The sequence below is a fragment of the Sphingomonas sp. 4RDLI-65 genome (assembly GCF_049472435.1).
Taxonomy (GTDB): Bacteria; Pseudomonadota; Alphaproteobacteria; order Sphingomonadales; family Sphingomonadaceae; genus Sphingomonas.
Map to the genome: position 1 here is coordinate 632,428 of NZ_JBCEBT010000001.1, position 57,671 is coordinate 690,098.

General features: G+C 64.7%; 43 protein-coding genes and 1 pseudogene (2 of these 44 only partly in view). 29 read left to right on the forward strand and 15 right to left on the reverse strand.

The window, feature by feature from the left end:
* The 6 genes from VH567_RS02690 to VH567_RS02715 form a co-directional block, all read left to right on the forward strand.
* Positions 1-554: the 3' end of a mechanosensitive ion channel gene (locus VH567_RS02690; RefSeq protein ID WP_423322938.1), read on the forward strand. 871 nt of this gene lie to the left of the window's left edge; only the last 554 of its 1,425 coding nucleotides appear in the window; its start codon lies beyond the left edge, outside the window; the stop codon is at positions 552-554.
* Positions 555-589: 35 nt separating this feature from the next.
* On the forward strand, positions 590-874 hold the full coding sequence (locus VH567_RS02695) for a CsbD family protein (protein ID WP_423322940.1): 285 nt from the start codon (positions 590-592) through the stop codon (positions 872-874).
* A 180-nt stretch (positions 875-1,054) separates the two neighbouring features.
* Positions 1,055-1,876 (forward strand): aquaporin Z, encoded by an 822-nt coding sequence (gene aqpZ, locus VH567_RS02700; protein ID WP_423323694.1) that lies wholly within the window; start codon positions 1,055-1,057, stop codon positions 1,874-1,876.
* A 164-nt stretch (positions 1,877-2,040) separates the two neighbouring features.
* The gene (locus VH567_RS02705; protein ID WP_423322942.1) at positions 2,041-2,265 is read left to right on the forward strand and encodes a PAS domain S-box protein; all 225 of its coding nucleotides are present in this window, start codon (positions 2,041-2,043) and stop codon (positions 2,263-2,265) included.
* Between the two features lie 299 nt (positions 2,266-2,564).
* A complete protein-coding gene (locus VH567_RS02710) occupies positions 2,565-5,573 on the forward strand; it encodes a TonB-dependent receptor plug domain-containing protein (RefSeq protein WP_423322944.1) in 3,009 nt (1,002 codons plus the stop codon).
* Positions 5,574-5,766: 193 nt separating this feature from the next.
* Positions 5,767-6,978: a hypothetical protein gene (locus VH567_RS02715; protein WP_423322946.1), complete on the forward strand. Its 1,212-nt coding sequence runs from the start codon at positions 5,767-5,769 to the stop codon at positions 6,976-6,978.
* A gap of 321 nt (positions 6,979-7,299) precedes the next feature.
* Here VH567_RS02715 and VH567_RS02720 read toward each other — a convergent pair whose 3' ends face one another.
* The 5 genes from VH567_RS02720 to VH567_RS02740 are packed head-to-tail and all read right to left on the reverse strand — an operon-like array spanning position 7,300 to position 15,510.
* On the reverse strand, positions 7,300-8,556 hold the full coding sequence (locus VH567_RS02720) for a TolC family outer membrane protein (RefSeq protein ID WP_423322948.1): 1,257 nt from the start codon (positions 8,554-8,556) through the stop codon (positions 7,300-7,302).
* Positions 8,549-10,972 carry an ABC transporter permease gene (locus VH567_RS02725; RefSeq protein ID WP_423322950.1) on the reverse strand — a complete coding sequence of 808 codons (2,424 nt, stop codon included), beginning with the start codon at positions 10,970-10,972 and terminating at the stop codon, positions 8,549-8,551. The genes VH567_RS02720 and VH567_RS02725 overlap by 8 nt, the downstream gene beginning before the upstream one ends.
* Positions 10,973-11,008: 36 nt before the next feature.
* Positions 11,009-13,435 (reverse strand): ABC transporter permease, encoded by a 2,427-nt coding sequence (locus VH567_RS02730; protein WP_423322952.1) that lies wholly within the window; start codon positions 13,433-13,435, stop codon positions 11,009-11,011.
* A 34-nt stretch (positions 13,436-13,469) separates the two neighbouring features.
* On the reverse strand, positions 13,470-14,180 hold the full coding sequence (locus VH567_RS02735) for an ABC transporter ATP-binding protein (protein ID WP_423322954.1): 711 nt from the start codon (positions 14,178-14,180) through the stop codon (positions 13,470-13,472).
* 13 nt (positions 14,181-14,193) lie between these two features.
* Complete coding sequence (locus tag VH567_RS02740) at positions 14,194-15,510, reverse strand: efflux RND transporter periplasmic adaptor subunit (protein WP_423322956.1); 1,317 nt, start codon at positions 15,508-15,510, stop codon at positions 14,194-14,196.
* 105 nt (positions 15,511-15,615) lie between these two features.
* Here VH567_RS02740 and VH567_RS02745 point away from each other — a divergent pair, with 105 nt between their 5' ends.
* Both VH567_RS02745 and VH567_RS02750 read left to right on the forward strand, forming a co-directional pair.
* Complete coding sequence (locus VH567_RS02745; protein WP_423322958.1) at positions 15,616-16,836, forward strand: sigma-54-dependent transcriptional regulator; 1,221 nt, start codon at positions 15,616-15,618, stop codon at positions 16,834-16,836.
* Between the two features lie 235 nt (positions 16,837-17,071).
* Positions 17,072-17,986 (forward strand): sensor histidine kinase, encoded by a 915-nt coding sequence (locus tag VH567_RS02750; RefSeq protein WP_423322960.1) that lies wholly within the window; start codon positions 17,072-17,074, stop codon positions 17,984-17,986.
* 37 nt (positions 17,987-18,023) lie between these two features.
* On the opposite strand, the gene VH567_RS02755 is transcribed toward VH567_RS02750, so the two are convergent.
* Complete coding sequence (locus VH567_RS02755; RefSeq protein ID WP_423322962.1) at positions 18,024-19,349, reverse strand: amidohydrolase family protein; 1,326 nt, start codon at positions 19,347-19,349, stop codon at positions 18,024-18,026.
* A 34-nt stretch (positions 19,350-19,383) separates the two neighbouring features.
* Here VH567_RS02755 and VH567_RS02760 point away from each other — a divergent pair, with 34 nt between their 5' ends.
* A complete protein-coding gene (locus VH567_RS02760) occupies positions 19,384-21,567 on the forward strand; it encodes a penicillin acylase family protein (protein WP_423322964.1) in 2,184 nt (727 codons plus the stop codon).
* Positions 21,568-21,615: 48 nt separating this feature from the next.
* On the opposite strand, the gene yghU is transcribed toward VH567_RS02760, so the two are convergent.
* Complete coding sequence (gene yghU, locus VH567_RS02765; RefSeq protein WP_423322966.1) at positions 21,616-22,503, reverse strand: glutathione-dependent disulfide-bond oxidoreductase; 888 nt, start codon at positions 22,501-22,503, stop codon at positions 21,616-21,618.
* 523 nt (positions 22,504-23,026) lie between these two features.
* Between yghU and VH567_RS02770 the strand changes: the two genes are divergently transcribed.
* Together VH567_RS02770 and VH567_RS02775 are read left to right on the forward strand one after the other, a co-directional pair.
* A complete protein-coding gene (locus tag VH567_RS02770; RefSeq protein ID WP_423322968.1) occupies positions 23,027-25,309 on the forward strand; it encodes a TonB-dependent receptor in 2,283 nt (760 codons plus the stop codon).
* Positions 25,310-25,675: 366 nt separating this feature from the next.
* Positions 25,676-26,014, forward strand: a complete 339-nt coding sequence (locus VH567_RS02775; RefSeq protein ID WP_423322970.1) for a hypothetical protein — start codon at positions 25,676-25,678, stop codon at positions 26,012-26,014.
* 30 nt (positions 26,015-26,044) lie between these two features.
* Here VH567_RS02775 and VH567_RS02780 read toward each other — a convergent pair whose 3' ends face one another.
* Positions 26,045-26,296, reverse strand: coding sequence for an aldo/keto reductase (locus VH567_RS02780; protein WP_423322972.1), 252 nt, complete (start codon positions 26,294-26,296; stop codon positions 26,045-26,047).
* A gap of 393 nt (positions 26,297-26,689) precedes the next feature.
* Here VH567_RS02780 and VH567_RS02785 point away from each other — a divergent pair, with 393 nt between their 5' ends.
* Complete coding sequence (locus tag VH567_RS02785; protein ID WP_423322974.1) at positions 26,690-27,583, forward strand: LysR family transcriptional regulator; 894 nt, start codon at positions 26,690-26,692, stop codon at positions 27,581-27,583.
* Positions 27,584-27,804: 221 nt separating this feature from the next.
* On the opposite strand, the gene VH567_RS02790 is transcribed toward VH567_RS02785, so the two are convergent.
* Genes VH567_RS02790 through VH567_RS02800 form a run of 3 tightly spaced genes read right to left on the reverse strand, consistent with a single transcriptional unit; the run spans position 27,805 to position 32,141 of the window.
* Positions 27,805-30,246 (reverse strand): glycoside hydrolase family 95 protein, encoded by a 2,442-nt coding sequence (locus VH567_RS02790; protein WP_423322976.1) that lies wholly within the window; start codon positions 30,244-30,246, stop codon positions 27,805-27,807.
* Positions 30,247-30,301: 55 nt separating this feature from the next.
* On the reverse strand, positions 30,302-31,411 hold the full coding sequence (locus VH567_RS02795; RefSeq protein WP_423322978.1) for a zinc-binding alcohol dehydrogenase family protein: 1,110 nt from the start codon (positions 31,409-31,411) through the stop codon (positions 30,302-30,304).
* Positions 31,353-32,141, reverse strand: a complete 789-nt coding sequence (locus VH567_RS02800) for an SDR family oxidoreductase (RefSeq protein ID WP_423322980.1) — start codon at positions 32,139-32,141, stop codon at positions 31,353-31,355. Before VH567_RS02800 ends, VH567_RS02795 begins: the two co-directional genes overlap by 59 nt.
* Before the next feature lie 184 nt (positions 32,142-32,325).
* On the opposite strand from VH567_RS02800, the gene VH567_RS02805 reads away from it, so the two are divergent.
* Together VH567_RS02805 and VH567_RS02810 are read left to right on the forward strand one after the other, a co-directional pair.
* Positions 32,326-33,129, forward strand: a complete 804-nt coding sequence (locus tag VH567_RS02805) for an IclR family transcriptional regulator (RefSeq protein ID WP_423322982.1) — start codon at positions 32,326-32,328, stop codon at positions 33,127-33,129.
* Positions 33,130-33,784: 655 nt separating this feature from the next.
* A pseudogene (locus VH567_RS02810) lies at positions 33,785-34,363 on the forward strand (TonB-dependent receptor plug domain-containing protein); the annotation flags it as partial.
* 788 nt (positions 34,364-35,151) lie between these two features.
* Here the strand turns inward: VH567_RS02810 and VH567_RS02815 are convergent.
* On the reverse strand, positions 35,152-35,277 hold the full coding sequence (locus VH567_RS02815) for a hypothetical protein (RefSeq protein WP_423322984.1): 126 nt from the start codon (positions 35,275-35,277) through the stop codon (positions 35,152-35,154).
* A gap of 55 nt (positions 35,278-35,332) precedes the next feature.
* Positions 35,333-35,575 carry a hypothetical protein gene (locus VH567_RS02820; RefSeq protein WP_423322986.1) on the reverse strand — a complete coding sequence of 81 codons (243 nt, stop codon included), beginning with the start codon at positions 35,573-35,575 and terminating at the stop codon, positions 35,333-35,335.
* 76 nt (positions 35,576-35,651) lie between these two features.
* Here VH567_RS02820 and VH567_RS02825 point away from each other — a divergent pair, with 76 nt between their 5' ends.
* From VH567_RS02825 to pelA, 6 genes are all read left to right on the forward strand, one after another.
* A complete protein-coding gene (locus tag VH567_RS02825; RefSeq protein ID WP_423322987.1) occupies positions 35,652-37,289 on the forward strand; it encodes a TonB-dependent receptor domain-containing protein in 1,638 nt (545 codons plus the stop codon).
* 105 nt (positions 37,290-37,394) lie between these two features.
* On the forward strand, positions 37,395-38,201 hold the full coding sequence (locus tag VH567_RS02830; RefSeq protein WP_423322989.1) for a rhamnogalacturonan acetylesterase: 807 nt from the start codon (positions 37,395-37,397) through the stop codon (positions 38,199-38,201).
* 183 nt (positions 38,202-38,384) lie between these two features.
* Positions 38,385-39,650 carry a family 43 glycosylhydrolase gene (locus VH567_RS02835; RefSeq protein WP_423322991.1) on the forward strand — a complete coding sequence of 422 codons (1,266 nt, stop codon included), beginning with the start codon at positions 38,385-38,387 and terminating at the stop codon, positions 39,648-39,650.
* Positions 39,647-41,257 carry a family 43 glycosylhydrolase gene (locus VH567_RS02840; protein WP_423322993.1) on the forward strand — a complete coding sequence of 537 codons (1,611 nt, stop codon included), beginning with the start codon at positions 39,647-39,649 and terminating at the stop codon, positions 41,255-41,257. Before VH567_RS02835 ends, VH567_RS02840 begins: the two co-directional genes overlap by 4 nt.
* Positions 41,258-41,262: 5 nt before the next feature.
* Positions 41,263-42,279 (forward strand): pectinesterase family protein, encoded by a 1,017-nt coding sequence (locus VH567_RS02845; RefSeq protein WP_423323696.1) that lies wholly within the window; start codon positions 41,263-41,265, stop codon positions 42,277-42,279.
* A 102-nt stretch (positions 42,280-42,381) separates the two neighbouring features.
* Positions 42,382-43,635 carry a pectate lyase gene (gene pelA / locus VH567_RS02850; RefSeq protein WP_423322995.1) on the forward strand — a complete coding sequence of 418 codons (1,254 nt, stop codon included), beginning with the start codon at positions 42,382-42,384 and terminating at the stop codon, positions 43,633-43,635.
* A 259-nt stretch (positions 43,636-43,894) separates the two neighbouring features.
* Here pelA and VH567_RS02855 read toward each other — a convergent pair whose 3' ends face one another.
* Positions 43,895-46,360, reverse strand: coding sequence for a zinc-dependent metalloprotease (locus tag VH567_RS02855; protein WP_423322997.1), 2,466 nt, complete (start codon positions 46,358-46,360; stop codon positions 43,895-43,897).
* A 122-nt stretch (positions 46,361-46,482) separates the two neighbouring features.
* Between VH567_RS02855 and VH567_RS02860 the strand changes: the two genes are divergently transcribed.
* The 9 genes from VH567_RS02860 (at position 46,483) to lysA (ending at position 57,495) form a co-directional block, all read left to right on the forward strand.
* Positions 46,483-46,977 carry an Lrp/AsnC family transcriptional regulator gene (locus tag VH567_RS02860; protein ID WP_423322999.1) on the forward strand — a complete coding sequence of 165 codons (495 nt, stop codon included), beginning with the start codon at positions 46,483-46,485 and terminating at the stop codon, positions 46,975-46,977.
* Between the two features lie 259 nt (positions 46,978-47,236).
* Positions 47,237-50,407 carry a TonB-dependent receptor plug domain-containing protein gene (locus VH567_RS02865; protein ID WP_423323001.1) on the forward strand — a complete coding sequence of 1,057 codons (3,171 nt, stop codon included), beginning with the start codon at positions 47,237-47,239 and terminating at the stop codon, positions 50,405-50,407.
* A gap of 41 nt (positions 50,408-50,448) precedes the next feature.
* The gene (locus tag VH567_RS02870; protein ID WP_423323003.1) at positions 50,449-52,083 is read left to right on the forward strand and encodes an amidohydrolase; all 1,635 of its coding nucleotides are present in this window, start codon (positions 50,449-50,451) and stop codon (positions 52,081-52,083) included.
* Between the two features lie 192 nt (positions 52,084-52,275).
* Entirely contained in the window at positions 52,276-53,118 is an 843-nt protein-coding gene (locus VH567_RS02875) for a DUF3667 domain-containing protein (RefSeq protein ID WP_423323005.1), read from the forward strand.
* A gap of 48 nt (positions 53,119-53,166) precedes the next feature.
* Positions 53,167-54,792, forward strand: a complete 1,626-nt coding sequence (locus tag VH567_RS02880; RefSeq protein WP_423323007.1) for a TPM domain-containing protein — start codon at positions 53,167-53,169, stop codon at positions 54,790-54,792.
* 211 nt (positions 54,793-55,003) lie between these two features.
* Entirely contained in the window at positions 55,004-55,270 is a 267-nt protein-coding gene (locus tag VH567_RS02885) for a hypothetical protein (RefSeq protein ID WP_423323009.1), read from the forward strand.
* Positions 55,271-55,388: 118 nt separating this feature from the next.
* Positions 55,389-55,829, forward strand: coding sequence for an SAM-dependent methyltransferase (locus VH567_RS02890; protein ID WP_423323011.1), 441 nt, complete (start codon positions 55,389-55,391; stop codon positions 55,827-55,829).
* On the forward strand, positions 55,826-56,122 hold the full coding sequence (locus VH567_RS02895) for a hypothetical protein (RefSeq protein WP_423323013.1): 297 nt from the start codon (positions 55,826-55,828) through the stop codon (positions 56,120-56,122). The genes VH567_RS02890 and VH567_RS02895 overlap by 4 nt, the downstream gene beginning before the upstream one ends.
* Before the next feature lie 92 nt (positions 56,123-56,214).
* Positions 56,215-57,495: a diaminopimelate decarboxylase gene (lysA, locus tag VH567_RS02900; RefSeq protein WP_423323698.1), complete on the forward strand. Its 1,281-nt coding sequence runs from the start codon at positions 56,215-56,217 to the stop codon at positions 57,493-57,495.
* Between the two features lie 49 nt (positions 57,496-57,544).
* Here lysA and VH567_RS02905 read toward each other — a convergent pair whose 3' ends face one another.
* A protein-coding gene (locus VH567_RS02905) for a ferritin-like domain-containing protein (RefSeq protein ID WP_423323015.1) crosses the window boundary here: on the reverse strand, positions 57,545-57,671 show its final stretch. 389 nt of this gene lie beyond the right edge of the window; the window shows 127 of its 516 coding nt (coding positions 390-516); its start codon lies off the right edge, out of view; its stop codon occupies positions 57,545-57,547.

The following is a 57,671-nucleotide window of genomic DNA, read 5'->3' on the forward strand; positions in this document are numbered from 1 at the left end:
CGTTCGTCGCGATCCTGATCTTCGGCCTGATGGAAGCGTTCCGCCAGCTGAACTTCGCCTATGGCTCGCAGATCATGGCCGAGGTGCTGACGCTGTTCGGGCAGGTCGTGTTCGGTGCGATCATCATCTTCGCATCGGTCGTCATCGCACGGTTCGTGGCGCACGCGATCGAGCGTAACGGCAACCAGGGCACGCACGTTGCTGCCCCCGTCGTGCGGATCGCGATCATCGTGCTCGGTACGGCGATCGGCCTGCGCTTCATGGGTCTGGCCGACGATATCATCAACCTGGCGTTCGGGTTGCTGCTCGGCGCGATCGCGGTGGCCTTTGCGCTGGCGTTCGGCCTTGGCGGTCGCGATGCGGCCGGCAATGCCGTCAAGCGGATGCTCGACGGTGCCAAGTCGACCGACGACCGCGCCACCCCGGCCATCGACGGCGACCGTACGACGAAGCCTTCAGGAATGGCTTCGATGGATCGTGGGTCGGACAGCGATCTCGCCCGACAGGACGACCGTAGCGACGTGCGGGACCCCACCGATCGCCCTCTCATTTGACCCTTCTCTCCCCCTGTAAACCAAAGGAAACCATCATGAACACCGACACCCTCACCGGCGCAGCCACCAACGTCAGCGGCAAGCTCAAGGAGACGCTTGGCGGCGCGATCGGCGACAAGTCGCTGCAGAGCGAAGGCGCCGCGGATCAGCTTGGCGGCACCATCCAGAAGACGGTCGGTCAGGCCAAGGATGTCGTCGAGGACAACATCCGTCCGCTCGTCGACTATGTCCGCCAGTTCTCGAAGGAGCGCCCCTTCACCGCCGCGGCAGTCGCCGGCGTGCTGGGTATTGCGGTCATCAACACCCTGCGCGGCAAATAAACCGCCAGACCTGACGCGTATAGCGGGTGGGGTGGCGTATCGCTGCCCCGCCCGATATCTTCGACCATAGGACGATATAGTGCGTCCAGCACGAGGCATCACAGCATGGCCGACACTCCATCACTCTCGAGCACTTCGACCGTCGCTGGCATTAACGATCCGGCAGTCCGACCCCGGCGCATTGCGACGGCGCGGCGTTTGGCAGCGGAAGTCATCGGTACGTTCTGGCTGGTCCTTGGTGGTTGCGGCGCTGCGGTATTGGCTGCAGGGGCCGACGTCCCCGGCACGATCGGCCTTGTCGGCGTGGCGCTGGCGTTCGGCCTTACGGTCTTCACGATGGCGTTTGCCGTCGGTTTCATCTCGGGCGGCCACTTCAATCCGGCCGTCAGCGTCGGCTTGACGGTCGCCGGCCGGTTTCCCGTCCGCGACCTGCCCGGCTACGTCATCGCGCAGATCATCGGTGGCATCTTGGGCAGCGCTGCACTTGCCGCGCTGGCATCGGGCACCGCCGGCTTCGACCTGGTCGCCAGCGGGTTCGCCGCGAACGGCTACGGCGCGCATTCGCCGGGCGGCTATAGCGCCGCAACCGCGTTCCTCGCCGAAGCGCTTCTCACGGCAGGGTTCCTGACCGTCATCCTCGGCGCCACCGACGAGCGGTCCCCGGCGGCATTTGCGCCGCTGTCGATCGGGTTGGCGCTGACGCTGATCCATCTCATTTCGATCCCGATCGACAACACGTCGGTGAACCCGGCGCGCAGCACGGGTCCGGCGCTGTTCGTCGGCGGATGGGCCCTGTCGCAACTCTGGTTGTTCTGGGTCGCACCGCTCAGCGGTGCCGCCGTCGCCGGCCTGCTAGGCCGCTGGCTGTTTTCCCATACCGATGAAGATCAGTCGCCGGGGCCGATCGGCGATACCCCGGTCGAACTGATGGTGGGCGATGACCGCAAGACTGCACCGCGTGACGAAAACTCATCAGGCAACCCCAAGGACGGCGAGCAGTAATTCAACGGGCCGGCAGCATAACCCCTTTCCCGGCAGCCTAAAGAACCGCTTTAAGATAATATTATAGTTAACACCGTCAATATTGGCATAGGTAACCAGCCTGACCTTTTGCTTTAGCTGTCCTACGGATTGTCGACCAACGCACCGTCGCCGGTCAGCCGTGCATGCTGTTTACCCTCACGGATAGCAAAGCATGGCAGAAGGCCGAGCGCCGGCACGACGAACTCCGCACAAGCGTCGAAACCGCGTTCTCGACGTCGTCGGCGTGCATGATGATCGTCGATCCGGCCGACAACGTCGTGACGGTTGCGAATGAGAGTCTGTGTTCTCTGCTCGGGTATTCGCGAGGTGACCTCACTGGTCGATCGACTGACGACATCGATATATGACCTTCGGGCATTGCATCCGGCTTCGTCCGTGCCGAGTGCGGACAGGGTCTCGAATGCGAGATTTCCGAAGCCACGATCATGATCGCCAACAAAGCCTACGCCCTGTGGACCTTTCAGGACGTCACCAATCGTCGGATAGACGAGCGCAATCTGGCCGCCGCGATCGAGGCTCAGACAATTTCTAAATGTTGCAGCACTGTCACACTGGCAAATAATTGCAAAAAGCGGCGCCAGGATAGGGTGACAATCATGTCCTTATCGATGACCTTGAAGGTCCGATAAGGTGGGGTACGAGTCAGATGAAAACAGGTTACACCTCAAAATCATTTTATTTTGCAACCATTTCGGCAATAGCTCTGGTTCAGGGGGCAGCATCGGCGCAGACTGCACCAGTTCCGGAGCCGGCCAATACGAGCGCTGCACAGGACGTGGCGCCAACCGCACTTGACGTGGCCGATCCCGCCCCGACCGATAGCGAAATTGTCGTGACGGGATCGCGCATTGCTCGCCCGGAAATTGACTCGCCAAGCCCGGTTGTGTCGATCAGCGCCGCGACGCTGGAGCAATCGGGTCGGACGAACCTGACGGACTTCCTCGTACAGAACCCCGCGCTGCTGGGCTCCACCACCAGCGCAAACCAGTCCGGCTCAACCGCGAGCTTTGGCGGCGCGGGCACGAACTTGCTGAATTTGCGTAATTTGGGCTCCAATCGTACCTTGGTACTGGTTGATGGACGCCGCCACGTTGCGGGACTTCCCGGCACGGCAGCGGTCGATATCAATACGATCCCCAAGGACCTGATCGAAAGCACCGAGATACTGACGGGCGGCGGGGGCTCCGCGATTTACGGTGCGGACGGCGTATCGGGCGTCGTCAATTTCAAGTTGAAGCGCGATTTCGAGGGGCTTCGCGTACGTGGACAGGCCGGCGCAACCGAGGACGGCGATGCAGGCAACCGGTTCTTTGCGATCACGGGCGGAAAGAACTTTGCCGGCGGCCGCGGCAACGTCGCGCTGTCGTATGAATTTACCGACGATGATCGACTGTCGAGCTTTCGTCGCGACGATACCGGCGACCCGCTGAAAACATATTCGTTCGCACGCCACGCGAATACCCCAGCGCTCAACGCAGGGCCCGACCGTATCTTGCAGAACAATTTACGCTATGCAGACAGTTCGCGAAACGGCGCGATCGATGTGGATTTCGATGGCCTGCCGGACTTCACCGGTGACGGTACCGTCTATAATCGCGGGCTGCTGCTGCCGGGTAGCCTTACCCAGGGTGGGGACAGCACACCGCTGGCGGGATATCAGGGCGATTTCCAACCTAAGAACCGCATCCATAATATCAATCTGCTGACGAGCTTCCAGATATCTCCCGCGCTGCGACTGTTCGCACAGGGCAAATATGCCAATACCAAGAGCTACACGATTGCGCAGCCGAGTTTTGACTTCTTTACCTTTCTAGCGCCGGACAACGCGTATCTGAATGACCGGTTCGGCACCCTCGCCTCCGATGGCGCCTTACTGTCGCGTGACAATTACGATCTGGGCGTACGCGGTGAATCGACCAAGCGAGAGACATTGCGCGGCGTGATCGGTGCCGACGGCCAGATTTCGGACCATGCAAAGTACGAACTATCCTATGTCTATGGCCAGACCAAGAGCCGGTTCCTGAGCACCAACTACCGTCTGGCCGACCGGTATTACGCGGCGCTCGACGCAGTGCGCGATCCATCAACGGGACGGATCGTATGCCGATCGAACCTCGATCCGGCAGGGCTGATCGATCCCAACAACTATGGCCAGGCGGCAAGTACATTCACGCCGGGCGCGAACAGCGGTTGCCAGCCCCTCAACCTGTTAGGCGACGGCGTAGTGAGCCAAGCGGCGCTTGACTTCATCAACGTCGATCTCGTCAATCGCTACAAGGTCCAGCAACACGTTCTCTCGGGATCCGTCTCCGGCGACGTCGGCCAGTTCTTCGAACTTCCAGGTGGCCCGATCGCGTTTGCGTTCGGCGGCGAATACCGGAAGGAGAAGAGCGCATTCGAATCCGATACCTATGCCGAGCAGGGCGCGTTGCTCGACTTGGCACAGGTGCTGCCGGAAAAAGGTAGCTTCGACGTCAAGGAAGCGTTCGGGGAGCTCAGCGCACCATTGCTCAAGGGCATGCGGTTCGCCGAATTGCTGAGCTTCGACGCCGCGATCCGTCTGTCGGATTATTCGACCGTTGGTCGTACCACGACCTATTCTCTGGGGGGCGTCTATGCGCCGATCCGCGATTTTCGTGTTCGTGGCACCTATTCGCAGGCAGTTCGCGCGCCGAACATCACCGAACTGTTTTCGCCCACGAACGGGACTTTCTCGTTCATCGACGATCCGTGCGACGCCGAAAATCTGCCCGAAGGTACGCAATATCGCGTCGCAAATTGCCAGGCGACGTTGACCGCGGCGGGTTTGAGCCCGGCACAGATCGCGGCATTCAATCCGGTCAACGATCCGTCGGCGACGGTCAGTCTGCCGGGCCGCACAGGCGGCAACCGCAATCTTCTGGAGGAAACAGCCAAGACCTGGACCGTGGGTGTCGTTCTGCAACCACGCTTCCTGCCACGCCTGACAATCACCGCGGACTGGTTCAACGTGAAACTAAAGAATGCCGTCCGTACGGCCTCGGCGCAGGAACTGGTTGACCTGTGCGTCGACCAGCCCTCGCTCGACAACGTTTACTGTGCCGACGTTACACGTAGTGGAACGACCGGCTATGTCAGCGATTACTTTCTCGCGCCGCAGAACGTCGCCGCGTTCCGCACGTCGGGACTGGACTTCAGCTTGACCTATACGCTCGACGTCTCGCCTCAGGTCGGCGCGTTCAGCTTGCGGGTAAACGGGAGTTACCTGGACACGCTGACCTTCGTGCCAACGCCAGGCGCCGAAGTCGAGGACAGCCGCTTGCTACCATCGGCACCCAAATATAGCGGCCAGACGGACCTGACTTGGACGAACGGGCCGCTGACACTCAACTATGGCCTGACGTATCAGAGCAAGACGCGGCGCTTTACGGTCGACCAGATTACCGCGAACCCGAATTATGCCGATCCACAGTACTTCTTCTATCGGGAACGCTGGGAGCACGACATTCAGGCATCGGTGAGAGCTGGCGATCGGTTCAGCTTTTACGGTGGCGTGAATAACCTGTCGGGTAAGATTGGTGATGTCGGCAACCGGACGGGCATCGGGACGCCCTACAATGTGCTGGGCCGCGTTTTCTATGCTGGCGCACGCATGTCGCTCGACAAGCTTTTTTAAAGTAAGGTCCCACCCGTTGCCAGAATTCGCGCGGGTGGGGCTTTATCGAGTGTATAATCAATTCTGGATTTTGGCGGCAGGCCCCCCCCCCGATCTCCATTAGCCGTTTGTCTCTACGTGATAAGACTTCGAAGCGTCCAGCACGACGGTTCAAGGCTGTAGAAAGCAGCCGCTGAGCTTGATACCATCGGCTATGTCCATCACTACCGCAACACGCATTGCGCCTCTGCTGATCTTTCTCACGCTGGGTGCGCCGTCGATGGCCGAGGAAAAGCATCCGGCGCGGGGCGTCCGCTTCGTGGGACCGGTCGAGAGAATGGCCGCCGCCAGCCTATCCGAACTATCGCCTACTATAACCCTGTTGGCGGCGATCGATCCGATGCACCCGCTAGACCAGGAAGCCGCTGGCCAGACGCTGAGTTTGTTCGGCAGGGAAGATCTGATCGCAGCAAGCAGCACCGATTATCAAGCCAATCGATGCGCGCCGCTCAAGGCGGCGTCGGACGTCCTGACCGAGATCGAGCGACGCGCGCGGAAGACGTCGGTCGTCATTATCAATGAGAGCCACGAGCGCTCGGAACATAGGGGGTTCAGCACAGCGCTTGCGACCCGGCTGCGACCGCTAGGGTTTGATACGCTGGCACTGGAGACCTTGTCTCCGTCGATGCCCGGCACGCCAGAGCAATATTTGCCGTCGTTCGTCCGGCAGCCAACGCTGCCCTATTTCGAGGACGGCGACGGCCATTACCTCTCGGAGGCGGGATACGGGCGACTTGGTCGACGCGCCAAAGCGCTCGGCTATCATTTCCTCGCCTACGAGTTCATCGATGAACATCAGGCGGCTGACGCTACGATGGAACAGCGAATTGCGACGCGCGAGGAAGGGCAAGCGCGAAACCTAGCTGCATACGTGCACGATCATCCCGGTGCGAAGCTGCTGATCCACGTCGGTTATTCTCACGCCACAGAAGCGCCCCGCGCTGACGGCACCCGATGGATGGCCGCGCGGTTCAAGGAGATGACCGGGATAGATCCGCTCACCATCTCGCAGACCGTCTGTCGCGGCGGCGGTGAGAAGGTTCAGTTGTCCGCGCTGCCGGCTGATGAGCCGGCCGGCACGTTCGACATAGTCGTCGATCATCCCACCGCGCGCTTTGTCCATGGGCGCCCGGCATGGCGACAGCAGGCGGGTGATCTGCCGGCGAGCATCCCGCGCGCTTTCTATCCAACGAATGGCTGGACCGTCGTCGAGGCTCGCCCGGTTGGCGAGCCGGCCGCCTCCGTTCCGATGGATCGAATCGCGATCCGTGCAGGGGATGACGTCGCGCTGATGTTGCCGCCCGGACGCTACCAATTGCGGGTCATTGATATGGGACCGTGGCGGGCGCCACGGGTATCAGACTAGCGGTTCCAACTTGGAGGCATAAATAGTTTTGCGCAATTATAGACATTGCCCGATAATTTTTCATACCATCCTAGATATGACTAATATCTTCAAGTCAAAACTATTTCCAGATATCTATTTAACTAGTCCTTTTCGCTTCTCAAAGCTCGGATATCATCGCCACATTGATAGCATTTAATACGGTTCTGACGCCTTCCCGGCACCGCGCTCAAATTTCAGAATCTCTATCGATTTTATCTGGACTCATCCCGCAACATGCAATAATATAGTTGCTGGCCGGGACAAGTTGATTTGGCGCACCGGTTTTTATCGCTAAAGATATTAATCGATCTTCCCATAAGCTCGCGGACTCAACCGGCCTGTTGCCCTCAACAAGGCAGCCTGCGCGACCAGCACGTCGGCACGCGCCGCCGCAACCGCGAGTTGCGCCCCGCGGTAACTCTGGTCGGTAACGAGGATGTCGATGGTGGAGCGCAGGCCAAAGCCGTATTCGGCGCGTACGCCCTTGAGCGCTAGATCGGCAGCGGCGAAGCCGTCGATGGTCGCCTGCAACCGGGTTTGCGCGGCGGCGAAAGACGCCCAGGCAGTGTCGGCGCTGCGGATCGCCTCGCGGAGAGCGGCATCTGCCTGGAAACGTTCGGCGCGATTGGTCGCTTCGGCTTGGCGGATGCGCGAGGGCACAAGGCCACCAGTCAGCAACGGCAGTCGAAACGCGACACCGGCCGATGCTGCTGCTTCGTACCCGCGCACTACGTCCTCCGCGATCCGGCCGCCGCGACCATAGGCTCCGGCGAAATCGAGCGACGGTGCGCGTTCGGCACGGGCCTGGTCGATCCGGGCCGTGGATGCATCGACCACGCGGCGTTGCTGGAGCAGCGTGGGGTTGCCCGCCTGCGCGGCGTTGCGCGCCTCTTCACGGTCGATTGGCAGGACGGCAGGTGGCGCGATCTCGGCTGACAGGATACCGGCATCTTGCCCTACTACGGCGCGGTAAGCAGCCCCGGCGATGGCCAGCGCACCCTCGGCATCGGCAAGGTTCGCGACCACGGTTGCGCGCTGCGCCTCCAGTTGCGCCACGTCGGTACGCGTCGCCTGCCCCAATCCGAACCGTGCACGCGCCTCGGCCACCTGATCGTCGAGCCGCTCGATGCCGACCCGTGCCACCTCCACGGCCTGCTGATTGTAGAGCAGATCGGCGTAAGCTCCGACGACGCCCTCCAGGATCGCAGCTTCGGTATCGCGGACAGCTTCGGCACCGGCCGCGACGTCGCCGTTCGCGGCACGGATTGCCGATCGTACCCGACCTCCGGTCCAAATCGGTAGCGCTACGCTCACCGATGCCGATCCTGCACGGCCATAGCCCAGGCGGTCATACCCCGCCCCCGCGTCTGCGGACACGGTCGGGCGACCGAGCGCACGCGCCTGCTCCGGGCTCTCGGCGAGCGCATCCTGACGAGCCCGCGCCGCGGCGAGTTGCGGATTGGTGGCATAGGCCGTCGCTATCGCCTCGCGCAGGGTTTCCGCCGAAGCCGGCGTGGCGAGGAACGCCGCGCCTACCAGCGCCAGCCACTTAGTCATGGCGGAGCGCCCAGGCCGGAGCAGCACGGCTTGCACGGAGCGACTGGCCCAGCACGGTCAGCACTGCGATCGCGAGCGCGAGCAGGCTGGCGCCGACGAAATAGAGCGGCGATAGCGTGATCCGGTCGTCGAACCCGGCCAGCCACGTCCGCATCGCTACAAAGGCGAGCGGCCATGCGATGACGTTGGCGAGCAGCACGGGGCGGAGAAACTGGCCGACCAGGAGCATGACGATATCGGCGGACGACGCGCCGAGCGTCTTCCTGATCCCGATCTCCCGGATCCGTCGCGCGGTGTTGAACGAGGCCAGCCCCCACAGCCCGACGCAACCGATCAGCACCGCCAGCGCTGCGCCGATGCCGAACAGCCGCGTGGCGCGGTCGTCGGTCTCATAGAATGCGTTCAGGCGGGAGTCGGCGGTATCGGCAGCGAACGGCACCTGCGGCACGGTCCGCTGCCAAGTCTTCCTGACCGCGTCGAGCATCGCGCGCGGGTCGCCCGCAAAGCGGATCGAGGCGACCGCCGTGCCGGTACGCTCGGGCTCGCGGTAATAGATATAATAGGCCGCGCTGTTGGGCTCGCGGGGCGAGGAAAAACGCATGTCGTCGACCACGCCGATGATCGTCCGCGGCCGGTCGCCGCCGACCGTCTTGCCGACCGCATCCTCCGGCGAGCGGAAGCCCAGCACGGCGACCGCGCGTCGGTTGATGACGATGGCTATCGGCGCGCCTTTCGCGCGCGACGGATCGTCGTCCGCGCGGTGCGCCTCGTCGAAGACCCGGCCGGCGAGCAGACGGGTGCCGTAGACCCGGAAAAACTCTGGTCCGACGATCGACCAGCGGAGCGACGGTCCGGGACCGCTCACGCCCGGCAAGGGTACGTTGTCGCTATTGTCCTCGCCGCTGCCGCCGACCGCGGTGTTGCCGACGGCGACACCGGTAACACCGGGAAGATCGCGGATCGCCGCGATGACCGCGCGACGCTGCGCACTGTCGACGAGGCTGTCACGCATCGACAGGAGCACCAGCAGCCCCTCGCGCCGGAAACCGAGATCGGACTGGCGAACATGGCGGGTCTGCGCGACCAGTACCGTGGTGCCGATCATGAACGCGATCGCCAGCGCGAACTGCAGCACGACCAGCGCCTCGCGCGTGCGGGTTCCGGCACGGCCGCCGCCTGGGGAACGCGCCGACGCCAGCACCGCCGCCGCGGGAAACCGCGACAACAGCACCGCCGGATAGAACCCAGCGACGATCCCGACCACCACCGCGAGCACCGCCAGCGCGGGCACGACGAGCGCATAGGGAATGCGCAGCGACAGGCCACCGGCGGCATTGACCAGCGGCAGTCCGAGTTCGGCGAGGATCAGCCCGGTCAGGCCCGCGACGATTACGGTCAGCACCGCCTCCCCCAGGAACTGGCGGACCAGCGTGGCGCGGTCGGCACCCAGCACCTTGCGCATCGCCACCTCGCGCGCGCGCAGACCGGCGCGTGCGGTCGCCAGGTTGACGTAGTTCACGACCGCGATGACCAGCGTCAGCAGCCCGACCAGCCCAAGCGTCACGACGGTGATCTTGCGGCTGGCGCTTTGCGATCCGGTCGGTTCGAGATGAAGCCGGTCGATCGGCAGAACGGCGATCCGCTGCGTGTCCCACGCATTCTTGCCGAGATCGGCCAGCCCTCGCCGGTTAACGAACGACGGCATTCTTTGCGTAAACGCACGCGCCGCGGCCGGCGTGTCGAAGCGCAGGAACGTCTGGAGCGACGTGCTGCCCCAGTGGAACCAGTTCTCCGACGGCGGGGTCCGTGGCAGCGGGATCAGGATCGAGAGCCGCAAGTCGCTGGTCTTGGGCAGGTCGCGGAAAACGCCGGCGATCTGGTAGTTGGTCTGCGCATCGGTCGCGATCGTCAGCGTCTGGCCGACGGGGTTGGTGGTGCCGAAATACTTGCGCGCCACGCTCTCGCCGATCAGCGCGTTGGTCGGGCTGGCAAGCGCGGCGCGGCCGTCGCCCCGCGCCATCGGCAGGTCGAATACCCGGAAGAACGATGCGTCGACCTGCGCGACGTCCTCGGCCGTCGCGACACCGCCGCGGATCACCGATCCCCCGTTCTCGCCGCCGCGGATGCGCGTGCCGACGATACCGGGAAAATCCTCGCGAAGCTGGTCCAGCAGGCCGCCCATCGTGTTCGGATAGGCGCCGTTCACGGGGCTTCCAGGCAGGTTCCACACCGTCTGCACGACATAGATGCCGTCGTGGCGCGGCAGCCATTTTTCGAAGCTCGTCTCGAACCGGACATAGAGCCCGAGCACGAGAAAGACGGCGATCCCCACCGCCAGCCCGCCGATGTTGAGCGCCGCATAGAGCCGGTGGCGGGTCAGCGACCGGTAGAGGGAGAGCAGGGCGAAGCGGTTCATTGCGGGTGATCCGAACGAGAGGAGATGGCGACGGGATCAGTCATGGCGCAGCGCCCATGCGGGCGCGGCACGACTGGCACGGACCGACTGGCCGACAATGGTGATCAGCGCGATCGCGAGCGCGAGCGTGCTCGCGCCGACGAAGTAGAGCGGCGACAGCGCGATCCGGTCGTCGAACCCGGCCAGCCACGTCCGCATCGCGACGAAGGCGAGCGGCCACGCGACCAGATTGGCGATCAGCACCGGCCGCAGGAACTGGCCGATCAGCAGGCGGACGATGTCGGTCGACGATGCGCCGAGCGTCTTCCTGATGCCGATCTCGCGAATCCGCCGCGTCGTGTTGAACGAGGCCAGCCCCCATAGCCCGACACAGGCGATCAGCACCGCCAGCCCCGCGCCGATCCCGAACAGCCGCGCGGCATGATCGTCGGCCTCGTAGAATGGCGCGAGCCGTTGTTCGGCAGTCTCGACCGACAACGGAACCTCGGGTGCTAGCCTGCGCCATGTCGCGCGCACCGCGTCCATGACGGCTTTGCGGTCGCCCGCGTAGCGGATCGCCGCCACCGGGGTCGGCGGCATGTGACGATAATAGACGTAATACGTCGCCTGGTCGGGTGCGCGTGGCGCGTAGAAGCGGAGCTGGTCGATCACACCGATGATCGTGCGGGGCATGCCGCCGCCGACCGTCTTGCCGATCGCTTCGGTTGGCGAGCGGAATCCAAGCGCCGCCGCGGCCTTGCGGTTGATGACGATGTTGCGGCCCTTCGGCCATGCCTTCCAGTCGGTCGAATCGTCCGCGCCGTGGGCATCGTCGAATAGACGTCCGGCAAGTAGCGTCACGCCGTAGGTGCGGAAGAAGCCTTTGCCCGCAATGATCGTGGCGACCGACAGGCCCGGAGGGGGGCGTCCCGGTATGTCGATCACGTCGACATTGGCAGTACCGTCGCCGCCCGGTCCGGTCCCTCCGACACCGACGGACTCGACACCGGGCAGCGCGCGCATGGCCGCGAGGATCGCCGTCGCGCGGGCCGGCCAGATCGCCTTGTCCAGCAGCGAGGGGACGGTCAGCAGGCCCTCGCGGCGAAACCCGAGATCAGCCGTGCGGACATGCGCGGTCTGCGCGGCGAGGATCATCGTGCCGGTGACGAACGCGATCGCGAGGCCGAACTGGAACACTACCAGTGCCTCGCGCAGATGCGTTCCCGCACGCCCCCCGCCCGGCGCGCGCGCCGACGCGAGCACCGCTGCGGCGGGATAGCGCGACAGCAGCAGCGCAGGATAGAAACCGGCGAGCAGACCAACGACCAGCACCAGCAGCGCCAGCGACGGCACGACCAGCGCATAGGGGATCCTGAGCGCCAGCCCCGCCGCCGCATTGACGAACGGCAGCCCGAGTTCGGCGAGGATCAGGCCAAGCAAGGCCGCGAGCGCTGCGGTGGCGATCGCCTCGCCCAGGAACTGCCGGATCAACGCAGCCCGGTCGGCGCCCAGCACTTTGCGCATCGCCACCTCGCGCGCGCGCAGGCTGGCCCGCGCGGTAGCGAGGTTCACATAGTTCACGATCGCGATCAGCAGCGTCAGCACCCCGACGATGCCGAGCGTCGCGACCGTCAGCTTGCGTCCCCCGCTCTCCTCGCCGACCGGTCGCAGATGCGCGGCGGCGATCGGGACCAGCGGCAGCGAGAAGATATCGGTCGGCGCCGGCCCGAGATCCTGCCCGGCATGGCGTTTGATGAAGGCCGGCATCGCCTGCTGAAACCGCTGTGCCGCACCCGGCGTCTCGAACCGCAGATAGGTCCAGAGCGAGGCAGTGCCCCATTTATACCACGCCCATTCGGCGGGTGGCGGCGTCCGCGGGATCGGCAGCAGGATCGAAAAATGGAGATCGCTGTTGGCCGGCAGATCCTCGAACACGCCCGCGACGCGGTAATTGGCGGGTGCATCGACCGCGATCCGGATCGTCTGCCCGACCGGATCGGTGGTGCCGAAGAATTTGCGCGCGGCGGAGCGGCTGACCAGAGCTGCCGCCGGGTCGGCCAACGCTTCCGCGCCCTCCCCGCGCACCATCGGCAAGTCGAACACGTCGAAAAACGCCGCATCGACCTGCGCGACATCCTCCTTGGTGGCGTCGTCGCCGCGCAACACGGTGCCGCCGCCCTTGCCGCCGCGGATACGCGTGCCGACGAGGCCGGAAAAATCCTGCCGCATCTGTTCGAGCATGCCCGACATGGTTCCCGGATACGCGCCGTTGAACGCGTTGCCCGGCAGATGCAGCGCGCTTTGCACGACATATATGCCCCGGTGTCGCGGCAACCACGTCTCGAAGCTAGTCTCGAACCGGACATACAGGCTCAGAACCAGGAACACGGCGATGCCAACCGCGAGCCCGCCGATGTTGAGCGCGGCATGCAGCTTGTTACGCGTGAGCGACCGGTAGAGCGAGAGCAGGGCGAAACGGTTCATCGCGCGCGGGACCTTTCGAGAGCGAGAGGATGGCTCAGATCGCGCGTGCGGCGGACGCGACGATGCGGCCGTCGAGCATGTCGATGCGCCGCTTCGCCATGTCGGCGTGGCTCGGCGAATGCGTGACCATGATGATCGTCGCGCCCTCGTCATTCAGTCCGGCCAGGATATTCATCACCTGCTCGCCATTCGCGGTGTCGAGGTTGCCGGTCGGCTCGTCGGCGAGGATCAGCTTGGGCGCTCCGACGATCGCACGGGCGATCGCGGCGCGCTGCTGCTGTCCGCCCGACAGCTGGTGCGGATAATGCCGCGCACGGTGCGCGATGCCGACCTTGTCCATCGCCGCGGCCACCCGCGCCCGCCGGTCTCCGATCCCCTTGCCGGCCCCGCTCTTCTTGCCAACATCATCCTTGCGATAGGCCAGCCCAAGCGCGACGTTCTCCTCGATCGTCAGTTCGTCGATCAGGTTGAAGCTCTGGAACACGAACCCCAGCGTGGCGCCGCGGAACTGCGCCAGCGCCTTCTCGTCGAGCGCGGCGAGATCGCGATCGTCGAACAGATACTTGCCGCCGGTCGGACGATCGACGGTGCCGAGCGTGTTGAGCAGTGTCGACTTGCCGCACCCCGACGGGCCCATGATCGCAACGAACTCGCCCGCCTCGACGTGCAGGTCGATATCGGCGAGCGCGGTCGTCTCGACCTCGTCGGAAACGTAGCGGCGCTGGATATTCTCGAGATGGATCACGGGAAGCCCCTTTCTAGCGGAGGTTGAGGATGTCGCCCTTCACGGACGCTGTACCGGAGGTGACGATGCGATCGCCGGTGGCCATGCCGGACAGGATCTCGACCTGTTCGGGATTGCGCCGACCGGTCTTGACCGTTTGGCGGCGAGCGTGACGGCTGTCGGCGTCGAGCACGAAGACCGACGCGCCGCCGCCGGATTCCAGCCAGCTGCCGACCGGCGCGACGAGTGCGGGGGCGGTGCTGCCCAGCGTGATCCGGCTATCGAGCGTCTGGCCGCGATTGAGCCCGGCCGGCGGGGCGGACACGAACGTCAGTTCGACGCGGAAACGCCCGTCCTTGACCGCCGGCAACACCTTCGACACGCGCAGCCGTGCGTCACCCGCCGTTGCCGTCTGCCCCACCGCGACGCGCCCGAGATAATATTCGTCGACGTCCGCTTCGAGTTTCCACGAGCCTTCGCTGTCGACCTGCCCCGCAGGGTCACCAGCCTTGAGCGTCTGGCCCGGCTGGATCGTGAAATTGGTCAACCGCCCACCCGCCGGCGCACGGATCACCAATGCGTCCAGACCGGCACGCACCGCCGACAGGTTGCTTTCTAACCGACCGCGCGTATCGTCGAGCCGCTGGCCTTGCGTGGCCGTGATCCGCGCCTCCGCCGCGCCGCCGGATTGCAACTGCGCGAGGCGCTTTTCCTGGTACGCCGCCTCCTCGGCGAAGCTGCGCACCCCCGCATCCGACACGAAGCCTTTGTCATGCAGTTGCTGGCGGATCCCCAGTTCGCGGCGCGCCTTGATCAGGTCGTAGTTCGCCTGTGCGATCTGGCCGGCGCGATCGAGGCGGTTACGTTCGATCCCCAGATTCTCACCCGCGACGCTGCCGAGCTGACTCGCGATCTGCGCCTCGCGGGTCAGCACGTCGAGCTTCAGCGTCGGGTTGGCGAGAGTCGCGAGCGGCTGGCCTTCGACGACCATCGTACCGTCCTGCACGAGCAGCTTCTCGACCTGTCCGCCCGACAACACGCCGACCAGCGTCGTGACGCGCGGCGCAACGGTAGCGCGCACCGGCAAATAGTCGGCGAACGGTGCACGCTCGACGATGCCGGTCTCGACGTCGGCAACGGCCATGTCGGTCGATCCGCTGGCCGGCAGGAACCGCCACACCAACGTCGCAGCGACGATCAGCGCCACCGCGATAAGCCCGCGCGGGTTGCGCCACCAAGGCGCCGCAGGCCGGTCGACCCGGCGGTCCATCGCCGCGCCCGCGAGCGGGCTGGCAGAAGCAGTTGCGTGTACGGGCTGTTCGGGCATCATGGTGCCAGTGTCGCCGATCACCGGCCGAAAGACTAAATCGTTATGGATCAGCCGCTTAACATGATGACCCCGCCAAGCGGCCGTTCGAAAATGGACGCACCGTCCACCAATGGACGGTCCGAGGCCATGTCAATTGCCGCCACCATCCTGCTGGTCGACGACAATCAGGCGGTGGCGCGGGCAATGGAGATCGTATTCCGCATGGCAGGACACCGGCTGGATGTCGCGGCCACGCCGGAAGACGCCTTCTCCCGGCTCGCCGCATGCCGCTACGATGCGATCCTGCTCGACATGAATTTCAGTGCGGGTGAATCGAGCGGGGGCGAGGGAATGGCCTGCCTCGCCCGCATCATGTCCGACGATCCGAACGCCCGCGTCGTGATCATCACCGCGCATAGCGGCATACGGATCGCGGTGGCGGCGATGCAGGCCGGCGCCAGCGATTTCATGATGAAGCCGTGGCGCAACGCCGAGCTGATCGCCAAGGTCGAGGGCGCCATCGCGCGAGGCACGACCGTCAGCACGGGAACGCCCCGTACGACTGCCAGCGGCGAGCCGGCGCGGTTGCTCGGCGAAAGCGCGGCGATGCACCGGCTCCGCGCCCTCGTCCGCCGGATCGCTCCGACCCAGGCAGGGGTTACCATCACCGGCCCCCCTGGCAGCGGCCGGACGCTGACCGCGCTCGCGATCCACGCCGCGTCGCCGCACGCCGATACGGCGCCGGTGCGGATCGACCTGCGCGACGAGGCGGCATGGGTTCGGCTCGACGATGCCCAAGGCACCGCCATCCTGCGCCATCCCGACGAGCTCGACGCGGTGGCCGAGTCACGATTGATCGACCGCATCCCGCCCGGGCTGCGCTGCATCGCCATTGCCAAGACGGTATTTCCGCTGACGCCGGCGCTGCGGCGGCGGCTTTGCACCGTTGAAGTGACCGTACCGCCGCTCACCGCCCGGGAGGACGACGCCGTCCTGCTTGCGCGCCATTTTGCTCGCGTTGCCGCGGACCGGTTCGGTCAGCCAGAGCCGACGTTGAGCGAAGCAGCGGTGGCGGCGATCCGCGCGACCGTGTGGACCGACGATGTGCGCGGGCTGGCACTCGCCGTCGAGCGCGCCGTGCTTCTGTCCGAGAGCGGCATCATCGACGCCGCGATACTCGCTCTGCCGCCGGCCGATGCGCCGATCGCTACCGGCCTATCCGACCCGGCGTTCGACCTGACCGATGCGGAACGGACGCTGATCGAAGCCGCCCTGCGCGAGCATCGCCACAACGTCACCCATGCTGCCGCTGCACTCGGGCTGAGCCGAGGCGCGCTGTATCGTCGCATGGCGCGCTATGGGCTTTAGACTGCTTACGATCAGCAGACTGGCTGCGAACAGGGGCCTTTCCGCGGTCCTCGCAAGCCTTGGTCTCGTCGCATCCGGAATCGCTGGAGCGACGGCATGGCGGATCGGTCTGTGGGGCCTGCTGACGGGGGCAACGCTGATCGCAGCGTGGCTGGGAACGCTCGTCTGGTGGGCAGTAGTCCGTCCGCGAGCCGCTCCCCAGCCATCGACGGCGACCGAAGCGGACGCCGACGCTATGGTCCTGCGTGTCCTGCTCGACGCCGCGCCGACCCCTCTGCTCGGCATTGAGGGCAACGCAGCGCGGGCACTAAACCGTGCCGCTCGCTCGCTGTTCGCGACCGACGACCGCATCCTCCCAGTCCCCGCAGCGCTCGCCGAGCCGAGGGTGACCCATCTGAGCTACGAAGGCCGACGCTGGCGGATCGACCGCGTCACCGTCTCGGGCAATAGCGCCGTCGCCGCGTTGATCGATATCGAACAGGAGGAGCGCGTTGCCGAGGCACGCGCGACCATCGAAATGATCCAGGTGCTGGGCCACGAATTGCTCAACGGCTTGGCGCCGATCGCCTCCCTTGCCGAGAGCGGGATGACGGCCGTCGACCGGCCGGTCGTCGATCTCGAGCTCCTGCGTGAGATTCTCGGCACGCTGGCCCGTCGTGCCGAGGGATTGCAGCGCTTCACCGAAGCCTATCGTACGCTAGCCCGCCTGCCCGGCCCAATACGCAGGCCGACAAATCTTCGCGAGATGGCGGACGATCTCGCGCGGCTAAGCGTCGGACGCTGGCCGGATATCACCATTTCAGTCGAGGTCGACGACGGTCTCACATGGTCGCTGGACCGCGATCAGATCCATCAGGCACTTTGGGCGCTGCTACAGAATGCAGCAGAAGCGGCGCAACCAAGCGACGCTCGGGTCAGCCTGCGGATAAGCCATGCTAAAGCGCAGCTTGTTATCGAAGTCATGGACAATGGCGCGGGCATTGCCCCGGATAGCGCTGCGCGCGTGTTCCGGCCGTTTCACACCACCAAGGCAGACGGTACCGGCATCGGCCTCAGCCTCGCGCGACAAGTCGCGTTAGGCCATGGCGGGGCCCTTAACCTCGAACAGGGGCTCCACACCATATTTCGGATGATGCTCCCGAGAGCTTAACGATCGAACCGCATAGTCCCTGAAACCAGACGCTCGTTCATCTTCGAACTTCGGATCGAGAGGCCGGTTGTGATTGGCTCGAGAACGCGTTCGGGACGATGGTACCGCCCTTCATAACCATCCGAACGCGACGAAGCGCGACGATATCCGCCGTCGGATCGCCCGATACCGCAACCAGATCGGCCAGCAGACCAGGTTTCACCGCACCCAGCTTGTCGGCGAGATGGAGCAACCGCGCATTTCCCGAGGTAGCGGCTATCAAGACGTCCGCACGGCGCATCCCCGCATCGACCAACAATTCCATTTCGCGCACGTTCTGCCCGTGGGCGAACACGCCAACATCGCCGCCGACGCAGATCGGGACTCCTGCTTTAAGGGCCAGCTTCAGGCTCGAACGACTGAGCGCGACGGCGGGCGGCGCCGGTTCGCTGCCGTTCCAGCCACGATAATGCGACGTCGCATCCGATGCGGCGAGCGTCGGGCACAGCGCGATGCGCTTGGTTGCCATGGCTGCAAAGATCGCCGGCGTACCGCCATAGCCATGTTCGATGGTATCGACCCCGGCGGCAACCGCACGTCGCATACCCTCGGCGGTGGCAGCGTGGACGGCGACCGGGCGCCCCGCATCATGCGCCGCGGCGACCGCTGCCGTGATCTCGGCGACGCTCAGCGTCGCGCGGCTCTCCTCGCCCGGCCGCCAGCGATAATCGGCGTACAGCTTCACCCAGTCCGCGCCCGCCGCGATCTGGCGGCGCACCGCGGCCACCATCTGATCGATCCCCGACACCTCTTCGGCCCCCTGGGGGATGGCGACGCCAGGCTCGAAACCTTTCGGACCATAGGCGCCCAGTGCCACGATCGCCCGCGTTGCGACCGACAGCCGCGGCCCCGGCACGATACCCTGATCGATCGCGGCCTTCAGTCCGACATCCGCATAGCCTGCGCCCTCCGTACCGAGATCGCGTTCGCTGGTGAAACCGGCGAGCAACGTCGCCTTGGCGTTCGCGACCGCGCGCGCGGTGCGCAGGGCGAGCGGCTCATGCAGGACCTGATCGTCCCAGCTCGCTTCGTTGTAAGGGTGCAGGAACAGATGCCCATGACCCTCGATCATGCCGGGTATCAGTGTATCCCCGGCAAGCTCGACGATGCGCGTATCGACGGGCAGCGACAGATCGGGCCCGACGGCGACGATCCGGTCGCCCGTGACGAGCACCTGCCAGCCGGCATGGACCACCCCATCCGCGCCGTCGAAGACGCCGGCTGGTTTCAGGAGGATCGATGTCGGACCGGACGCGGGCAGCGCCCCCGCGGGTCCGAGCAAAACCGCTGCGGTCGTCAGCATTATCGTCGTCAGCCACCGCATGGTCTTTCCCTCGCTCTCGCCTTACGCTTTGCACATGGATAAGGTTCTTCGACACGCGCGCAATCCAGCGATCCTGTTGGCCCTGCTGACGACCGCGCCCAGTGCCCCGCCGACCGAGATGGCGCGGTGGCAGTCACAAGCCACGGGTGTCACGATCTCGCGCGACGATTGGGGCATCCCGCACATTCGCGGACGATCGGATGCCGACGCAGTGTTCGGCCTGATCTACGCCCAAGCCGAGGACGATTTCGCGCGCATCGAGACGAACTACCTAACCGCCCTCGGTCGTAGCGCGGAAGCCAATGGAGAAGAGTCGGTCTGGGCGGACCTTCGACAGCGGCTCTTCGTCGACCCCGCCAGGTTGAAGGCAGAATATGCATCCAGCCCGGCGTGGCTGCGGGCGCTGATGCAGGCCTGGGCGGACGGGCTGAACTATTATCTGGCGACGCATCCAAAGACGAAGCCCCGCGTCCTCACCCGTTTCGAACCCTGGATGGCGCTCAGCTTCACCGAAGGGAGCATCGGCGGCGATATCGAACGGATATCGCTCAGCGACCTGAAGACCTTCTACGGCCGCCCTACCCCGCCGACCGCGGAGGAACAGGGTGTGATCCCGCGCGAGCCGTCGGGCTCGAACGGTATCGCGATAGCGCCCCGCCTGACCGCGCACGGCCGTGCGTTGCTGCTCATCAATCCGCACACCAGCTTCTATTTCCGTTCCGAAGCGCAGATGACGAGCGACGAAGGTATGAACGCCTATGGCGTTAGCACCTGGGGCCAATTCTTCATCTATCAGGGCTTCAATGCCAAGGCGGGCTGGATGCACACCTCGGCGACCGTGGACAATATCGACGAATTCGCCGAGCGGATCTCGCGGACCGGCGACCGCTATGCCTATCGATACGGCAGCGAGGTCCGCCCTGTCGTCACGCGTGCCGTCACCGTGCGCTTTCGCCGCACGGACGGCACGATGGGCGAGCGCCGCTTCACCACCTACGTCACGCATCACGGACCGATAGTCTCGATCAAGGCCGGACGATGGATCGCGACCGCGCTGATGTGGAAGCCTGTCCCCGCGCTCGAACAAAGCTATCTGCGCACCAAGGCGACCGATCTCGCCAGCTACGTCACGGTTGCCGAACGCAAGGCGAATTCGTCGAACGACACGCTGTTCGCCGACGACAAGGGCGAGATCGCGTTTCTTATGCCGCAGTTCATGCCGATCCGCAGCGACCGGTTCGATTATACTCGCCCCGTCGACGGCAGCGATCCCGCAACCGACTGGCACGGACTGCACACGCTGGCCAGCCTGCCGAGCGTCGCCAACCCGCGTACCGGCTGGGCGCATAACACCAACGACTGGCCCTGGAGCGCGGCGGGGCCGGACAGCCCCAAGCCGGCGAACTATCCCCGCTACATGGATCAGGTCGGCGGCAATGCGCGCGGCGTCCATGCCGACCTGCTGCTGACGGGGAAGCGCGGCTGGACGCCCGATACGCTGCGTGCTGCCGCGTTCGATTCCTATCTGCCCGCCTTTGCTCGATTGCTGCCGGGGCTGGTCGACGCGTGGGAGGCGCTTCCTGCCGGCGATCCGCGGCGACAGGCGCTCGCGGCACCGATTGCGCTGCTAAAGCGCTGGGATCATCGTTGGAGCTACGACTCCGCCGCCACCAGCCTGGCGGTATTCTGGGGCGATCAGCTCTGGCGCGAAGTCGGCGGCTTCGCGCAGGCCGAGCGACTGAACGTGCCCGATTACATCGCCACGCGCGTGCCGAATGACGCGAAGCTCGCCGCGCTTTCTGCCGCGGTGGACCGGCTCACGCGCGACTTCGGCGACTGGCGCACGCCGTGGCAGACGATCAACCGCTTCCAGCGGCTCGACGACGCGATACAGCCACATTTCGACGACGCCCGCGCCTCCATGCCGGTGCCTTTCACCTCGGCGCAATGGGGCAGCCTGGCGTCGTTCGGCGCAAAGCCCTGGCCCGGTACGAAACGCTATTACGGCACCAGCGGCAACAGCTTCGTCGCGGTCGTCGAGTTCGGACCGCGTGTAAAGGCGATGGCCGTAATGGCCGGGGGCCAAAGCGGCGACTCGGCGTCACCGCACTTCACCGATCAGACCCAGCGCTACGCAGACGGCAAACTGCGCCCCGTCTATTTTTATCCCGAGGACCTGAAAGGGCATATCGAGCGTAGCTACCGCCCGGGCGGCTGACGAGCACCTCGCCCTCGCTCTCGCCCCCAACCTCGCCCTTGCAGCGCGTCACCGCGTCGGGCTTTCCGCCGCTTCGAGCTTGTCCTGTGTCCGCGTGTCGAAGTCGCCTGCATCATGGCGTTCGTGGAGTTGGCTGGCAGGATCGCCCATGATCCGGTTGACCATCCGCCCGCGCTGGACCGCCGGTCGCGCGCCGATCAGGTCGGTCCAGCGCAGGACGTTCTTATAGTCGTTCACCTGGAGGAACTCGGCGGCATCGTACACCTGGCCTGTCACGAGCGCGCCGTACCACGGCCACACCGCCATGTCGGCGATCGAATATTCGTCGCCCCCGACATATTGGCTCTCACTCAGGCGCCGGTCGAGAACGTCGAGCTGCCGCTTCACTTCCATCGCGAAACGGTCGATCGCATATTCGATCTTCGTCGGTGCATAGGCGTAGAAATGCCCGAAACCGCCGCCAAGCATCGGCCCGGCGCCCATCTGCCAGAACAGCCACGACAGCACTTCCGCGCGCTTGGCGACATCGGTCGGGAGGAACGCGCCGAACTTCTCGGCAAGATAGACAAGGATCGATCCGGACTCGAACACCCGGACGGGGTCCGCGCCGCTGCGATCGACCAATGCGGGGATTTTCGAGTTCGGATTGGCGTCGACGAAGCCGCTGCCGAACTGGTCTCCGTCCATGATCTTGATGAGCCAGGCGTCGTATTCGGCGCCCGTATGCCCGGCGGCGAGCAGCTCCTCTAGCATCACCGTCACCTTCACGCCGTTGGGCGTCGCAAGCGAATAGAGCTGGAGCGGGTGCTTTCCGACGGGCAGTTCCTTGTCGTGCGTGGCCCCGGCGGTCGGGCGGTTGATGCTGGCAAACCGGCCTCCGCTCTGCTTTTCCCAGCTCCAGACTTTGGGCGGCGTGTAGTTGGCGGTCTCGTTCATTCAGGCTCTCCGCTTTCCTCTGTCTATGCCGGCAAATTGAGCTGCTGCACGATTATACGCAAGTGCGGAGCCGAAGTCGCTGGGTCGAGGATGGTCTGGTGTTGGCCGTCACGAGGACACATCGTCAGCCATTCGTGCCCCATCCCTTGCCTCCCAACTTCAGACGCTCATTCATGTCCGTCTTGCCATGCCAAACTTCCAGAAAAATCGACAATTCCCGCGCCGCTCCCTCGTAGGATCGGGCAGGCGCGGCTTGGACGTTCTCTGGCGGTCAGCTGCACGCCCATTACGCGGTGCGAAAAGTGTACGGCGAGGTACGCGCTCCATACGGGATCTCTTGAGCGCTAAACGCAACCGCGGCAGCGGCGCTAACTGGGGCAAAGATGTCGCGGTACCCGGCAAAAATGCATCGTCCCCGCTCGTGTCTATTGCCGCGCGTTGCAGTGATGTTACCGGTCGGCGACGGATTCGGGTCACACGGATCGGCGCAGGAGGATGCTCGAAGCCCAAGGGGGGACCATCCATGATTCGCTTGCCCGTTCGTACGTCTGCCATCGCCCGGCTGCTGGCTACCAGCGCACCGTTACTCGTCTTTGCCGCGCCAGCAGTCGCGCAGCAACAGGCGCCAACTGGCCAGACTACCAGCGATCCGGCCGGCGATCAGGGACTTGGCGAGATCGTCGTCACCGCGACACGCCGCCAGGAATCGTCGAAGGACGTGCCGCTGGCGGTCACTGCGATCAGCGGCGAAAAGCTCGACGTGCTCAATTCGAGCGGTCTCGACATCCGCTTCCTCGCTGGTCGCACGCCGAGCCTCCAGGTCGAATCGTCGTTCGGGCGGACCTTCCCGCGCTTCTATATCCGCGGTCTCGGCAACACCGATTTCGATCCCAACGCCGCGCAGCCGGTCTCGGTCGTGTATGACGACGTCGCGCTCGAGAACCCGATGCTGAAGTCGTTCCCGGTCTTCGACCTGCAAAGCGTCGAAGTGCTGCGGGGGCCGCAGGGCACGTTGTTCGGGCGCAACACCCCGGCCGGCGTCGTGAAGATCGATTCCGCCAAGCCGAACCCCGACAAAGTTTCGGGCTATGCGACCGGATCCTGGGCGACCTACAACACGATCAACGGCGAGGCCGCGCTCAATCTGCCGATCGGCAACGGCTTCGCGTTCCGCGCATCGGGCTTGATCCAGTCGCGCGACGATTGGGTGACCAACGATTCCACGACGGGCAATGCCGACCGCAAGCTCGAAGGCTATCGCGACGTCGCCGGCCGCTTCCAGCTCGGCTATACCAGCAGCGACTTCAACGCGTTGCTGAATGTCCATGTCCGCGACCTGACAGGTTCGCCGCGCATCTTCCGCGCCGGATTGTTCAAGCCGGGCACGAACGACTTCAACACCGGCTTCGACCCGAAGCATGCCACGCTCGACGGCTATACCAGCCAGAGCCTGACGCAATGGGGCACCAACCTGCGGCTCGACTATCATCTCGACGGCATCGGCACCTTCTACTCGGTCACCGGATACGAGCAGGCCAAGGTCGAGAGCACGGGCGACGTCGACGGCGGCAACAACTACACATTCCTCGGCGGCACGATCGGCGCGATCGGCGTCGGGCTGTTCCCGTCGAACACCGGCGGCCTGACCAAGCCCAAGGAGTTCAGCCAGGAGCTGCGCTACGCGAGCGAGGACATGAACGGCATCCGCCTTCAGGGCGGACTGTATTATTTCCACCAGACGCTGCGCTACAACCAGTACGACTATGCGTTCGGCGGCACCGGATCGCGCGCGACCGATCTGACGCAGGACATCGCTCACGACAATCGCAACGAGAATTACGGCGCGTTCGCGTCGATCGAGGCCAAGCCGACCGAGTTGCTGACGCTGCGCGCAGGCGTCCGCTATTCGCATGATTATCGCAACGACCTCGTCACCGCACCGATCCCCGGCAGCGGGATCAGCGATACACTGCCCGCGCGCGCGGTCGTCCGCGGCTCGAACGTCACCTGGGACGCGAGTGCAACCTATGAACTGACGCCGGCGATCAACGTCTATTCGCGGCTCGCGACCGGCTATCAGGGCCCGGCGATCCAAGACCGCGTGACCTTCGGCAGCGTCCAGAGCACTGCACCCAAGCAGACGACCTTCTCGGGTGAGAGCGGCTTCAAGGGCACACTGCTCGACCGGAAGGTGAACTTCTCGCTCGACGCCTATTGGTACAGCACCAAGGACCTGCAGATCACCGCGGTCGGTGGCAGCAGCAACTCGGCACGTCTGATCAGCGCGAACAAGGCGATCGGCTACGGCGTCGAGGGCGAGTTCGAGGCACGTCCGCTCCCGGAACTTACGCTGACCGCGAGCGGCAGCTACAACTTCACCGAAATCCGCGATCCGAACATCGGCGTCGGAGTGTGCGCGACCTGCACCGTGCTCGATCCGATCGTCAACGGGTTCGCGGTCATCGACGGCAACGACCTGCCCCAAGCGCCGCGCTGGATCGCCAACTGGACCGCGCGCTACGGCATCCCGCTCGCGAACGGCGGCGAGGTCTATGCCTATACCGACTGGGTCTATCGCAGCCGCATCAACTTCTTCCTGTACGAAGCGGTCGAGTTCACCGGCAAGTCGTCGCTCGAAGGCGGTCTCAAGGTCGGCTATAAATCGCCGCAGGGGTATGAGGTCGGTGCGTTCGTCCGGAACATCACCAACCAGTATCGCAGCATTTCCGCGATCGACTTCAACAACCTGACCGGCATGATCAACGAACCGCGGATCATCGGCGGTCAGTTCAAGATCGCATTTTAAGATAAGACGCCGAACTGCGCGCCTTACGGACAATTTCGGTGCGTAAGCGAGCTAGAGGCGCTGTCATCTGACGTAACTCCGCGGTGGGCCGGTGCTTTGGCACTGGCCCAGGCTTAGCGTCCGCTCTTGGGCGAACGCGCCCCTGCCCTAAGGCTTCCGACCGGACGCACAAGACGCCGTTCAGCCCGCCCTTTCTGCTTCCCAACGTCAGCCGCTCGTTCATTTGGCTGGACGGCAGCTTGCGGCGGCCGAATGCGCCTCTCGGCGGATTGATCGTCGGCGCTTTCATGAATGCCAGATATCACCGCATGCCGATCTTGCCGCCTAATCGCCGGAAAGTTCGCACTCTAAATCAAGGGTGACGCGATGGTCGCGTCGGCACCACTCGGTGCCGAACAGGTGGACCTCATGAATGCTCGACTTTTACCGATGCCCGATAACGGCACCCTGATCGCCCCGGCATCGCCGACCGGGCTCACTATATCGAGCATGGCAGGCCACATGATGCGGCAATTACCAGAGGACCAGGAGCATGCATTGGCATTCGCTCCGGCTGATGATCTACTCGACCTGCCGTTCCTGAAGGACGTGCCGAACTTGCTGGCATGGGTGCGCCCCGGCGAGTATTGTCGACAGCAGCGAGAGACGAGGCTTTACGGCGACTGGTTGCTAGTCCTGGCTTCCGGCCGGCCATGGTCGAGTTGACCCTGGCCCTGGACCAGTAACCAGCAGGCTTCAGAGCGTTCGTGTACCTAGCCATTTTACCATTGCCGGGTCACGATGGTCGAAGCTGCCGATCTTCTGATCTAGCGCAGCGATTGCGGCAACGTCGTCCCCCTCCAGATCAAAGTCGAACACTGCGAAATTCTCCGCCATGCGGTCCTTGCGGACCGATTTGGGGATCGAAACAATCTCGCGTTGGATCAGCCCGCGCAGGACCACCTGAGCAACGCTCGTGCCATGCTTGCGTCCGATCTCCGCGAGCACGTCGTTGCTGAACAGCTCCTTCTTCCCCTCGGCGAACGGTCCCCAAGTCTCTGCCCGCACTCCATACTCGCGTAAGACTTTCTGAGCATCGTCCTAGCTATGGAAGGGGTGAATCTCGATTTGATTGACCGTCGGTGCAATCTCGTTGTGGAGCACGAAGTCCGCCAGCCGATTGGGGTAAAAGTTGCTCACGCCGATCCGCGGATACGGCCAGCGCGGTACAGTTCCGCCTTTGCACGCCAGGCTCCGTCCACGTCGCCGTAGGGCTGATAGATGAGATAAAGGTCGAGAGAGTCGCGCTTAGCTTCTCCGATTGAGAATGAAGATATGGTCGTGCGTGCTGCATTCGATTAGGCGCTGGATGCTGCATGAACCCATCGCTACGGTTCATGAATGGACCGCGATGACCTTGTCGATCTCAACGCCTTCATGGCGGTAGCCGCAGAACGCAGCTTTACCCGTGCAGCAGCGAAACTCGGGAAGTCACAATCGGCACTTAGTCATACCGTGCGGCGGCTTGAAACCCGCCTTGGCGTCCGATTGCTGACGAGGACGACCCGGAGCGTCGCGCCCACCGCCGCCGGTGAGCGACTGCTCGCCACGTTGACGCCTGCCCTGGGAATGATCGATGCCGAAATCGCCTCGCTCAGCGATCTGCGTGACAAGCCACGGGGCATGATCCGGATCACCACGTCGGAACACGCGGCCGAAACAGTGCTGCTGCCGGTGTTGGCACCGTTCCTGGCAGAATACCCGGAAATCCAGGTCGAGCTCAGCATCGATTCCGGCCTTACCGACATCGTCACGGATCAGTTCGACGCCGGCGTTAGGCTCGGCGAGGCGCTGGCAAAGGATATGATCGCCGCACGGATCGGCCCCGATCTCCGGATGGCGGTGGTCGGCTCACCGTCTTACTTCGATCGACACCCCATTCCGAAGACGCCGCAGGATCTGGCGCAGCACAATTGCATCAACCTACGCCTGCGGTCGGCCGGCGGCATGTATGCCTGGGAACTGGAGCAAGGCGATCGGGAGGTGCGAGTCCGCGTCGACGGTCAAATGTCCTGCAACAACACGGCGACAATCGTTCGGGCGGCGCTTCGCGGCGTCGGCCTGGGGTTCGTAATGGAAAGCTCGGTCGCCGAGCACGTTCGCCGGGGTGAACTGACACGCGTATTGGAGGACTGGTGTCCGCCATTCGCCGGGTATCACCTCTATTACCCCAGTCGACGGCAATCATCGGCCGCGTTCGTCCTTCTGGTGAACGCTTTGCGATATAGGTCGTAGTTTCAAATTCTGAGGGAGCGGGATTTCTGGCGTCGATCCACAACTCCCAGTTGCAATACTTCGCATCGCTGATCCCGCACTTGCGGCACAGACCGGCCGTCTTCAAGCAACCTCATACTCACGCAAACCGACGATCCGATCCTCGGTAAATCGGCGTCGCCCCATCACTCGCCTTCATCTGACCAGCTGACTTACCAATGTCATGATTTTTGGGCGCCAGGTCAGGTCGAAACGACACGCAGACTCGGGCCTAAGAGCGAGAATTGCCGCCCCGCTTGCACGGTGATGCTCCTAACCACGTCGCCGTAACGCACTCTGACCTGGCCGCTGTTCAACGGCTTTACCGTCACCTTCGACAGCTCCCCCGTGCTCCATGACAAAGCGACTTCGCAGGCACCGCGGGCGCGCAGGCCTGTGATCGAGCCGGACGGCCAAGCATCGGGAAGCGCCGGCAGCAGGACGATCTCGCCATCGACGCTGCTCGTCAGCATTTCAGCGATCGCCGCAGCCCCGCCGAAGTTGCCATCGATCTGGAATGGAGGATGCGCATCGAACATGTTCGGATATGTGCGCTTCGGCCCGATCAGGAAGCGCAGGATGTGATGGGCCCGGTTGCCGTCACCCAGGCGGGCCCATAGCGCGATGCGCCACGCCGTCGCCCAACCCGTCGCTTCGTCGCCGCGGGTATTCAGGGACTGCTTGGCCGCTGCGGCAAGCGCAGGGGCGGAGCGGAGCCCTATCTGTTCGCTTGGATAGACTCCGTAGAGGTGGCTGACGTGCCGGTGATGAATGTCCTTTGCTCCGGCATCCCAATCCTCCTGCCATTCCTGCAGCTGCCCCGCGCTGCCGATCCTGTATGGTGCCAGCCGGGCTCTCGTCGCGGCGAACTGCTCGGACAGTTCGGGGTCTCGCCCGAGAATCCGTGCGGCCTTGGCAGCCTGGTCGAACAGGTCGCGAAGGATCGACATGTCCATCGTCGGCCCCGCACAGATCGACGATCCGTGACCGTGGTTGTTCTCCGGCGACAGCGACGGATTGGTGACGAGAAAGCCCGATCTCGGATCCACCTGAAGGACGTCGACGAAGAACAGCGCGGCATCGCGGATCAGCGGATAGACCGAGGCGAGGTACGCCGTGTTGCGGTTGTAATCGTAATGATCCCAGAGATGCGTGCACAGCCATGCGCCGCCGGTCGGCCACATGCCGAACGCAGGACCGTCGATCGGCGCCGTCGCGCGCCACAGGTCGGTGTTGTGATGGCATACCCAGCCGCGCGCGCCGTACATCGTCCTGGCCGTGCGTGCGCCGGTGATCGCGAGATCGCGGACCATCGCGATTAGCGGGGCGACGCATTCGGGCAGGTTGGTTGGTTCTGCCGGCCAGTAGTTCATCTGCGTGTTGATGTTGACCGTGTATTTGCCGCCCCAGGGTGGGTTCGGCACGTCGTTCCAGATGCCCTGCAGGTTGGCCGGCTGACTGCCCGGCCTGGAGCAGGCGATGAGCATGTAGCGCGCATAGTTGAAATACAGCGTCGCCAGCGAAGGATCGCCACTCGTCTCGCCGTCGCGGATCCGGCGATCGGTCGGGCGATCGGCACCCGGAGACCGTCCGAGATCGAGCGACACGCGGCGAAACAGCGTGTGATGCGCATCGCGCGCATCCTTGGCGATCCGCGCATAGCCCCGGGGCACCGCCGCATCGATCTGACCGCGGGTGATCGCCGCCGGATCGCCCGAAACGTCGTCGAAGCGGCGATAGCTCGTCGCCATCGCGATCAGGATCACGAGTTCGTCCGCGCCACGCACGACCAGCCGGTCGTTCGCGACGTCCACCTTGCCCCCCTTGGCCAATGCCTTCACGCGCGCCTCGAACCGCAGGGCGCCGGGGATACCGGAGCCGGCGTCGTTCGCGCCCAGCAAGACGATCTCGTCCTTGCGCTGGGCCTCGACGCCCGCCTGCTTGAGGGGGCTGATCAGCGAAAGGTCGACGTCGATCGCACCCGGCCGGTCCGCGGTGATGCGGACCGCGATGACCTGATCGGACGGCGACGCGATGACCTCGCGGCGGTAGTTTACGCCACCGCTCGACCAGCGCGTGCCGGCGACCGCGTCGTCCAGGTCGAGGTCCCGTCGATAGTCGAGCAACGGCAGCGCAGCCTCGGCAGGCGTCACGATCCCGGTCATGCCGCTCGGCGATCGCGCGGGCGGCGTACCCGCAGCCGCTCCAGCGCGCTCGATCACCAGGGTTCCGACCGTGCCATAAGACATCTGCCGCAGCGGTCGCGCCATTACCTTCTCGCCGATCAGCGCCTGCGCCTCGGCATATCTGCCGGCGAAAACGTGTGCGCGCACCTCGGGCAGCGCGGCGAGCGCGTCGGGGCTGGCCGGATCATACGGCCCGCCAGCCCACATCGTATCCTCGTTGAGCTGGAGGTGCTCGCGCTCGGTGCCGCCGTGCACCATCGCGCTGATACGCCCGTTGCCGATCGGCAGGGCCTCCACCCAGCTGGTCGCGGGTTGCGCATACCAGAGTGTCGTATCGGACGTCGGCGCCGCGCGGCGGGCTGGCGCCGCGCTGCTCATGGCGGGCAACGCAAGGCTGGCCCCGGTGCCCAGCATCGCGATCGCATCACGCCGGCTGACGTCTAGTGTTGGTCCGGTCATGGCTACCCCTGGGTTGAAGAACGAGCGTCGTCGTCGCGGATCGGGCAAGGCGCGGTCACAGTCGTACGATCGCCTTGATGACGCCGGCGACCGGATCCATCCAACCGCGAAAGGCGGCCGGCAGATCGAGCAGCGCCGCACTGTGGGTATGCATCGCCTCGACCGGGACGCGCCCGACGCGAACCGCCTCGATCACGGCGGCGAAACCCGCGCGCGTCGCGTTGCGGCTGCCGAGCAGCGTCATCTCGCGTTTGTGGAACTCGGGATCGCTGAAGCGGATATCGGCGGATACCACGGATACCAGGACATAGGCGCCGCCGTGTCCGACATAGCCGAACCCGGTCTCCATGGCCGCCGCGCTGCCGGTGGCGTCAAACACGACGTCGAAGAACTCTCCTTCGGTGATCGCGGCGAGCCGCGTCGGAACGTCCTCGTCCAACCCGATCGCGTGCGTGGCACCTAGCCGTTCGGTACAGAAGCGCGTACGGGCGGCCACGCCGTCCAGCACCGTGACCACGGCGCCCGCGTCCGCCGCAAACAGCGTGACGGCCATGCCGATCGGCCCCGCACCGACGACCAGCACGCGGGTGTTCGAGCGGAGCGCACCGCGCTGCACCGCGTGGTAGCCGATCGACAGGAACTCGATCATCGCCGCCGCATCGAGCGAAAGGCCGCTCGCATCGAGCACGTGGCGCTCGTCGACCGCAAGATAGTCCGCCAGCCCGCCATCGATGTGGACGCCAAGCACTTGAATGTCCGTGCAGCAGTTGGTCTTGCCCTGTCGACACGCGCCGCATCGGCCACAGAACAGATACGGCATCACGCAGACCGTTGTTCCGACCGCAAACCGGCCGGCATCGTCGCTTTCCGCGACCGTCCCCGCGAGTTCATGCCCCATCACGCGCGGGTAGCTCAGATAGGGCTGCGTTCCCCTGAAGATGTGATAATCCGTGCCGCAGATCCCGACACGCCGGATGCGGATGAGGACCTGGCCGGGGCGACGCACCGGCCGGATGCGATCGTCGACCGCGAGTTCACCGGGCGCGCCGCACACGACGACGTTCATCCTGATGCTCGAAGCCGATCCGTCCGAACCGGCGACGTCCTCATCGGGCATCGGCTGCATCCCGATCGAGCGCTCGGTCGAGATGCGTGTAGCCACCATCGACGAAGATCCATTGTCCGGTGATATGGGTGGCGCGCGCCGACAGCAGAAAAACGATCGTATCCGCGATCTCGTGCGGGTCGGTCATGCGGTGGCCCAGCGGGATGTGCCGCAGGATCGCCGCGCGCGCCGCTTCCGGATCTGGAAACCTTGCCAGATGGCGTTCGTAGGCGGCGGTGGCCACTTCCGCCGGAACGACGGCGTTCACGCGAATGCCGTCGGTGGCGAGGGCCGTGGCCCATTCTCGCGTCAGCGCGAGCACGCCCCCCTTGGCCGCGACGTAGCCGCTGGTCCCGCCCTGCCCCGTGATCGCCGTCTTCGAACTGACGCCGACGATCGCCCCGCGACTTGCCCGGAGATGCGGCAGCGCGTGATGCGCCATGGCATAATGATGACCGAGATTTCGCGCGACCGAGGCCAGGAACGCTGTCGTTCCCGCCGCGAGATCCACGCCGTCGTTGCTTCCCGCATTGTTCACCAGACCATCGATCGATCCGAACCGTTCGACGACCTCGGCCACGGCGGCCGCGCAGGCATCGTCGTTGTTCAGATCCACCCGGATCGCGTGGCCGGCATCACCGAGGATCGCCTGAAGCGTTTCCGACACGGGATCCCTGTCGAGTATCACGGGGATGGCGCCCTCCGCGGCCAGAAGCTGGACGGTCGCCGCACCGATCCCGCTGGCCCCGCCCGTGACGAGCACGACCTTCCCCGCCAAACCCAGGTTCATGCGGCCGCCTTGCGGGTGCAATCGCTCATGCCGCCGATCGGCATCGCCTTCCCTAGCGCACACTGCTCGAGCATCGCGCCTCTCCTATTATGGTTTTATAAGTGGAACCTAGTTTCCGCTTTATTCGCTGGCAAGTCCAATCTCGATGCGTTGCGGTCGATGCCGCACGCGTATAGATCGAGGGATGACCAACGACAGTTCCAGCGACCCCAAACACGACGGCAGCGCAAGCGGACGCATCTATGCCGCACCAGCCCTCGAAAAGGGTTTCGACATCATCGAACTCCTCTCGACCGCGCCCGAAGGCCTGACGGTGCGCGACATCGCAACCGGGCTGGGCCGCTCAATCAGCGAGGTTTTCCGCGTCATCATGGTCATGGAGCGTCGGAACTGGCTACGGAAGGACGTCGACACCGATCGCTACCGTGTTACCTATCACGCGCTGGATACCGTGCAGCGCGCTACGCCGGCGCAGACGCTCGTCGAGATCGCAACGCCGATAATGGTCGGCCTGGCGGACCAGACCAACCAGTCCTGCCATCTCGTCGTCCGGTCGGATGGTCATGGTCTGGTCGTTCATCGACAGGAGAGCGCCGGCCCTGCCGGATTTGCAATGCGCATGGGAACGATGATCGATCTCGTGACGAGCTGCTCGGGCCATGTCCTCTTGGCCTTTCTCGAGGACGATCGACTAGAAGCTGCTCTCGCCCTCATCGCCAAGCCGCTTGCGATCTCCGAATCCCGGTTGCGCGATCGACTCAGAATCGTGCGCAGCCGGGGCTACGAGACGCAGGCCAGCGTCCGGACCGCCGGCGTGACCGACACGAGCTTTCCGATCTTCGGCTATGACGGCCGCGTGCTGGCAGCGTTGACGATTCCGTATCTGCTTCTGATCGACGGCTCTCAAACGGTGCCCCTGGAGCTCGCGCGCGACCGGTTACGCACTGCATCCGGACGGATTTCACGCGGGATGGGCTGGTCCAGCTAATTCCCCGCGAAAGGCAGCGCGCTATCGCTGGTGGAAGCTACTTTCGCTATTTAGTGCGCCGTGATTTATCAGGCACTTGGTGGATTTGGACATAAATAGTCGAACTTGATCTTGCGCGGTAACCGGTGTCAGTGGTACCGGTACCTCCTGAACAGATGGTCACAGGCCACGGATCGGGAGCAGGGATGATGGGGGTACGCACGCAATTCCGGTTGTATCGGATGAGGCAGTCGAGACGCGTCGTCACGGGCCGTACCGTGATCAACAGCACCCTTGCGGCCAGCGCATCGAACGCATGTGCGCAAGCGACGCATCTCCCCGCCTCGATTCCCATTTCCATCGATCCCAAGGGTTTCGGCAGTACCGTCCGGATGCTCGGACAGGCCCTTCCGCTGCGAACACGCTTCACACCGGCAACGTCCCGCAACGTCAGCGAGCAGGCGTCTGCCGCGGACAGCCGACGGTGCATCGCCCGACGCGATCCAGTCGGAATCGCCATGACGGCTTCAATTTCGATGACACCGGTGTCTGCCGCCGCATGAAATGACGAGATTATAAAAACTATAACAGGGAGGACGGTTCAATGACGATCGGATCACGGAAGCGAGCAGCGCATACGGCCAGGTTTGCGACCTCGGTGAGCGCGCTGGCGATCATGCTGGGGGCAGCATCGGTCGTGAACGCGCAGGGCGTACCGGTCGATGCATCGAGCGCGCCCCAGGTCGGCAACGCCCCGCCCCCCGTGCCGACACCAGCCCCGATCGTCGGCGCGGACACGCCGAACTCCACCGACGTCGGTTCGACGCCCGAACAGGCCGAGGCCGCCTCCCGCCCCGCCGATGCGTCGACGCAGACCGGCGTCGATACGGTGCGTAACGCGGCGACCGACGAAGTGGCCGCCGACATCATCGTCACCGGCTTTCGTGGCTCGATCCAGTCCTCGCTCAACGAAAAGCGACAGTCGGACCAGCAGATCGATGCGATCAACGCGGAGGACATCGCGGACTTTCCCGACGCCAATCTTGCGGAATCACTCCAGCGGCTACCAGGCGTCTCGATCGACCGCGACAATGGCGAGGGCCGCGGCATAACCGTGCGGGGGCTCGGCGGCGACTTCAATCGTACCCGGCTGAACGGATTGGAGGCTCTGTCGACCGCAGGGTCGAACGATGCCGGGAGCAGCCCCAATCGAAGCCGATCGTTCGACTACAACACGTTCGCATCCGAGCTGTTCAGTTCGCTCAAGGTGCAAAAGACGCCGTCCGCAGAGACCGACGAGGGCTCGCTCGGTGCGACGATCGATCTCGTGACCGGCAAGCCGTTCGACTACAAGGGAACCCGTTTCGCGCTTTCTTCCGAAGCGAGCTACAACGAGAACAGCAAGAAAACCAATCCACGCCTCGCGGGCCTTGTTTCAACCCGTTTCGGTAAGGGCAAGTCGATGGGGCTGCTGTTATCGGCAGCCTACAACAAGACCGACAACGTCATCGACCAGTATAGCCGCAGCCCTGGTCAATCGGACTATCTGTATCGCAGCAGCCAGTTCCTGGGAGAGGGGTCGCCACAACGTGCCGGCTTCTCCGCTCCTGTGGGCACCGCATTGCCCTACGCGAACCCCGATGCGCTCGCAGCGCAGACCGGCTCCGATCCGGCCGCCTACGCAAAGCTGTACCCGGGCGCGCCGTACAACACACCGGGTCGCCTGGACGACTCCCGGGTCCGTATTCCGGCACTTCCATCGCTCACCAACCAGCGCGTGAAGAATAATCGCCTGGGTCTGACCGGCGCGTATCAGTGGGACGTGACCGACAAGACCCGCATCTCGATCGACGGCCTGTATTCGCGGTTCCACAACGAGAGCGAGAACAACCAGCTCTCGCCGATCGGCCTCAACCGCAACAATACGAATGCCGTCTACAACAACGCGACCGGACGCATCTCGCCAGTGACGGCGCGCGGTGCCTATCCCGGCCTGTGTACGCCCAATGCCGGCAGTGCGATCACGCCCGCGCAGGATTGCGGTCAGTCGATGTACGGCACGACACCGGCATTCGGCACATCGCTGAACCAGCAGGGCCAGCTGGTGGGCTCGGTACTCGGCAACGGCGCCGTCGTCCCAGGAGCCGTCAGCCCGACCAACGCCAACATCTTCAGCTCCAATCCGAACAACCTCGATCCCTACGACTATTACAACAACCCAAATTCAGTCGGATACGTCCCCGGCGCCAACAATCTCGCATACCGCGGCCAGTTGATCGGTCGCCCTGGTATCGACGTGCTCGACGCGAACGTCACCGATGGTCAGGCCGACTATCTGAAGCTTCGCAACGTCGATATGCGCTCGGCGGTCGACTATGCCGAATACACCACCACGTTCTGGCAGGGGAGCGCTCGGATTGACCATTCGTTCGCCGAGAACTTCAAGATGGCGGCGATCTACGGCCAATCGAAGTCGGTGAACTACTCGAAGGGTCTGCTGGTCGAGTTCAACCGCATGGATTCACCGCAGACCTTCACGTACGATGCACGCGAAGGCGCGAAGATGCCGTTGCTCGATTTCGGGTTCGACGTCGCGGATCCCGCCAATTGGCAGGTCGTCAGCGGGGTTCTCGGCCATACGCCACTACGAGCGGTACGTCCGCAATACGTACGAAGGCGTGAAGGTCGACTTCGACTGGGCGGTCAACGACCAGTTCAACGTGGCGTTCGGCGGCACGATCCGGCGGTTCGGCTTCGCCACCTCGCAGGCCGAGCGCAACGTCGATACGCTCAACCCAACCCTGCTGGAGGCGGGCTCGACGACCGCAGCGAACAGCAAAATCGTCTCGTTCGGCCGCGGCATCGATACACCTGCGGGAACGGTGACGAGCTTCCTGGTGCCCGACTTGAACAAGATGAACAATCTCATCGGGTTCGAATGCGATTGCATCAACAAATATGGCGACTTCCGCCTGACGACGCTGCGCAACGGCGGCTCTGCGAACTACGGCGTCGACGAGAAGGATACCGCCTTCTACCTGCAGTTCGACTTCAACGGCGACCTGCTCGACCGACCTATCCGCGGCAACGTCGGGACCCGCGTCGCGGTCACCGACGTCACGTCGAACGGCACGACCCAAGCCGGCCGGCCTATCGTCGGCACCAACAAATATACCGATTGGCTGCCGTCGCTAAACCTCGTCTACCAGCCGATCAAGGACGTGTACGTCCGCTTCGGCGCATCGAAGGTGATGGCTCGACCGTTGCTCGGCAACCTGTCGCCGACGATCTCCAGCATCTCGATTCCAAGCAATGGCGACAACAGCGGCGCATCGTTCACCATCGGCAACCCTAAGCTCCAGCCATTCCGTTCGACCAATCTGGATCTCAGTCTCGAATGGTATTTTACACCTAGCAGCCTGATCTCGATCGCCGGCTACTCGAAGCAGATTTCGTCGTTCCCGCAGACCGTGCTGTTCACGTCGTCGCTCAGCGATTTTGTCGATGCGGAGACGTTGCGCCAGATCCGTGCGCAATACACCAACGTCAACCAGCTGGCCTATCTCGACAACAACCTGCCATTCACCGCACGCCAGTACCGCGATGCACCAGGTGGGTATCTCCGCGGGATCGAGGCGAACTTCCAACAGAACTTCACGTTCTTGCCGGGATTTCTGCGCAATTTCGGCGTGCTGCTGAACTATACGTACATCAAGTCCGAGCTTAACTACATCCTTGATCCCGGTACCACGACGATCGCGCGAACGCTCGGCAAAGCACCGTTCATCGGGGTCTCGCCGCAGGCGATCAACGGGACGCTGTTCTACGAAGTCGGTGATTTCCGGGCCCGAGTATCGGTCGCCAACCGCAAGGGCTACGTCTCGCAATATCCGATCGCGGCAGGGTCGTGCAGCCCTGGATTGACCACCGTCGGAGGCGGCGCCGTCGAAAGCGTCGGTTGCGACAGCCCGCTGATCAACGATTTTGTCTACAGCCGCGCGACCACCAACGTCGACGCTTCGGTGAGCCTCAAGCTGTTCAAGGCGTTCTCCGTGACGCTCGAAGGTCTGAACCTCACCAATCAGACCTCCAACCGCTATGCGTACCAGGGCCAGGAAGCGGTCACCCAATACGGCAGTTCGGGTCGCGTCTACCGCCTCGGTGCCCGCGTGAGCTTCTAGCCTTCCCTCCCCAGGGAAGGCTGCTTCCCGTCACGAGCCTCCATCGACCTCCTCGCACCGCCCGAACAACCGAATGGAACAGCGCAAATGCTACGCAGCATGCTAATGGCAACGATCCTTGCGACCGTACCGCTCGAGGCCGCATTTGCGCAGATGGCGCCGCCCCCCGGTAGTCCACCGGTCCGCATGATCCAGCCTTCGAAGATTATTCTGGTCGGCGACTCCACGGCGGCGGTCATCGGTGGCTGGGGACCGAGCTTCTGCGCCTATCACGTGACCTCGTTCGCCGCCTGCCTCAACCTTGCGCGCGGCGGTCGCAGTTCGGGCAACTACAGATGGGAAGGATCCTGGGCCGTCGCGCTCGGCGAGATGAAGGCGCCGGGTTATCGCAACACATGGGTGCTTATCCAGTTCGGGCATAACGATCAGCCGGGCAAACCGGGTAGATCGACTGACCTCGTAACGGGCTATCCCGCCAATCTCCGCCGTTACGTGGAGGAGGCCAGGTCGGTCGGGGCCAAACCCATCCTGGTCACGCCGCTTACGCGCCGCACCTTCAAGAACGGACATCTCGTCAACGACCTCGCACCCTGGGCGGAAGCGACCCGTCGCGTTGCGGCCGAACTTCATGTTCCGCTTCTGGACCTCAATGCCGACAGCGCCGCGGCGGTCGAAGCCATGGGCACCCCCGCTTCCGAACGGTTCGCGCAACTGCCTCGCGGTTCGCAGCCGACCGGCCAGGCTGCCCCTGCCACCGCAAGCACCGAAGTCCAGGTCGAGCCGCTCGCCGTTCCCAAGCTGTCATACGACGATACGCATCTGGGCACGGAAGGTGCGAACTACTTCGCGCGGATGGTGACCCAAGAGCTTGCCACCGCCGTTCCAGAGATGCGCGGGCTGCTGGTACCGTGAATTCATGGACCGGTACCGGTGCGTCGTCCGCGTCATGTCGTTGCCCGGACACGTCCTTCTTCCTCGCGTGCCGCGGCACAACGCGTTGGTACGCGACCAAGTTTCCGAGATCCCTCCCCGGGATACTACTTCCCGTCATCGGCATGCTCCGATGACGGGAAGCCTTTTATTCTGGAGGCCGTGATGCACAGAAGGGATGTCCTGAAGGCCGGAGCTATCCTGACCGGCACCGGCGTGCTGCCGGCCCTAACGCGATCGGTCCTGGCACAGCAGACGCCCGGCTACGCGTCTGCGCCACGCCCCGGCAGCGGTCCACCGGTCGGCGACAATAGCGGCCGGATCGTCCCGCCGCCCGCACCTGGATACTGGCCCTATTCGGGGATCAGCGGACCCGGCACGCGAGCGAACGCAGCGTCCGCCAGCGGAGGCTGGACATCGGGTATGCCGGACGTTCGCTACAAGGGTCCCGTCCCTCGCCGGTATCCAGTCGCGCCCTGGGGCACGTCCGACGGCGACAGTGCGGTGAAGGCGGGCTTGCTGCCGCGCATACGCCCTCTTCACGACGTCCACATCCGCGACACGATCGTCTGCGTGGGTGGCGATGGTCACTATTACATGACCGGGTCGACCGGCGACAACATCTGGGCGACCAACGACGGCGTCGAGCTCTGGCGATCGAAGGATCTAGGTCGCTGGGACTATCTGGGGCTGGTCTGGTCCATCGAGAAGGACGGCGTCTGGGAACGTGACTGGCGGATGCGGTCGGGGGTGCCCTTCCGTGCGCTATGGGCGCCGGAAATTCATTACATTCGCGGCAACTACTACATCTGCCACTCGATCAGCCGCGCAGGCCTGGCGATCCTGAAGAGCACGACCGGACGTCCCGAGGGACCCTATGTCCACGCCTTTTCGCCCGGCGCCCCCATTCGTCGGAGCATCGACGCGACACTGTTCGACGACGGCAGATCGGTATGGCTGACCTATGGCTCGGCCGACGAGATCGTGCGGCTCAAGGACGATCTGTCCGGTCTCGCGGGAGAATGGCAGAAGATGACCGCGACCGAATGGGACGATGATCCGCGTCATCACCGCAACCCCTGCGGCCCCGATGGCTGCCGCAAGTTCGGCTACGAAGGCGCGACGATGTTCCAGCGCAACGGCGTCTTCTATCTCGGCGTCGTCGACCGCTACGAAGGCCGCTACTCCTTCCGCATCTGGCTGAGCGATGCGCCGACCGGTCCGTGGCGGGAGCCGCATGAGGGCGCACCCTGCTGTGGCGGCGGCAACGTCTTTCGCGACCGTCACGGTCGCTGGTGGCAGACCTTCTTCGGAAACGACGAGGCGAGCCATTTTCGCGAAAAGCCCGGCATCGTCCGCATCGACTTCGATGCACGCGGCCATGTCGTCGTCCACCGCGACCAACCCTTTCTGATCAAGGAGCCCGTATGACCGACTTCAACAGGCGCGACGCCTTCGGGCTGGCCGCTCTTGCCGGCGGGGTCGCGCTACTGCCCGGCGCACCGGCGACGGCCGCAGCGGCGGCCGCAGCGGCGAAGAGCGCACCGACATGGCGTCGCGGCTTCGAAGGCCAGCGCATCGCCGACCTGGGTGACGGACGGTTCCTCAACCCGCTGATCGGCGGCGACCGGCCCGATCCCGCCATCCTTAAGGACGGCGCGGACTATTACATGACCTTCTCGAGCTTCGACAGCTATCCGGGGCTGACGATCTGGCACAGCCGCGATCTGGTCAACTGGCGACCGCGCACCGCCGCTCTCAGCCGCAACATCGGATCGGTCTGGGCGGTGAGCCTGGAAAAGCACGGCGGCCGCTACTTCCTCTACATCCCGGTGAAGGCGAGCCCGAACGACATCTACGTCCTCCACGCCGACCATATCGACGGCCCCTGGTCCGACCCGGTCGCGCTCGGCCTGCACAGCCACATCGACCCCTGCCACGCAGTCGGCGAGGACGGCTCGCGCTGGCTGTTCCTGTCGGGCGGCGACCGGATCCGCCTTTCGGAAGACGGCCTGTCTACGGTCGGGAAGGTCGAGCACGTCTACGATCCATGGCGCTATCCCGACGACTGGGACGTCGAGGGCTTCAGCCCCGAGGGTCCTAAGATCCACCGCCACGGCGGCTGGTTCTACATGATCACCGCGGTCGGTGGCACGGCCGGACCGCCGACCGGCCACATGGTGATCGTCGCCCGGTCGCGCTCGATCCACGGGCCATGGGCCAACGACCCCGGCAACCCGATCGTCCGCACCGTTTCGAACGACGAGAAATGGTGGTCGCGCGGCCATGCAAGCCTCGTCGAGGCGCCGGACGGCGGCTGGTGGTCCGTCTATCACGGCTTCGAGAACGGCTTCTGGACCTTGGGGCGGCAGGTGCTGCTCGACCCCGTTCGCTGGACCGCGGACGGCTGGTTCCGGATGACCGGTGGCGACCTCTCCAAGCCCCTGCCCAAGCCAAAGGGCGGCCAAGGCGGCGACCATGGCCAACCGCTATCGGACGATTTCTCACGTCCGCTGAAGCTCGGCGCCAAGTGGAACTTCTTCCGCCCCGGCCCCGCCGAACGCGACCGCGTGCGTATCGCGGATGGGGCGCTGGTGCTGAAGGCCAGCGGCAAGGCGCCGGTCGACTCGTCGCCGCTGATGCTGATCGCCGGCGATCAGGCCTATGAGTTCCAGTGCGATATCGAGATCGCACCGGGCGGCACCGCCGGCCTCGTCCTGTTCTACGACGACAAGCTCTATTGCGGGCTCGGCTTCGACGAGACGCGCTTCGTCACGCATCAATACGGTCTCGAACGTGGCCGCCCCGCCAACCCGCACGGTCGCCGCATGTCGATCCGCATCGCCAACAAACGCCACATCGTCGCGATCCATACCTCCGGCGACGGCGGCAAGACGTGGCAGCGCTTCGATCGGGGAATGGAAGTGTCGGGCTATCACCACAACGTCCGCGGCGGGTTCCTGATGCTCCGGCCCGGCCTGTATTCCGCAGGGGCCGGCGAAGCCCGCTTCCGCGACTTCCGCTTCCGGGCGTTGTGATCGGGATGCGGAAATCTTCGATCATCGGCTTCGCGACGATGGCCTTGCTAGCCGCCGGTTCGTCTACGGTCGCCCTCGCGCAGGCGTCGGGAGCGTCTGCGGTCGGATCACCCGGGAAACCCGGCATCCAGGTCGCGGGAACGACGGGCCAACGCTTTGCGAGCGTTCAAGCTGCCGTCGACGCGCTCTCCGTCGATGGAGGCACCATCCTCATCCCGCCCGGCATCTACCGCGAGAAGCTCACGATCAAGGGCGCAAGCGTGCAGCTCCGCGGAACGGGGCGGAAGCCCGACGATACGGTGATCGTCTACGGTGACAGCGCGGCGACGGCAGGCGGCACCTTCAAATCGGCGACCGTCTCCGTATCCGGCGACGACTTCAGAGCCACGAACCTGACGATACGGAACGACTACGGCGCCGATCCGGCCAATCCGCCGTCACAGGCGGTCGCTCTCTCCCTTACCGGGGATCGATCCGTCATCAGGAAGGTGCGACTCCTCGGACACCAGGATACGCTCTTCGCCAACCGGGGGCCGAACCTGAGACCCAGCCGCCAATACTTCGTGGATTGCTACATCGAGGGACACGTCGACTTCATCTTCGGCGATGCCAACGCCTATTTCGACCGGTGCAGGATACACGGCGTAGCCCACAGTTCAGTCATGTACACCGCGCAGAGCCGACGGTCGGCAACGGACGACAGCGCCTTTGTGTTCGACCGCTGCACCTTCACCGCGGATCCCGCGGTGGCCGAAGTCTCGCTTGGCCGCGCATGGCGCCCGTATGCCCGCGTGATCCTGATCGACGCGAAACTGGATGCCCCGATCATCCCGGAAGGGTGGCGGGAGTGGACGCCCGGCAAGACGGACACGCTGCCGACCGCATGGTATGCCGAATACCGCTCGACCGGCAGGGGCGCCAGTGCGGAGACCCGGGAGCCTTACTCGCGTCAACTTACGAGTGAGGAAGTGGCGCAGTGGCGGCTGCCGCGCTTCTTCGGCTCGACGGACTGGATCAGGTGAACACATGACGTTTCCTGCTGAACAGGTTCCTACACCGCAGCGCGACATCCGAGCATCATTCGAAAGGATCGACGATTGAGGACCCATCTGCTTGCATGTCTGATGGCCGCGACCGCCGTGCCTGCGGCGGCCGCCCTGATCGGCCACATGACCCCGCCACCGTCGCTTACCATCGAGCGGTTGAGGGCGCTTCCCCCGGCGACGCGGAACGTCTGGGCCGCCTATATCGAGCGTTCGAAGGTCGCGATGGAACGAGACCGATCGATGCTGGCCAAAGAGCGGCAGGGTCTGGCCGAGGTCCCCGCCCCCCCGCCGGAGGGCAAGACGGCAACCATGCCGCTCGATCGTGACGCAGCCTGGTACTCCAGCACGCCGGCCGGCTCGATCGCAGACAACATCGTGAGTTTCCAGACACCGACCGGGGGTTGGGGGAAGAACCAGGACCGTAGCGCCCCGCCCCGTCTTCCTGGCCAGATGTATCTCCCCTTCGATAGCAAAGCCGGCTCCCATGCCGCCAGCGATCTCGCTGGCGGCTGGAGCTTCGTCGGTACCCTGGACAATGATGCGACCACCACCGAATTGTCGTTCCTGGCGCGCGTGCAGGTCGGCCGGTCCGGCGGCGACGGCGAACGGTATCGCGCGGCCTTCCTCAAGGGCATTCGATATCTACTGGAAGCGGAACTGCCGTCCGGAGGCTGGCCGCAGGTCTATCCGTTGCAGGGCGGCTATCACGACGCGCTCACGCTGAACGACGATACGATGATCAAGGCGATGCCACTGCTCCAGCGAACCGCGGCAGGCGGCGGCGACTACGCCTTCGTGCCGGTCGCGATGCGCACGGCGGCGCGCGATGCGGTCGCGCGATCGATGGCGACGCTGCTTTCCACGCAGATCGTGATCGATGGCCGTCGCACGATCTGGGCACAGCAATATGATCCGCTCACCCTCCGGCCGGTGGGCGCACGAAACTTCGAACCGATAGCTCTGGCCACGGCGGAAAGCGCCGCGGTGCTGCGCTTCCTCATGCAACAGCCCGATCCCTCGCCGGCGATGCGTCGAGCCATCGCCGATGGCGCGGGCTGGTTCGCCTCCCATGCGATACGCGACCGCGTCTGGGCACCCGCCAGCGGCTCAGAAGGACGCCGTCTTGTTGAACGGCCCGGCGCGGGACCGATCTGGGCCCGCTTCTACGACCCCGTCACCCAACGGCCCATCTTCGGCGACCGCGATCGATCGATCCAGGACGACGTGAACGCGATCAGCCTGGAGCGGCGCAACGGCTACTCCTGGTTCAGCGCTACGGGCACCGGTGTCGCCAACGCCTATGCGAAGTGGAACCGAGTCCATACCGCGTGATCGCAGCGTTTCGCGCGTCTCCTGCCCCCCGGCGCTGCCCTAGTGTCCGTTGATGGTAATCAGCATGACGCCTGCCCAAGTCGAACACGAGTGCAGCTAAGTTTATAACAGCCTAAATGGTATCAGTAACCAGGCCTGATCGTTGATCAGAATCCTGACTCCGACCTTCACGCTCAACATACGTCTCGAACGCCGGGATCGTTTCCGCCCCCACTCCCGCACCGCCTTGGCTGATGCGGGAGCGTCGTCGTAGGCGTCTTCAGTCGACGAACCAGCCGGTGTCGCCGCCGATCGGCATGCCGGGCGGGATCGCGGGCACCGCCTGGCGCTTGTCGAGTTCGCGCGTCAGCTTGTCGTCGTCGGTGAGCAGCATGGCGACGTGACGGCTCCACGCGCCGTCCTCGCCGCCGGCCCCCTTGCCGAATTTCGTCGCGATCCCGCGCAGCCGGTCGCCCAGCAAGGCCGCCACGTCGGGCGAGGTCGCGCCGTCGCGCGCGGTTTGCGCCATCGTCATGATCGTTCGGTAGGCGATCCGTCGGCCGACCGCGTCGCGCCGCGCATCGATGGTCCCGGCGACCAGCCGGTCGAGCAGCGTCTCGACCCCCGGCATCGCGGGATCGCGGCGATGCTGTTCGTACACGCGGGCCAGACGCGTCGGCGCCAGCAGCGAATCCAGCGTCACCTGCGCCGCGACATCCGCCGCGACCAGCGGATCGAACGCGGCGGAACCGGCATTGCGAAACACCTCCTGATCGAACTGCACGTCGCCGCGGCCATTCATCGGCGACGACAGTGGCATGACCAGCGCCGCGGGTACCGTCAGCACGTCTGCCGACAGCGTCGCCAGCATCGCGGTGAGCGCCGCATCCTGGGTTGCCGCGGCGACCGGCACCGCCAGCGCATGATTGTCGCCCGCGACGGCATAGGCGTAATCGATTCCACCGATCAGCTTGCCGACCGCATCGATGTCGTAGCGATGCAGCAGCCATACCGGCACGAACTTGCGCCGGAGGTCGGACAGCGCCTCGCCGTTGCGCAGGACACCCGGGCCGAACTGCGCGATCGCCACCCGACGCACGGCCATCATGTGCTGCAGCGAGGCGACCGGATCGGGGCCATCGTCCCACATGCTGCCCCACGGACTGGGCGTGTCCGACGCGCGGCCGTCGATATCGGTGATGAACCGCACGCCCTTCGCCTGGATCGCCAGTGCCTTCGCGCGCGCCGCGACGTCCGGATCGGTGCCGGGCGCGGAATCGGCGTAGAGCCAGTCCACGGTGAAGTCGTCCCACACGCCACCGCCGGACGCATAGGCCTCCGACAGGTCGATTTGGCCCCCCGTCAGCTTGATGCGCGGGCCGGGGTAATCCATCACCGTCGTGCGCCCCTGGGTGCTGCCGGCGAAATTGTGCATGAAGCCGATCGCGTGACCCACCTCATGCGCGCCGAGCTGGCGGATCCGGTCGAGCGACACCCTGACCGGATCGTTGCCGCCGCCGCTGTTGTTCTGGGCGGTGCCCACCAGCCCCTCGAAGATCGTCATGTCCTGACGCACGCGCAATGCGCCGATCACGACATTGCCCTTGATGATCTCGCCGGTACGCGGATCGACGATGCCACCGCCGTAAGACCAGCCGCGGGTCAGCCGGTTCGACCAGTTGACCATGCTGTACCGGACGTCCAGCGGATCCGCGCCGACCGGCAGCATCTCCGCGCGGAACGCATCGACCAGCCCGGCCTTGTCGAAGGCGGTCGCCCAGTAATTGACGCCTTCGAGCAGCGCGGTGCGGATCGGCTCGGGCGCGGCACGATCGATGTAGAAGACGATCGGCTTTTTCACGCGCGAGCGGGCGGCGGCGGGATCGACCTTTTCCAGCCGGAAGCGGTTGGCGAACTGCTGCACCACATCCTCGCCGAGCGGCGTCCCGTAATCATAATATTGGTTGCCGCCCGCCGCCGAGCGGATGTCGAACTTGCGCGAGACGAAACCGGGCGCGGGCAAGCGGATGAAGCTGTGATGGACCGTGAAGCCGATCTGACGCGGTTCGGGGGCGATGCGCTCGACCTCGCGGCCGGGCGTATCGGTCTGGTAGGTCTGGAGCGCATCCACTTCGATATTGTCGGGAAAGACCTTGACCGAGGCGGCGTCGGCCGCGCTGAGCGCGTCGACCAGCCGGAAGCCCTTGCCCGCCGCCGATCCTCCGCCCGCGCCTGCCATCGCCCAGCTGGCATTGAGGGAATCGGCGATCCCCATCGTATCGCGTGTCAGGAAGGGGGCGATGTCCACCGTCACGCCGCCGCCGGGTTCGGTGGTGACGATATCGAGCATCGTCATGATGCTGGTCGGGAAGCTGGTCCTCCCGCCCGCCGCCACGCCGGCATCGCCGGTCGCGCGGAACTGATGGTTCTCGAACGTCACGGCGATCTTCTTGCCGATCCGCCGGAACGCGACGATGTGCTCGGGGCCGAGCATCCCGCGATCAAGCCGCAGATTGGCCGATCCGATCCCGGTCCGCAGCGAGGTCGCATAGATGAAGCGGCCCGACGCCCCGTCGGCATCCGCGGGGGGCAGCGTGACGAGGATACGCCCCTCCGCCGGAATCGCCTTCACCGGCAGCAACGGACCACTGCCAGCCGTCGACACCGCCTGCTGCGCTGCAACCGGCACGCCCGCGACGGCCAATGCCGCCAGTCCGATCGCCCTACCCCATATGATTGCGTGCATCGCCGTATCCCCCGTTTTGCTGCTGTGCAGCGAAGCTAGCATGATCGATGTTGCGGTATCCGGCGATATTGCGCACTTTTGTGACAGTCGGTGACGCAATCCGGCAATTATCGGGGCAAACGATGCAAGAAAATCAGAGCAATCCGGTCGATCCTACCGATTATCGCATCCTGCGCGAGCTGGTCCGGGATGGTCGTGCGTCCGATGTAACGCTGGGCGATCGTATCCATCTGTCCAGTACCGCGACCGCTAGACGACGGAAAATCCTCGAGGAAAGCGGCGTCGTTTCCGGCTACACCGCCAAGCTCGACATGGCGAAGCTGGGGTTCAGCATCACCGCCATGGTGTCGATCGAACTGAGTTCGCAGGCCGAGCAGGTTCTCAACGAATTCGAATCGGCCGTGATCCGCTGTCCCTCCATGTCGTTCTGCAGCTTCGTATCGGGCGAGGTGGATTTCATCATGATCGTCCACGTCCGGTCGTTCGAGGATTACGACCGCGTGTATCGCCGGGAGCTGTCGATGCTGCCGCATGTCGCGCGGATCCGCAGCAGCTTCCTGATGCGCGAGGTGGCGCAACGGTCGGTCGCGCCCGCCGTGGTCGACGATCAACGATGACGTATCGGCTAGCGTTTTCACAACTTAACATCGGACACGATGACGGAAAGCATCAATAATTGCGCAAACGACTACCTATTCCGCAAATGTGACATCGATTTCATCTCGAGTTTGCGAGGAACCGGCAGGCGTCATCTGATAGGTTCCACAGGGGAACAGGACCGGGATACCCGGCCGACACGATAGCAGGCAGGAACCAACGAGAACGATAATCCGGGGGGATATCTGGACGGCACCCGATTATTCGAAGGGGCTATCCATGACTGTTCTATCTGGCACCGATGGCGGCGCTTCCGTCATCCATGCCCAGCCGATCGTGCAATTGACGGCGCCCCTGACGGCGCAATCGACCTGTCGCCTGAAAAGCCGCAGCCTGGTGAGCGTGGGCGTCCTGGCACTGTGCTTCGCCAGTCATGCCGCGGCGGCCCAAACGCCAGTCGACCAGACCCGTACCGGACCGCAGGACATTGCCTTCCAGACCGAGCGCGGCCCGGCCAAGTCCGCGCCCACCGATCAGGAAACGACCAACGTGCCGGGCGGCAAGCCCGAAATGGCGGTCGATCCCGTCACCGGCGATACCCCGGCGGAAGAGGGCGACGCGATCGTCGTCACCGGATCGCGGATCGAGCGAAACGGCTACAGCGCCCCCACCCCCGTCAGCGTCGTCACCGCCAAGGAACTGAAGGCGGAAGCGCCCGCCAACATCTCCGATTTCGTCAACACCCTGCCCGCGGTCCGCGGCAGCGGCACGTCGGCCAGCAGCAACGGCTCGCTCAGCAACGGCGCGGCCGGCATCAACTCGGTCAACCTGCGTAACCTGGGCGCGAACCGCACGCTGGTATTGTTCGACGGCCAGCGCTCTGTCGCCTCGACCACGACCGGCCAGGTCGACGTCAACACCTTCCCGCAGGCGCTGATCGAACGGGTCGAGGTCGTCACCGGCGGTGCCTCGTCCGCCTATGGCTCGGATGCGGTGTCGGGCGTCATCAACTTCATCCTCGACCGCGACTATACCGGCTTCAAGATGGAGTATGAGCACGGCGTCACCACCTATGGCGACGCGCCGAACCACAAGGTGACGGCGACCGGCGGCAAGGCGTTCGCGGAAGGCCGCGGCCACCTGATCGTATCAGGCGAGCATTTCTCGCAAAAGGGCATCCAGTCGATCGATCGCGACTGGAACGACAGCGGTTTCTTCCTCGCCAACAATCCCGCCTATTCCGCAGCCCGCTGCACCGATGCCGCGTCGCTGGGCACGCCCTGCGTCAACGAATTCCTGATCGCGTCGGGCATCGGCACGGGCCAGTTCACACCCGGCGGCCTGGTCAGCACCGGGCCGTTGCGCGGCACCTATTTCGGCTCGGTCGATCCGGCGACCGGCAAGGCGACGGTGAACCAGCTGAACTTCGGCCCGACCAGCGGCCAGTGGATGGTCGGCGGCGACACCGACATCACCACCGCCGGCCATCGCAGCAGCGCGACGTTGCAGCCCGAGGAGAAACGCAGCAGCGTCTTTGGCCGCCTCAGTTACGAGGTCTCGCCGCTCGTCGAACTGTACGGCCAGTTCTCGTACAGCAATTATCGCGGCCAAAGCTATTATCAGCAGACGCCGACCACCGGCGTGACGATCCAGCGCGACAACGCCTACCTGCCCGATGCGACCCGCGCGGCGATGGTCGCGAACAACCTGTCCTCGATCCAGATCGGCACCAGCAACATCTTCCTGCCGCCGCAGGGCAGCGACAACGAGCGCCAGGTGTTCCGCTATGTCGCAGGCGCCGACGGTGCGTTCTCGATCGGCGCGAGCGACTGGAAATGGGGTGGCTATTACCAACTGGGCAAGACCAAGACGAACGAACTGCTGACCAACGCCTGGAACGTCGCCCGCATGGCCGCGGCAACCGACGCGGTGGTCGCCGCGGCCGGCAATACCGGCGGCTATGCGGCGGGAAGCGTGGTGTGTCGGATCAACGTCGATGCGAATCCCAACAACAACGACCCGTCGTGCGCACCGCTCAACCGGCTCGGCACCAACGGCGCCTCGCCCGAGGCGATCGCCTATGTCCTCTACAACGGTCGCCAGCCGCTTCGGAAACAGGAGCTGAAGCAGGAAGTCGCGGCGATCAACTTCTCGACCAACAGCCTGGTCGATCTCTGGGCGGGGCCGATCTCGGTCGCGTTCGGCGCGGAATCCCGCAAGGAATCGGTCACCGGATCGGTCGACCAGCTGTATCAACCGCTCGTCGCCAATGGCGTCACGACCGGCACCTGGATCTACGGCAACTACCTGCCGACCAAGGGGCGGTACACCGTCAAGGAAGCCTATGTCGAAACGGTGATCCCGATCTTCAAAGGCATGGATTTCAACGGCGCGTTCCGCTTCACCGACTATTCGACCTCCGGCACCGTCGAGACGTGGAAGGCGGGCCTGACATGGCAGGTCATTCCCGACATCAAGCTGCGCGGCACGATCTCTCGCGACATTCGCGCACCCAATCTCAGCGAGCTGTTCGCACCCGGCACCGGCCGCACCAACACCGTCAACGTGCCGCAGGTGAACGGCAGCATCGCCGCCAACCAGTTCAATGAATCGACCGTCGGCAACGCCGACCTGCGGCCTGAAATCGCCAAGACCTATGGTGGCGGTGTCGTGGTGACGCCGACCTTCCTGCCGGGCTTTGCCGCCTCGGTCGATTATTACGACATCAAGCTGGACGGGGCGATCGACTCCCTCCTCGCGCAGACGATCGTCGACCAATGCTATCAGCAGAATATCGCCGACGCGTGCTCCTTTATCTCGACCACCGGTGGTCGCGGCGTCACGACGCTGGGCCTGCCCGTCACGAGCATCGAGGTGAAGCCCATCAACTTCGTCAGCCTGAAGACGCGCGGCATCGATATCGAATCCAGCTATCGTCGCGCGATCGGCCCGGGCAACCTGACGCTGCGGGCGCTCGCCAGCTATGCGTTCGAACTGACCAGCAACAACGGCGTCACGGCGACGACCGATCTCGCCGGGCAGAATACCGGTGGCCTGCCCGACTGGACGTATCGTTTCACCGCCGGCTACGATCTCGACTCCGGGTTCAGCATCCAGGGGATCGCGCGCGGGGTCAGCGGCGGCGTCTACAACAACAACTACGTCGTCTGCACCACGGACTGCCCGCTTTCGACCGCCGATTACCGCACGGTCAACACGAACAGCATCAAGGGGCAGTTCTTCTACGACATGAACGCGAGCTATGCGTTCGAGACCGGCGGGGCGAAGGCGCAGGTCTTCGTGTCGATCCGCAATCTCCTGAACAGCGATCCGGTGCTCGTCGCCAACGGGCCGACCGGCAACAACACCCCCGCCTATCCGCAGACGAACCGCGCACTCTACGACGTGCTCGGCCGCGTGTTCCGCATGGGCGTACGCATCGGCCTCTGAGCCCCCGCAGCGCCTACCCCCAATACCCCAGGAGATACGACATGGCCGATACCCGCTCTCTCGTTGCCGCGCTGTTCGCCGCCGGCCTGTGCAGCACGCCCGTCGCTGCCGCTGCCGAACCTGCCCCGGTTCAAGCGTCCGCCCCAGGCATCGATCGCGATGCCCTGAAGAAACAGGCGGTCGTCGATGTCGAGGCGCACGCCAAGCTGATCCAGCAGATGGTCGATTCCCTGTTCAGCTTCGCCGAGCCCGGCTTCCAGGAATTCCAGACGATGGATTATCTGACGGGCATCCTGAAGAAGGAGGGCTTCACCATCACCAGGGGCGTCGCCGGCATTCCCACTGCCTGGACGGCGACATGGGGTACGGGCGGGCCGCTGGTCGCGTTGGGCAGCGACGTCGATGGCCTGCTCGGCCTGTCGCAATATCCTGGTTCGCCGACGCTCAAGCCGATGATCGCAGGCGCGCCGGGGCACGGCGAAGGCCATAATTCGGGCATGCCGATGATGATCGCCGCCGCCATCGCCGCCAAGGACGTAATGGTGAAGAACAAGATCCCCGGCCGGATGATGCTGTGGCCCGGCGTTGCCGAGGAACTGCTCGCGACCAAGGCCTGGTACGTCCGCGACGGTCTGTTCAAGGGCGTCGATATGTCGATCTTCGCGCATGTCAGCAGCGATTTCGGCACCGGCTGGGGCAACAGCGGCAACAACGCGCTCGTGTCCGCCGAATACACGTTCCACGGCAAGACCGCGCACGCCGCGGGCATGCCTTGGGAGGGACGCAGCGCACTCGACGGGGTCGAGGTGATGGATGTCGCCTGGAACATGCGCCGCGAGCATCTGCCCGTCACGCAGCGATCGCACTACGTCATCACCAATGGCGGCGGACAGCCTAACATCGTCCCCGACCTCGCCACCGTCTGGTATTATTTCCGCGACCTGAATTTCGACAGCGTCCGCGATCTGTATACCACCGGCAACGAGATCGCCGACGCCGCGGCCAAGGCGACCGGCACCACCGTCGAACACAAGCTGCTCGGCTATGCCGCCCCCAATTACGGCAACAAGCCACTGGCCGAAGCCGCCTTTGCGAATATCAAGGCGGTCGGCATGCCCAGCTGGAGCAGCGACGACCAGGCGTTCGCCAAGGCGGTACAGGAAACCAACAAGCGCACGGTAAAGGCGTTGCCGACGACCATCGGCGACCTGTCCACCCCGGCCAATCGGGAGCGTTCGCTGGGTGGCGGATCGGACGATATCGGCGATGTCATGTGGACGGTGCCGACGATCACCGTGCGCTACCCTTCCAACATTCCCAGCATGATCGGCCACAACGTGCTGTCGGCGATCGCGATGGCCACGCCGATCGCGCACAAGGGCGCGGTAGCGGGCGCCAAGGCGGTCTCGATGACCGTGCTCGACATCATGACGACCCCGCAATTGGTGACCGAGGCCAAGGCGTTCCAGCAGACCGTGCAGTTCAAGGACCAGAAATACGACCCCGTCGTCACCGCCAACGATCCGCCGGCGATCCATCTCAACACGGAGCTCATGGAGCGGATGCGGCCGGCGATGAAGAAATTCTATTATGATCCGGCCAAATATCCCACGTATCTCGACCAGCTGGGCATGAAATATCCAGCGATCGCAACCGAGCCGGCCAAAACCAACTAGGCTTTGGGTTGGCGGAATCTCGGGCGCGGCCTTTCGGTTGAACGCCGTGCCGAATGACCGAAAGCCTCGCCCGGACATGACGTGGCGGCCACGACGGGGCCGCCACTATCCGTTCGTCACGTCGAGGGAACGGCGGTTTCAAGGCTCCGCGAACATGTGCTAGCCCGGGTTGCGATAAATACGGGAGGGGAAATGCCGGACCTTCGCAGCAGATTCGACGCCGTGTTCGGTGGAGGCTCGGCGCCGGGCCCTGCCCTGCCCGAGGGCGCGGTATCGGACGACTGGTTCGCGCGGCCGGCATGCCGGAACTGCGGGACGGCGATGACCAGCGCGTATTGCGGTGCGTGCGGACAGAAGGCGGCACGGCGGTTCGTGGTCCGCGATATCCGCACGGAGACTTGGGATCGCCTCCGCCTGTTCGAACTGAAATCGGTGCGCACGCTCGGCCGGCTGGTCGTCGCGCCCGGCACGGTCGCCCGCGACTATGTGCTGGGCCGGCGTGCCGCGTACATGCACCCGCTGAAACTGCTCGTCGCGACCGTCGCCATCCTGGTTCTGCTGCTGGCGGGCAGCCAGTATTTCAACGTCTACGCCGACGTGCAGCGCGATGCCGTCGTCAAGCGCATGGCCGGTCAGGTGTTGGCCTATTCCAACTGGAGCTTCTCGCTCGGCATCGTGGCGATCGTCGCCGCGGCACGGCTGATGTTCCGCCACCGGCTCGGCTATAATCTGATCGAGGTGACGGTCCTCGCGATCTACTGCCAGTCGGTCGTTCTCGCGTTCATCAGCATCAACCTGCTGCCGACGCTGATCTGGCACGACCCGGCGTTCATCCTGGCCCACAAGAGCGCGTCGCAACTCTATATTCCGGCCCTGAAAACGCTGGTCGTCATGGTCGCGTATCGGCAGTTCTACCGGCTTTCATGGCGCAGCGACTGGCCAAGACTGATTTTGGCCGGCATGATGTTCTCCGCGATCAACTGGACGTTACTGCGGTTCTACGCATGGGCGATCCTGTGGCTGGTAAGCCACTGACGAGGAGAAGGCGACGTGCGGACCCTGCATCGAGCATCGGCGGCTGCGATGGCAGCTCTTCTGGCAGGGGGGTGCGGCAAGGCCGACGACACCAGCAAGACCGCATCCAGCGCCACCCGCGTCAAGGCGATCGCCTCGACGTTGCAAGCCTGTTCCTATGACGGAAAGCCGGTCCAGGCGCAGGCCTCCGCACTGACCGGCGGCGCGCCGCAGGACTGCGCCAGCGCGGTCACCCGCATCATGGGCTACACCGGCCTGCCCGCCAATTTCGTGGTCGTGTCCGGCCCGGTGCCGAACGCCGCCGCGGTCATCCTGCTCGACGACAAGCGCGTGCCGCGACGGGTCATCGCGTTCAACCCCGCCTTCATGCAGGCGGCCGAGGCGCAGGTCGGCGGCAGCGTCTGGGGGCCGATCAGCATCATGGCGCACGAGATCGCGCATCATCTGTCGGGACACACGATCGTTCCGGGCGGCAGCCGCCCCGAGATCGAACTGGAGGCCGACAAGTTCAGCGGGTACGTCCTGCAAAAGATGGGCGCGCCGCTCGCCGATGCGCAGCGCATGATCATGACCGTCGGCAGCAGTCACGGCTCGCCGACCCATCCGGCGAAGACCCAGCGCGCCGACTCGATCCGGCAGGGTTGGGAGGAGTCCTGCAAACAATCCGGCGGGCTCGACTGCCGTAGCGGTACCGCGCCTCCGGCATCCACCGGCAGTGCGCCCGGCGTGACGGGTGCGACGATAGCCCGCGAGGATCCGGCGTTGCCCGCCGCCACGACGCCGCCGATCGTCAACGCGTCCGTCCCCTTCCGGACGTTGCCGACGCCAGGATCGGTCCCGTTCAAATACGGACGCTTCGTCGTCGACGAGACCGGGCGGCTCGATCCGGCGCGCGTGAAGACGATGGAACAGCGACTATACGGCTTGGCGAAGACCGCCGGCGTCGAGATCAGCGTGCTGGTCGTCAACAATTTGAAGGGGCTGTCTGCCAACGATTACGCCTGGGCGATGATGCGCCAGCTGCGCGTCGGCAAGCTCGACGTCGGCAACGGTGCGGTCGTCGTCGTCGCCCCCCGGCAACACCAGGCAGCCGTCGCGTTCGGCCCCGGCCTGGCGAAGGAAGCCGAGTTCTCCGATCCCAATAAGCAATTGCTCCAGTGGATCGATGCCGCATGGCCGAACTGCGAGGATGCCGACGGGTGCGCTGGCTGGACCGACACATTGCTCGGCAGCTTGAACGGCACGCTGTTCTGGGCGGAACGCAGCAAATGGACGATCGACTATCAAAGCCTCGGCCAGTTGCTGGATCATTACAATGCGATCGATGCCGAGCGGCAGCGTACGAAGCGAGCCTTCAATCCCGCCACCGATCAGCCCAATGGCAATCTCGTCCGGGTGTCGGGACGCATCACCAATCTCGCATCGTCGACCGGGTTCGGGCAGGCCAATGCGCGGCTGCTAGGCGGGAAGCTCGGCTATACCGCGGTCAACATGACCACCGACGATGGCCATGACCTCGTCCTGTACGTCGCACCGCGGCTCGCGCCGCTCATGCCGTCCGGCGCGCTGAAGAACGGCGCCCGCTATACCGTCGTCGGTCGCCTGCAGAGCACCGGCGACAAGGCCAGCAAGCAGGCGTCGTCGATGTGGCTGTTCAGCTACGACGACATCTGACGGCAGAGCCTGCGTGCTCGAAACCTCGATCCCCGGCCGGAATGCTATGCAATCACTATAGCCCCCGGCCGGCATCGACATCGAATTGCTATGCGACGCGGCGTAATTATCGCCCTGCATGAAACGGCCAGCTGATCTGCGATCGACCTCGAGCAGAGCAGTGTCCCGCGCGTCTTCATGCATTGGATACCCGTCGTAAGGAGTAATCACCGTGCCGTTGATCGCCGATCCGGAGCCTGACTCTAGCATATCGACCTTGAATGTCGGCCAGGACGCCGCCGGTCACTGGCTCGTCCAGGAAAGCCGGGGCCTGTTGGAGGGCCGCTTCATATCGTTCGAAGCCGCGATGGCCTTTGCCCGCGCCGAGCGTCACGGATTCCCCGGCGCCGGGATTTCCGTCCTGAGCAGCCCGCTCGTCCCACAGATCTCGTTCGCCCCTGTGGCGCCCTGGGAAACCGCGCTCGATCGCGCCGCCTGACGACATGCTCGGCACTGTCCTGGGAGAACCAACGATGGTCACGTCCAAATCCACGATGCGCCCCGACCCGGCGCGTCCGCATCCTGTCGCCGTGTCCGCGATATCGGACACCGCCGCCATGCCCACCAGCGATGACCGATGGCCCGCGATCGCCGACGCGATCATGGACCTTCGCGATCGCGGTCGGTGCAGCATCCGCATCGTCGACTGCGACTGCGGTGCTGGCGAAACGCTGATGTGCGCCGCCCGCTATGCGCGGTCGCTGGGCTTCACGGCGATCGAGGCGCGCGGTGTCGACGGCGCCGCTGCGCTCGTGGCGCGCGCCTGCTCGCGCGCGGCACGACTCCACGATTCGGCGATCGGCGTCACGTTCGAGAGACGCGATCCCGTGTCGGCGTTGCGCGACGAAGCCGATTTCCCCGCCGACATCGTCCTGTGGCACGATGCGCGGACGAAACGGCAGGAGATCCTCGCCGCCGTCGCCGCAGCAGCAGACATTGCGATCGGCGATACCCGCGCGGCCTCCGGTCGCCGCAGTCGCGTCGAGCGCGCGGCATGACGCTACGCGACGTGACGTGGCGCGCCGGCGGCCTGACGCTGTTCGGCATTGCCTGTGTCATCGGCCTCGACGACCGGCTCGGCGATGGCGGCGCTTCGAGCGCGGGCACCGTCGTGGCCGGCCTGTTCAGCTTCGGCCTGGCGATCCTGGGGATCGTGCTGCTCGTCCAGGGCAAGCGCGTCGCACTGGCATGGCGGGTGGAACGAAGCCCTCACCGTAACCTGGCGGCGATCATCCACGCCCAGCGACAGCGGCGCGCGAGCCGCCCGGATCGAACGACGATCGAATCCTGACTTCGGTGCGCGGCCGTGGCTGCAGAGCCGCACCCGCGGTCGCGCCCGCGAAATCGCCACTACGGCAAATCCTTGATCGTGATCGGACCCCAATGCCTCCCTTCCATTCGCGTGACGGCGTCATGCATGCCGAGAACGTGTCGATGACGGACATCGCAGCCACGGTCGGGACGCCCGTCTATGTCTACTCGACCTCGGCGCTGCGAGACGCGGCCCGGGCCTTCAAGACCGGCCTCTCGTGCGTCCCGCGCAAGCATCTCGCATTCGCGGTAAAGGCAAATCCCAATATCGCGGTCCTGCAGCTTCTGGCCGAGGAGGGGTATGGCGCCGACATCGTCTCCGCCGGCGAGATGACCCGCGCGCTCGCGGCAGGAATGCGCGCCGATGCGATCGTCTTTTCCGGCGTCGGCAAGACGGATCGCGAGCTGTCCGCAGCGCTCGACGCCGGCATCGGCCAGTTCAATATCGAGCTGGAAGAGGAAGGCATCGTCCTGGCGAAACTGGCTGCCGGACGGAACCTGCGCGCCTCCGCGGTCCTGCGCATCAATCCCGACGTCGATGCGGGCACCCATGCCAAGATCTCCACGGGTCGCCGGGAAAACAAGTTCGGCGTAAACCTCGACGATGCCGGCGCGATATATGCACGGCTCGCCAAGCTGGAGGGACTGAACCTTCGCGGCGTCGCCATCCATATCGGCAGCCAGCTGGCCGACCTCGATCCGCTCGAGGCCGCCTACGAAAAGGTCGGCAGGTTCGTCGCGGCGCTGCGCGGTGCCGGTCACACGATCACGCATGTCGATCTGGGCGGCGGGTTGGGCCTCTCCTACCGTGCCGGCGATCCCTGCCCGACGGCGGCCGCGTACGGCGCCATGGTCGCGCGCGTCACCCGCGATTGGGACGTCACGCTGATGTTCGAGCCCGGCCGGTTCATCGTCGGCAATGCCGGGGTGTTGTTGACCGAGGTCGTGTGGGTGAAACCCGGCGCACCGCATCCCTATGTCATCGTCGATGCGGCGATGAACGACCTCGCACGACCCGCGCTCTATGATGCTTTCCACGGTTTTGCGGCCGTGCACCCGCGCGGGCGGCGCATGATCGCCAATATCGCCGGACCGGTCTGCGAAACCGGCGACACCTTCGCGAAAGGCCGCGAGATCGATGCCGTCGAACGCGGCGACCTCGCAGTATTCCAGACCGCCGGCGCGTACGGCGCGACGATGGCCTCGACCTATAATTGCCGCGCGCTGGTGCCGGAGGTCCTGGTCGACGGCGACCGGTTCGCCATCGTCGCCGACAGGATCACCCCCGAGGCCATGCTCGTTTCACAGCATCTACCGTTCTGGCGTGCACGCACCTTACAGGCCGTTGGATGACGTTCGGCCCGTCGTGCCATGACGATGGGCCGAACGCGCGGCATCAGGCTCAGGCGGTGACCGCCTCGGCTTTCGGATTGATCTTCGAGGTGGCCATCGCGGTCAGCTTGTCGTCGGTCGCATATTCCTCGTCGAGCGTTTCCTTGAGGATTGCCGCGATCTCGCTGCGACCAAGC

Coding starts and splice junctions, on each gene's coding strand:
- VH567_RS02695 (WP_423322940.1), top strand. CDS start 590: ATGAACACCGACACCCTCACCGGCGCAGCCACCAACGTCAGCGGCAAG.
- VH567_RS02705 (WP_423322942.1), top strand. CDS start 2,041: ATGCTGTTTACCCTCACGGATAGCAAAGCATGGCAGAAGGCCGAGCGC.
- VH567_RS02710 (WP_423322944.1), top strand. CDS start 2,565: ATGAAAACAGGTTACACCTCAAAATCATTTTATTTTGCAACCATTTCG.
- VH567_RS02715 (WP_423322946.1), top strand. CDS start 5,767: ATGTCCATCACTACCGCAACACGCATTGCGCCTCTGCTGATCTTTCTC.
- VH567_RS02720 (WP_423322948.1), bottom strand. CDS start 8,556: ATGACTAAGTGGCTGGCGCTGGTAGGCGCGGCGTTCCTCGCCACGCCG.
- VH567_RS02725 (WP_423322950.1), bottom strand. CDS start 10,972: ATGAACCGCTTCGCCCTGCTCTCCCTCTACCGGTCGCTGACCCGCCAC.
- VH567_RS02730 (WP_423322952.1), bottom strand. CDS start 13,435: ATGAACCGTTTCGCCCTGCTCTCGCTCTACCGGTCGCTCACGCGTAAC.
- VH567_RS02745 (WP_423322958.1), top strand. CDS start 15,616: ATGTCAATTGCCGCCACCATCCTGCTGGTCGACGACAATCAGGCGGTG.
- VH567_RS02750 (WP_423322960.1), top strand. CDS start 17,072: ATGGTCCTGCGTGTCCTGCTCGACGCCGCGCCGACCCCTCTGCTCGGC.
- VH567_RS02755 (WP_423322962.1), bottom strand. CDS start 19,349: ATGCGGTGGCTGACGACGATAATGCTGACGACCGCAGCGGTTTTGCTC.
- VH567_RS02760 (WP_423322964.1), top strand. CDS start 19,384: ATGGATAAGGTTCTTCGACACGCGCGCAATCCAGCGATCCTGTTGGCC.
- yghU (WP_423322966.1), bottom strand. CDS start 22,503: ATGAACGAGACCGCCAACTACACGCCGCCCAAAGTCTGGAGCTGGGAA.
- VH567_RS02770 (WP_423322968.1), top strand. CDS start 23,027: ATGATTCGCTTGCCCGTTCGTACGTCTGCCATCGCCCGGCTGCTGGCT.
- VH567_RS02775 (WP_423322970.1), top strand. CDS start 25,676: ATGGTCGCGTCGGCACCACTCGGTGCCGAACAGGTGGACCTCATGAAT.
- VH567_RS02785 (WP_423322974.1), top strand. CDS start 26,690: ATGGACCGCGATGACCTTGTCGATCTCAACGCCTTCATGGCGGTAGCC.
- VH567_RS02790 (WP_423322976.1), bottom strand. CDS start 30,246: ATGACCGGACCAACACTAGACGTCAGCCGGCGTGATGCGATCGCGATG.
- VH567_RS02795 (WP_423322978.1), bottom strand. CDS start 31,411: ATGGTGGCTACACGCATCTCGACCGAGCGCTCGATCGGGATGCAGCCG.
- VH567_RS02800 (WP_423322980.1), bottom strand. CDS start 32,141: ATGAACCTGGGTTTGGCGGGGAAGGTCGTGCTCGTCACGGGCGGGGCC.
- VH567_RS02805 (WP_423322982.1), top strand. CDS start 32,326: ATGACCAACGACAGTTCCAGCGACCCCAAACACGACGGCAGCGCAAGC.
- VH567_RS02815 (WP_423322984.1), bottom strand. CDS start 35,277: ATGTTGGCGTTGGTCGGGCTGACGGCTCCTGGGACGACGGCGCCGTTG.
- VH567_RS02825 (WP_423322987.1), top strand. CDS start 35,652: ATGCACGCGAAGGCGCGAAGATGCCGTTGCTCGATTTCGGGTTCGACG.
- VH567_RS02830 (WP_423322989.1), top strand. CDS start 37,395: ATGGCAACGATCCTTGCGACCGTACCGCTCGAGGCCGCATTTGCGCAG.
- VH567_RS02835 (WP_423322991.1), top strand. CDS start 38,385: ATGCACAGAAGGGATGTCCTGAAGGCCGGAGCTATCCTGACCGGCACC.
- VH567_RS02840 (WP_423322993.1), top strand. CDS start 39,647: ATGACCGACTTCAACAGGCGCGACGCCTTCGGGCTGGCCGCTCTTGCC.
- VH567_RS02845 (WP_423323696.1), top strand. CDS start 41,263: ATGCGGAAATCTTCGATCATCGGCTTCGCGACGATGGCCTTGCTAGCC.
- pelA (WP_423322995.1), top strand. CDS start 42,382: ATGGCCGCGACCGCCGTGCCTGCGGCGGCCGCCCTGATCGGCCACATG.
- VH567_RS02855 (WP_423322997.1), bottom strand. CDS start 46,360: ATGCACGCAATCATATGGGGTAGGGCGATCGGACTGGCGGCATTGGCC.
- VH567_RS02860 (WP_423322999.1), top strand. CDS start 46,483: ATGCAAGAAAATCAGAGCAATCCGGTCGATCCTACCGATTATCGCATC.
- VH567_RS02865 (WP_423323001.1), top strand. CDS start 47,237: ATGACTGTTCTATCTGGCACCGATGGCGGCGCTTCCGTCATCCATGCC.
- VH567_RS02870 (WP_423323003.1), top strand. CDS start 50,449: ATGGCCGATACCCGCTCTCTCGTTGCCGCGCTGTTCGCCGCCGGCCTG.
- VH567_RS02875 (WP_423323005.1), top strand. CDS start 52,276: ATGCCGGACCTTCGCAGCAGATTCGACGCCGTGTTCGGTGGAGGCTCG.
- VH567_RS02880 (WP_423323007.1), top strand. CDS start 53,167: ATGGCAGCTCTTCTGGCAGGGGGGTGCGGCAAGGCCGACGACACCAGC.
- VH567_RS02890 (WP_423323011.1), top strand. CDS start 55,389: ATGCCCACCAGCGATGACCGATGGCCCGCGATCGCCGACGCGATCATG.
- VH567_RS02895 (WP_423323013.1), top strand. CDS start 55,826: ATGACGCTACGCGACGTGACGTGGCGCGCCGGCGGCCTGACGCTGTTC.
- lysA (WP_423323698.1), top strand. CDS start 56,215: ATGCCTCCCTTCCATTCGCGTGACGGCGTCATGCATGCCGAGAACGTG.